Here is a 55,680-nt window from a genome sequence, read left to right on the forward strand (position 1 = left end):
GCCCGCGTTCACCCTGGACGGCAAGCACCTCGCCTTCCTCTCGACCCGCTCCTTCGACCCGGTCTACGACGAGCACGTCTTCGACCTGGCCTTCGTGGTGGGGGCCCGGCCGCACCTGATCACCCTCGCGGCCACCACGCCCTCCCCGTTCGGACCGCAGCGGCACGGCCGGTCGTTCGAGACGCCCGACCGGGAGGAGACTCCCGACAGCGAGGGCACCCCCACCACCCGCATCGACCTCGAAGGCCTCGCCGACCGCATCGTGCCCTTCCCGGTCGAGGCCGCCCGCTACACCAACCTGCGCGCCGCCAAGGACGGAGTCCTGTGGCTGCGCCATCCGGTCGCCGGGGTGCTCGGCGCGTCCCGGGCCACCCCGGACGACCCCGACCCCAAGTCCGAGCTGGAGCGCTACGACCTCGCGCAGCAGCGCCTGGAACACCTCGCCGTGGACGCCGACCACTTCGCGGTCAGCGGCGACGGCAAGCGGGTGCTGCTGTGGACCGACGGACGGCTGAAGGTCGTCCCCAGCGACCGGCGCGCCTCCGGCGACGACGACAGCGACTCCAACATCACCGTCGACCTGGGCCGGGTGCGCCAGTTCGTCGACCCGGCGGCCGAGTGGCGCCAGATGTTCGACGAGAACGGCCGCATCATGCGGGACCACTTCTGGCGGCCGGACATGAGCGGCGTCGACTGGGACGGCGTCCTCGACCGCTACCGCCCGGTCGTGGAGCGGCTCGCCACCCACGACGACCTGGTCGACCTGCTGTGGGAGGTCCAGGGCGAGCTCGGCACCTCGCACGCCTATGTCACCCCGCGTGGCGGACACGGCGGCGGCCCCCGCCTCGGCCTGCTCGGTGCCGACATCTCCCGCCACGAGGACGGCAGTTGGCGGGTCGACCGCATCCTGCCCTCCGAGACCTCCGACCCGGACGCCCGCAGCCCGCTGGCCGCGCCGGGCGTCGCGGTACGCCCCGGGGACGCCGTCGTGGCGGTCGCGGGCCAGCCGGTCGACCCCGTTCTCGGCCCCGGCCCGCTGCTGATCGGCACGGCGAACAAGCCGGTGGAGCTGACCATCTCCCCCTCGGGCGGCGGCGACCCCCGGCACGCCGTCGTCGTCCCGGTCGCCGACGAGGAACCCCTGCGCTACCACGCCTGGGTCGCCGACCGCCGGGCCTACGTCCACGAGAAGTCCGGCGGCCGCCTCGGCTATCTGCACGTCCCCGACATGCAGGCCCCCGGCTGGGCCCAGATCCACCGCGACCTGCGCGTCGAGGTCGCCCGTGAGGGCCTGGTCGTCGACGTCCGGGAGAACCGCGGCGGCCACACCTCCCAGCTGGTCGTCGAGAAGCTGGCCCGCCGCATCGTCGGCTGGGCCGTCCCGCGCGGCATGCGCCCCTACAGCTACCCCGAGGACGCCCCGCGCGGCCCGGTCGTGGCCGTCGCCAACGAGTTCTCCGGCTCCGACGGCGACATCGTCAACGCGGCGATCAAGGCCCTTGGCCTCGGCCCGGTCGTCGGCACCCGCACCTGGGGCGGCGTCATCGGCATCGACAGCCGCTACCGCCTGGTCGACGGCACGCTGGTGACCCAGCCCAAGTACGCCTTCTGGCTGGAGGGGTACGAGTGGGGCGTGGAGAACCACGGGGTCGACCCGGATGTGGAGGTCGTGCAGCGCCCCCAGGACTACGCGGCGGACCGAGACACCCAACTGGACGAGGCCATCCGGCTGGCACTGGAAGCGCTGGAGGCAGTACCGGCGAAAACGCCCCCAGGCCTGCCAACTTAAGGGGCGCGGGGAACTGCGCGACCAGCCCAGACGCACCCGCACCCGACGACGATACGATGCCGTCGGCACCGCAACGCCAGGACTATCGGAGGTAACCGAATGGCCGGGGAACCCCAGGACGACTGCCTGTTCTGCAAGATCGTCGCAGGCACCATCCCCGCGACGATCGTCCGCCAGACGGAGACGACCATCGCGTTCCGCGACATCAACCCCCAGGCCCCCACCCACGTCCTGGTGATCCCCAAGGCGCACCACGAGAACGCCGCCGCCCTCGCCGCCGCCGACCCGGCCCTCACCGCCGACGTGCTCCGCGAGGCGCAGGCCGTCGCCGACGAGGAGAAGCTCGACAGCTACCGCCTCGTCTTCAACACCGGCAGCGGCGCCGGCCAGACGGTCTGGCACGTGCACGGCCACGTGCTCGGCGGCCGCGGCCTCGAATGGCCCCCCGGGTAGTCCGCCTTGTCCGTACGTGAACTCGTCGTCCTCGGCACCGCCAGCCAGGTCCCGACCCGGCACCGCAACCACAACGGCTACCTGCTGCGGTGGGACGGCGAGGGCATCCTGTTCGACCCCGGCGAGGGCACGCAGCGCCAGATGCTGCGTGCCGGGGTCGCCGCGCACGACCTGAACCGGATCTGCGTCACGCACTTCCACGGCGACCACTCCCTCGGCCTCGCCGGTGTGATCCAGCGCATCAACCTCGACAAGGTCCCGCACGAGATCACCGCCCACTACCCCCGCTCCGGGCAGCGCTTCTTCGACCGGCTCCGGTACGCCACCGCCTACCGCGAGACCGTCGGCATCACCGAGGCCCCGGTCGCCGCGGACGGGCCCCTCGCCCGCACGGACGGCTACACGCTTGAGGCAAGGAAGCTGTCCCACCCGGTGGAGTCCTACGGCTACCGGATCGTCGAGCCCGACGGCCGCCGCATGCTGCCCGAGCGGCTCGCCGCGCACGGCATCAAGGGCCCGGACGTGGGCCGGATCCAGCGCGAGGGCGCGCTCGGCGGGGTCTCGCTGGCGGACGTCAGCGAGGTGCGGCGCGGGCAGCGGTTCGCGTTCGTCATGGACACCCGGCTGTGCGACGGCGTGCACGCGCTCGCCGAAGGCTGCGACATGCTCGTCATCGAGTCGACGTTCCTCGACGAGGACGAGGAACTCGCCGTGGAGCACGGGCATCTGACGGCCGGTCAGGCGGCACGGGTGGCGCGGGAAGGCGGGGTGCGGCATCTCGTGCTGACCCACTTCAGCCAGCGCTATACCGATCCCGACGAGTTCGAGCGGCAGGCCCGCGCCGCCGGGTACGAGGGTGAGCTGACCGTGGCGCACGATCTACTCAGGGTGCCGGTTCCGAAGCGTCGGTGAAACGGCCGTACGATGAGTTGATGTCCCTCCCCAAAGCCGAACTGCACCTTCACATCGAAGGCACCCTGGAACCGGAACTCGCCTTCGAGCTCGCCGCGCGCAACGGCGTCACGTTGCCCTACGCCGACACGGACGAGCTGCGCGAGGCCTACCGGTTCGAGGACCTGCAGTCCTTCCTGAACCTGTACTACGAGCTCATGGCCGTCCTGCGCACCGAGCGGGACTTCGAGGACCTGGCGAACGCCTATCTCGCCCGGGCCGCCGCGCAGGGCGTCCGGCACGCGGAGATCTTCTTCGACCCGCAGGCCCACACCAGCCGCGGGCTGAACATCGGCACGGTCGTCGAGGGGCTGTGGCGGGCGCTCGGGAACAGCGAGGCGAACCACGGCGTCTCGACCCGGCTGATCCTGTGCTTCCTGCGCGACGAGTCCGCCGAGTCTGCCCTGGCCACGCTGGACGCCGCCAAGCCCTACCTGGACCGGATCACCGGCGTCGGCCTCGACTCCGCCGAGGTCGGGCACCCTCCGGTGAAGTTCCGCGAGGTCTGCGAGGCCGCCGCCGCGCTCGGTCTGCGCAGGGTCGCGCACGCCGGTGAGGAGGGCCCGCCGGAGTACATCACCGAGGCGCTGGACATCCTCGGCGTGGAGCGCGTCGACCACGGGCTGCGCTGTGTGGAGGACCCGGCGCTGGTGGAGCGGCTGGTGCGCGACCGGGTGCCGCTGACGCTGTGCCCGCTCTCGAACGTCCGGCTGCGCACGGTCGACACCCTCGCCGACCACCCGTTGCCCGCCATGCTGGACGCCGGCCTGATGTGCACGGTCAACTCCGACGACCCGGCCTACTTCGGCGGCTACGCCGGCGACAACTTCGACGCCGTGCGCGCCACCCTCGGCCTCACCGAGGAGCGGCTGCGCGAGCTCGCCCGCAACTCCTTCCTCGCCTCCTTCCTGGAGGACGACGAGCAGTTGCGGGCGCGATATCTCGCCGAGGTGGAGGCCTACACCTTCGGTTAGGGCCCGGGCAGGTCTCAGAAGACCTCCGACCCCGCCTTGTCGTAGGCACGCTGGGCGGGGACGGCCGGGGTCTCCACCTCGATCTCCACCACCGGCTGCTCCGGGGCGCCGATCTCCGGAACGGCGCCGGTGGGCGCACCCGGGGCGGCGGCGACCAGGGCGGCCGGGTGCCCGCCGCGGCGGCGGATCGCGCCGGGCAGCAGCGGACGTCCTCCGGTGTGCAGGGCGACCGCGGTCATCGGCAGGGCGATCACCAGCAGTCCCGCGCCGAGGACCGCGCCCATGACCGGGAACCCGGCCTGCGCCGACAGCACACTGCCGGTCAGCGGCCCGGCGGCGGTGCCCAGCGAGGACGCCGAGCCGACCAGTACCGCCCAGCGGCCGCGCGGGTCGAGCGAGGCGGCGAGCCCGATCAGGTACGACAGCACCACTGGGTAGAGCGTGTTCCAGGCGATCTCGCCGGCGGCGAAGCTTCCCAGGTCGGTCGCGGAGGCGCTGAGTGCGATGCAGGCGGCGATGAGGACGGTGCCGCCGCCGATGGGTATCGCGCGTCCGAGACGGGCGCCGAGCGCGCCGGCCGCGAGGACCCCGGCCAGGCCGGCGCCGAGGCCGAGCGCGAAGACGACACCGACCGTGGCCTCGCCGAGGTGCACCTGCTCGAGGCCGATCCGGCCGCTGACTCCCCACAGGGAGTTCTGGGCGAGCGACCAGCACACCATCGCGGCGGCCAGCAGCAGCCCGGAACGGGCGTGCGGCAGCCGTGCGTTGTCGTGCCGGGCGGGCGCGACGGGAGTGCCGGCGGGCAGCCGGCCGGTGAGCGGCCAGACCGCCAGGGCCGTGAGGGCGATCGCGGCCAGCGGCAGGCCGTGTCCCGGTCCGAGGTGCGGCACCGTCAGGTACACGGCGCCCGCGAGGGCGGAGACGCTGAGCAGCCCGGCCGTGGAGGCCCGGTGCGGATCGCGCTCACCGGCGATGAGGGTGGCCGCGACGGTCGTGGCCGTGCCGGAGCCGAACCCGCCGACGATCGCGCCGACGACGACGGCGGGGATCGCGGTGGTCAGGGCGGCGGCGCCGTAGCCGAACAGGGCCAGGGCGAGGCCGAGCCGGGCGAGGGTGCGGGCTCCGACCCGCTCGACCCGGGAGGCCAGGGCGAACCCGGCGGCGGCCGAACTCAGAAGCAGGGCGCTGCCGACGGCACCGGCCTGGGTGGCGGAGAGCGGAAGAGACGAGTCGAGCCTGCCGACGGTGGTGGGGAGCAGATACGGAGCGAGGTACCCGGCCGTGAAAAGGGCGACGAGGGGCCACGGAGTGGTGCGGGGGGCGAACACGGGCGTTCCCAGGGCATGCGAAAGGAGCGGGAGAAAAGGGGGGTTGGGCGACGACCGTCGACGGACAGGAACGCGCGAGCAATTTGTATCAAGCACGTAGTCACCCACGGGAGCCCGGGGTGTGTGATCTGGGGCACGTTGCGTTTGGAGTGGTGAAGCGGGGGTAAACGAGCGCCTTTCGTCAGGCGTCGAGCGCGCTCTCGCCGACGCTCATGGGCGCTTCGTCCCACGCCGTCGCACCGCTCCGGCCAACGCGGTACACCGTCCCGGCCAACGCCGGTACACCGCTCCGGCTAACGCCAGTCCACCGCTCCGGGGCCCGCCGGAACGGTCTCCTCGGCCTTCGCCCGGACCTCCAGCATCACGGCGACGATCCGCTCCTCGTGTTCGGGCGTGAGCCGGGCGACCGGCACCGAGCAGCTGATCGCGTCCTGCGCCGGGATGTCGTAGCGCAGGGCGAACCCGAAGCCGACGATGCCGGGCACGCCCTCCTCGCGGTCCACCGACCAGCCGCGCGACCGGATCCGCGCGAGGTCGGCCGCCAGGGACTCCCGGCTCGTGTGCGAGTTGGGGGTGAGCGCCTCGTACGGGCCCTCGGGCAGCTCCCCGTCCGGGCGTTCCGCCAGCAGCGCCTTGCCCAGGGCCCCGGCGTGCGCGGGCAGGCGCCGTCCCACCCGGCTGATCGTGCGCAGGTACTCGTGCGACTCCCGCGTCGCCAGGTACGCCACGTCCCGGCCGTCCAGCCGGCCCAGGTGGATGGTCTCGCCGAGCGCCTCGGACGCCTCGTCGAGGTACGGCCGTACCGCTCGGACCCGGGGGTCGGAGTCGAGGTAGCTCGTACCGGTGAGCAGGGCGTGGATGCCGATGCCGTACAGGGAGCCGGTGACGTCGGTGCGGACCCAGCCGCGCGAGATCAGGGTCTGCAGCAGCGCGTACATCGAGCTGCGCGGCACGCCGAGTTCACCGGCCAGCTCCTGCAGCCGGGCCGGGCGGTCGCCGCGCGCGGCGAGGAGTTCCAGCAGCTCGACCGTGCGCGCCGCGGACTTCACCTCGCGGACGCCCCCTGTGTCTGACATGCGCCGATGGTAATCGGGCCGCCCCGGCGATTGACGTTCTCCCGTCCGGCCCGCATTCTCATCCATGGATGACATCTACATGAGGAGACGGCTGCGTGGACCTCACCATCACCGACGTACGGCTCACACCGATCCTGGTCGCCGACCCGCCCCTGCTGAACACCCAGGGCGTGCACCAGCCGTACACGCCCCGGCTGATCGTCGAGGTCGTCACCGCGGACGGTGTCACCGGCGTGGGGGAGACCTACGGCGATACCAAGTACCTGGAGGTGGCCCGCCCCATCGCCGAGCGGCTGAAGGGGCGCCGGGTCAGCGACCTGAACGGCCTGTTCACGGTCGCGGACCAGGTCACGGTGGACGCCTCCCGCATCGACGACGCCGTCGACGTCGGCGGGCTGCGCGGTGTCCAGACCGCCGACAAGCTGCGGCTGTCCGTCGTCTCCGGCTTCGAGGTCGCCTGCCTGGACGCCCTCGGCAAGGCGCTCGGACTGCCCGTGCACGCGCTGCTCGGCGGCAAGGTGCGCGACTTCGTCGAGTACAGCGCCTACCTGTTCTACAAGTGGGCCGGCCACCCCGAGGGCGTACCCGCCGAGAAGGACGACTGGGGTGCCGCCCTCGCCCCGGCGGGCGTGGTGGAGCAGGCCCGCCGCCTCACGGAGCGCTACGGCTTCACCTCCTTCAAGCTCAAGGGCGGCGTCTTCCCGCCCGACGAGGAGATCGCGGCGATCAGGGCCCTCGCCGAGGCTTTCCCGGGGCATCCGCTGCGGCTCGACCCCAACGGCGCCTGGTCCGTCGAGACGTCCGTGAAGGTGGCCCGGGAGCTCGGGGACGTCCTCGAGTACCTGGAGGACCCGGCGCTCGGCACCCCCGCCATGGCCGAGGTCGCCGAGCGCACCGGGGTGCCGCTCGCCACCAACATGTGCGTCACGACGTTCGCCGAGATCGAGGAGGCCTTCACCCGGGGTGCCGTCCAGGTGGTCCTCTCCGACCACCACTACTGGGGCGGCCTGCGCAACACCCAGCAGCTCGCCACCGTCTGCCGCACCTTCGGGGTCGGCGTGTCGATGCACTCCAACACCCACCTCGGCATCTCGCTCGCCGCGATGACCCACGTGGCGGCCACCGTCCCGAACCTGCACCATGCCTGCGACTCCCACTACCCCTGGCAGTCCGAGGACGTCCTCACCGAGCGGCTCGCCTTCGACGGCGGCCGGATCGCCGTCTCCGACGCGCCCGGCCTCGGCGTGAAGCTCGACCGGGAGCGGCTGGCCGCACTGCACCGGCGGTGGCTGGAAGACGACGGCGCCCTGCGGGACCGCGACGACGCGGCGGCGATGCGGATCGCCGACCCGGACTGGGTGACCCCCGCGATGCCCCGCTGGTAGGGCCCCTCCGGCGCCGCGACAGGGCGCCGGAGGGGCCCGGCGCGAGCCTGTGGGACGGGTGGGTCCGGCGTGATCGGCGTCACGCCGTCCGCGATGTGGTGCAGACTGGCCTGATCCGCACCACGTCAGGGAGCGCATCGTGACCGCGTCCACCGCCCCGGCCGGAAAAGGCCCGGCCGGAAAGGCATCGCACCGCCAGAGCCAGGTCGACCCCCTCGCCCCTGTGCGCACACCGGACGACCCGCCCTGGGACGTCTACCTCACCGGCACCGTCTTCCTGGACATCATCTTCACCGGCCTCGACTCCGCCCCGGTACGCGGGACGGAGTCGTGGGCGCGCGGCATGGGGTCGAGCCCCGGCGGGGTCGCCAACATGGCGACGGCCCTGGCCCGCCTCGGCCTGCGCACGTCCCTCGCGGCGGCCTTCGGCGACGACCACTACGGCGACTACTGCTGGGACGCCCTGGAGCACGGTGAGGGCATCGACCTCTCCCCGTCGCGCAGGGTGCCCGGCTGGCACTCCCCGGTGACCGTCTCCATGGCCTACGAGGGGGAGCGCACGATGGTCTCGCACGGCCACGAGCCACCCCCCGAGGAGACCGCCCCGGCGTGCCCGCCCCGCGCGCGTGCCGCCGTCGCCTCCCTCGCACCCGGCGTGAGCGCGCCCTGGATCGCCCAGGCCGCGAGCAACGGCACACGGGTGTTCGGCGACGTCGGCTGGGACGACACCGGGGCGTGGGACCTGGCGGGCCTGCCCGACCTGCGGCACTGCGAGGCGTTCCTGCCGAACGCCGAGGAGGCCATGCGGTACACGGGTGCGGACTGTCCCCGGGACGCCGCCCACGCCCTCACCGAGTACGTGCCGCTCGTCGTGGTCACCCTCGGCGCCGACGGGGCGTACGCGGTGGACCGGCGCACGGGGGAGACGGCGGAGGTGCCGGCCATCGCGGTCGAGGCGCTCGATCCCACCGGTGCCGGAGACGTGTTCGTCGCCGGGTTCGTGACCGGCACCCTGGCGGACTGGCCGCTCGCCGACCGGCTGGCCTTCGCCGGGCTGACGGCGGCACTGTCGGTGCAGGAGTTCGGGGGGTCGCTGTCGGCGCCGGGGTGGTCGGAGATCGCGGCGTGGTGGCGCAGGGTGCAGTCGGTCGAGGAGCAGTCACCCGCGGCGCTGGGGAGGTACGGGTTCCTGGCGAGGCTGGTGTCGGAAGAGCTGGTGCGGCCCTGGCCGTTGCGGCGTGCCGTCCCCACGATCGGCTTCCGGCGCTCGGCATGACCCCCTGCCCTGCCAGGGGCCTCCGCCCCGTTTCCGGCCCCGCCCCCAAAACCCCTACGGCGTTGTCACTCCCCCGTCGTACCCTGGGAATCGCGAGGCCGCCCTCAGCTGCGCGGCCGTGACGAGGAGGAACCGCAGGCCTTCAGCGCCGGCCCATGACTCAATCATCGACAGCTCACACCCCCGCGCAGGAGCAGGCGAGAGCACAGCTCACCGTCCCCGCCCAGCACCCCATGGTGACCGTTCTGGGGTCCGGCGACTCCCTCCTGCGCGTGATCGAGAAGGCCTTCCCGGCGGCCGACATCCACGTCCGGGGCAACGAGATCAGCGCGGTCGGCGACCCGAAGGACGTCGCCCTCATTTCGCGCGTGTTCGACGAGATGATGCTGGTGCTCCGCACCGGGCAGCCGATGACGGAGGACGCAGTGGAACGCTCGATCGCCATGCTCAAGGCGAGCGACAACGGCGAGAGCGACGGCCAGGAGACCCCGGCCGAGGTGCTCACGCAGAACATCCTGTCCTCGCGCGGCCGCACGATCCGCCCCAAGACGCTGAACCAGAAGCGCTACGTCGACGCCATCGACAAGCACACCATCGTCTTCGGCATCGGCCCGGCCGGCACCGGCAAGACCTACCTGGCCATGGCCAAGGCCGTGCAGGCCCTGCAGTCCAAGCAGGTCAACCGCATCATCCTGACCCGCCCGGCGGTCGAGGCCGGCGAGCGGCTCGGCTTCCTCCCGGGCACGCTCTACGAGAAGATCGACCCGTACCTGCGGCCTCTGTACGACGCGCTGCACGACATGCTCGACCCGGACTCGATTCCCCGACTGATGGCTGCGGGGACCATCGAGGTGGCGCCGCTGGCTTATATGAGGGGCCGTAGCCAGCCGCTCTTCACGAAGGTCCTGACTCCGGACGGCTGGCGCCCCATCGGCGACCTCCAAGTCGGTGACTTGGTCATCGGCTCGAACGGTGAGCCGACCCCGGTCCTGGGCGTCTACCCACAGGGTGAGCGGGACATCTACCGTGTCACAGCCCAGGACGGCTCCTGGACGCTGTGCTGCGGCGAGCACCTGTGGACGGTTCGGACAGCGTCGGACAAGCGTCGCAACAAGCCGTGGCGGGTCCTGGAGACCCAGGAGATGATCGGCAACTTGCGGGCAGCGCACGCCCGCCGGTACGAGCTGCCGCTGCTCACGGCGCCGGTCCAGCTGCCGGAGCGAGACGTCCCCATGGACCCGTACGCGCTGGGACTGCTGCTCGGTGACGGCTGCCTCACCGGTTCCACGACCCCCTCCTTCGCGACCGGGGATCCGGAACTGGCCGAGGCTCTGGAGGCCTCGCTGCCCGGTGTCGCCGTGCGGCACAAGAGCGGACCGGACTACGTTCTCAACCGGATCAAGTCCCCGGGCGACGTGATCACCCTGGAGAACCCCGTCACGCGTGTCCTGCGTGAACTGGACCTGCTGCGTACTCGCTCGCACTCCAAGTTCGTCCCGGACGACTACCTGTACAACTCGGCCGAGGTACGGCTGGCGGTCCTCCAGGGCCTGCTGGACTCCGACGGCGGCCCGGTGACACAGAAGGACCGCACCTGCCGGATCCAGTACACGACGACGTCGGCCCTGCTCCGCGACGACGTCGTCGCCCTGGTGCAGTCGCTGGGCGGTGTGGCGTACACCCGCCGCAGGGCTGCCGAGGGGCGCAGGCCCGGCCTCGCGAAGGGGCGGGAGGTCGGATACCGGTACGACGCTCATGTCGTCGACATCCGCCTCCCCGAAGGCATCGACCCCTTCCGCCTCCCCCGCAAGCGCGACAGGTACCTCGCTGCCGGAGGCGGCGGGCGCCCGATGCGGTTCATCGACAGCATCGAGCCCGCCGGCCGGGAGGAGACCGTCTGTATCCAGGTGGCGGCCGAGGACTCGTTGTACGTCACGCAGGACCACCTGCTGACGCACAACACGCTCAACGACGCCTTCATCATCCTGGACGAGGCCCAGAACACCAGCCCCGAGCAGATGAAGATGTTCCTCACCCGCCTCGGCTTCGACTCGAAGATCGTGATCACGGGTGACGTGACGCAGGTCGACCTGCCGGACGGCACGAAGAGCGGTCTGCGGCAGGTGCAGGACATCCTGGACGGCGTGGACGACGTCCACTTCTCCCGGCTGTCGTCGCAGGACGTCGTCCGGCACAAGCTGGTGGGCCGTATCGTCGACGCGTACGAGAAGTACGACACCACGCACGGCACCCAGAACGGCACGCACAAGAGCCGGGGCAAGTCCGGGCACAAGGGGAAGTAGACACACACAGCACCATGTCGATCGACGTCAACAACGAGTCCGGCACCGAGGTCGACGAGCAGGCGATCCTCGACATCGCCCGCTACGCGCTCGCTCGGATGCGCATCCACCCGCTCTCCGAGCTCTCGGTGATCGTCGTGGACGCCGACGCCATGGAGCAGCTCCACATCCAGTGGATGGACCTGCCCGGTCCGACGGATGTCATGTCCTTCCCCATGGACGAGCTGCGCCCGCCCTCCAAGGACGACGACGAGCCCCCTCAGGGGCTCCTCGGCGACATCGTGCTGTGCCCCGAGGTCGCGCTGAAGCAGGGCAAGGAAGCGGAGACGCAGCACTCCATGGACGAGGAGCTCCAACTGCTCACCGTCCACGGCGTGCTGCACCTGCTGGGCTACGACCACGAGGAGCCGGACGAGAAGGCCGAGATGTTCGGCCTCCAGGCGGCCATCGTGGACGGCTGGCGCGCGGAGCGGGGCCTGACCGGCCCGTCCCCGGCGCCGACGGTCTCGTAACGCCCGCCGATGAGTCCTCAACTCGCCCTGGGCGCCATCGCCCTGGTCGTCGTGGCCTGGCTCGCCGCCTGCGCGGAGGCGGGCCTCGCGCGCGTCTCCAGCTTCCGCGCCGAGGAGGCCGTGCGCTCGGGCCGCCGAGGCAGCGCCAAGCTCTCCCAGGTCGCCGCCGACCCGACCCGCTACCTCAACGTGGCGCTGCTGGTCCGCGTCGCCTGCGAGATGGCCGCCGCCGCGCTCATCACCTACGGCTGCCTGAAGGAGTTCGACGGCACCACCGAGGCGCTGCTGGTCGCCATCGCGGTCATGGTCCTCGTGTCGTACGTCGCCGTCGGGGTCTCCCCGCGCACCATCGGCCGCCAGCACCCGCTGAACACCGCGACGGTCTCGGCGTACGTCCTGGTGCCGCTGGCCAGGATCATGGGCCCGATCCCGTCGCTGCTGATCCTCATCGGCAACGCGCTCACCCCCGGCAAGGGCTTCCGCCGCGGTCCGTTCGCCTCCGAGGCTGAGCTGCGTGCCCTGGTCGACCTCGCCGAGAAGGAGTCCCTCATCGAGGACGAGGAGCGCCGCATGGTGCACTCCGTCTTCGAGCTGGGCGACACCCTCGTCCGCGAGGTCATGGTCCCGCGCACGGACCTGGTCGTCATCGAGCGCTTCAAGACCATCCGCCAGGCCCTCACCCTCGCCCTGCGCTCAGGCTTCTCGCGCATCCCGGTCACCGGGGAGAGCGAGGACGACATCGTCGGCATCGTGTATCTCAAGGACCTGGTCCGCAAGACGCACATCAGCCGCGACGCCGAGTCCGAGCAGGTGTCCACGGCCATGCGCCCGGCGTTCTTCGTGCCCGACACCAAGAACGCCGGGGACCTGCTGCGCGAGATGCAGAAGGAACGCAACCACGTCGCCGTCGTCATCGACGAGTACGGCGGCACGGCCGGCATCGTCACCATCGAGGACATCCTCGAGGAGATCGTCGGCGAGATCACCGACGAGTACGACCGTGAACTGCCGCCGATCGAGGAGCTCGGCGACGACCGCTTCCGCGTCACGGCCCGCCTCGACATCAGCGATCTGGGCGAGCTGTACGGCCTGGAGGAGTTCGACGACGAGGACGTCGAGACGGTCGGCGGGCTGCTGGCCAAGGCACTGGGCCGGGTGCCCATCGCGGGTGCCTCGTCCGTCGTCGACCTGCCCGACGGCCGGGAACTGCGCCTGACCGCGGAGGCCGCGGCCGGGCGCCGGAACAAGATCGTGACGGTGCTGGCGGAGCCGCTGGGCCCGGCGGAACCGCCTGCGGAGGAGGAGAAGCCGGAATGACCCCGCAGGAGCTGCGCGCGTTCTGCCTGTCCTTCAACGCGGCGGTGGAGGACTTCCCGTTCAGCCCGGAGATCTCGGTCTTCAAGGTGCGGGGGAAGCTCTTCGCCCTGTCGCACCTCGACGCGCGGCCCCTGAAGGCCAATCTCAAGTGCGACCCGGAGGAGGCGGTCCGCCTCCGCGGCGAGTACGAGGGGCTCATCGTCCCCGGCTGGCACATGAACAAGCGCCACTGGAACACCGTCACGGTGGACGGCGGACTCCCGGACCGGCTGGTCCGGGAGCTCGTCGAGGACTCGTACGATCTTGTCGTGGCCGGACTACCGCGCGCCGAGCGCCTCCGGCTCGACCGCTCCTGAGGCCGTCTCCGCAGCCGCCCTTCGGCCCCGCAGGCCGAGGGCGACGAGGACGGCCGCCGCCAGCACGATCGCCGCGTCCACCGCGAGGACCGTGTGAAGGCCTGTCAGCAGGTCCGACGAGGTCGTGGCGAGGACGCCCAGCAACGGAATGCCGATGGTGATGCCGACCTGCTGGGTGGAGGTGACCAGACCGGTCGCCAGGCCCTGCTCCGCGTCGGGGACCCCGGACGTGACCGTCAGGCCGTAGGAGACGATGGCGCCGAGGTGGCACATGCTCGCCAGGGAGACGGCGGCCGTGGCGAGCCAGACCGACCAGACGTGCGTGTCCAGCCCCAGCATCGCGGCGGTCAGCACACCCTGTCCGGCGAGCGAGCCGACGAGCGTGCGGCGGGCGCCGAAACGCCCGATCACCCGGGCGGCCAGGGTCCCGGCGACTGCCGACAGCACGCCCTGCACACCGAAGACCAGCCCGGTCTCGAACGCGGACAGGCGCAGGGTCTCCTGCAGGTACAGGGTCAGCACGAACACCACCGTCGACATCATCGAGAAGGTGACCAGGCCGCCCAGGTTGCCCCACGCCACGGTGCGCCGGCGCAGCATCGGCAGGGAGACCAGGGGCGCCTCGGTACGGGACTCGACGAGCACGAACGCGATGAGCAGTGCCGAACCGGCGGCCAGGGTCGCGATGACGTCGGCATGACCGAAACCGCGGTCGGCTGCCGTCGACAGGGCGTAGATCACGGCGAGCAGACCGCCGGTGACGGTGACCGCACCGGGCACGTCCAGGCGCCGGTGCTCAGGGGTGCGGGACTCCGGCAGCAGACCGGGGGCCAAGGGCAGGACGATCAGCGCGAAGAGGGCGAGGACGCCCATGGTGGAGCGCCAGCCCAGGACGTCGGTCAGGACACCGCCGGCCACCATGCCGACGGTGAAGCCGAGCGAGAGCAGCGTGCCCGAGATGCCGAGGGCGCGTTCGCGGGCCGGCCCCTCGGCGAAGGTCGTGGTGAGCAGGGACATCCCCGTCGGCACGATGGCCGCCGCGCCGATCCCCTGCAGGGCACGCCCGGTCAGGAACGACGCCGGGTCCCAGGCGAAGGTGGCCAGCAGTGAGGCCGCCCCGAACAGGGCGAGTCCGCTCAGGAACAGCCGTCGGCGGCCGTACAGGTCGCCGACGCGGCCGAAGAGCAGCAGGAAGCCGCCGGACGGCAGCGCGAAGGCGGTGACCGCCCACTGCAACGCCGACTGGCTCATGCCGAGGTCGGCGCCGAGGACGGGCAGTGCCACGTTCAGCACGGAGAAGTCGAGGGCCACCATGAACTGGGCGGCGCACAGGACGAACAGGACGAGTCTGTCGCGCGTCGACAGCCGTGGGGTGCCGAGCGGTGAGGATGCGGGTGTGGTGTCGATCGCCATGGGCAAGAGCCTGCGGCCGGCGGAATAGCCGTGGGGAGCGGCAGGTTGTCCTGGTGGTCACACCACCAGACACGAGGGGGACCGGTCCGTGCCTGTGGACGAGCTCAAGGCCCGGCGGCGAAGCGAGCTGCGCGAGTTCCTGATGAGCCGGAGGGCCCGGGTCAGCCCGGCCGAAGCCGGACTCCCGGACGGTGGCGCGCGCCGCCGTACCCCGGGGCTGCGCCGCGAGGAGGTCGCGGTGCTCGCCGGCGTCGGCGCCTCCTGGTACCAGTGGCTGGAACAGGGCCGGGACATCTCGGTCTCCCCGCAGGTCCTCGACTCCGTCGCCCGGGTGCTGCGGCTGAACAACGCCGAGCGCCGCCACCTCTACGTCCTCGCCGGCATGAACCCGCCCGTGCCCGAGGTCGAGCCGCACAGGCAGCGGGACGATTGCGAGGGGCTGCGGCGGCTGATCGACGCGTGGATGCCGTACCCGGCGCACATCATGGACTCGTACTACAACTGCGTGCTGTACAACGACGCGGCCGCGACCGTCCTCGGGATGCGGCCCGGCATCACGCAGAACTGCATCGTCGACTTCTTCACCGACCCGATGTACCGCTCTCGTGCGCTGAGTTGGGAGCAGAACGCGCGCACGGTCGTCGCGCAGTTCCGGGCCGCCTGCCTGGCCAGCCCGGACGACGAGGGGTTCCAGGCGGTGGTGGCCGAACTGAAGGCGGCGAGCGCGGAGTTCGCCCAGCTGTGGGAGCGGCGGGACATCGAGGAGGCGGGGCAGATCCGCAAGGAGATGGACCACCCGGTGGTGGGGCTGCTGTGCTTCGAGTCCAGCGTGATGAAGCTGCCGGCGCGGCCGGATCTGTCGATCGTGCTGCACACGCCGCTGAACGAGGCGGACACCGCGGCGAAGCTGGAGTGGCTGGCGTCACCCGAGGGGCGGCGCGGGGCGATGTACCCCGTGGCGGGATAGCGGCGGGCCTTGTTCGTATGCTCAGGACATGACCGACAGCAACGCGCTCGACCCCGAGGACCGCAAGATCGTCACCCTGGCCCGTTCCGCACGGGCTCGCAACGGTGTGCCCGAGGGGGCGGCCGTGCGGGACGAGACCGGACGGACCTATGTCGCGGGCACAGTGACCCTCGACTCCCTGAAGCTCAGTGCCCTGCAGACGGCGGTGGCGATGGCGGTGGCCTCGGGCGCGACGTCCCTGGAGGCGGCGGCGGTCGTGACCGAGGCGGAGACCGCGACCGAACAGGACCGGGCGGCGGTGCGGGATCTCGGCGGCACGCAGACGCCGGTGCTGGTGGCCGGGCCCGACGGAACGGTCCGGACCACGGTCACGGCCGGCTGAACTTCGCTGTAACCGCCGGTAATTAGGCCAGTTTTCAACCTTGCCGCGCCCTGCCCCACGCGCATCAATGGAACCGTAAGTTCCGACGGACCGTCAGGTTCGGCTCTCGCGCAGCGTGCCCGCACTCACCTGCCGAGCGGTCCCCCCCACATGGAAAGGGAGCCGGAATCCCATGAGATGCAAGCGAATCGGAGCGGGTGCGGCACTGGCGGCCGGGGCCCTCGCGGTCACCGGGCTCGCCTTCGCCCCGGCGGCCCTCGCCGTCACCCCCCAGACGGCGACGATCAGCGCGGACTGCGGCGCCTTCGGCAGTGGCGAGGCCACGCTCACAGCCACACAGGACGGCACCGCCGCCACCCTCACGGTCAAGTCCTCCGCGATCACGGCGCCCATCGCGCTGGGAGAAGACTCGATCTCGTCCACCCTCACCCTGGTGAAGAGCGGCGGCGGGACCGTCGACTTCAGCGGCACGGAGAACCCGGCGATCGCCGCCGGGGCCCCGGTCGAGGTCGGTCCCCTCAGCGGCACCGTGGCCTCCGGCGACAGCCTGGAGGCCTTCGGAGGCTCGCTGAAGATGACCGTCTTCGGCATCACCATCACCTGTACGGCGGCCGGGCCGCAGTCACCGGGCCCGTTCGTGTTCGACTGAGAACGAAAGCGGCGCGGCCCCGTGTCAGAGCGCGTCGGGGCCGCGCTCGCCCGTCCGCACCCGCACGACGGTGTCGACGGGCAGCGCCCACACCTTGCCGTCGCCGATCTTGCCGGTGTGCGCGGCCTTCACGACCGCGTCGATGACCGCCTCGGCGTCCGCGTCCTCGACGACGACCTCGATCCGGACCTTGGGCACCAGGTCGACCTGGTACTCGGCGCCGCGGTACACCTCGGTGTGGCCGCGCTGCCGGCCGTAGCCGCTGGCCTCGCTCACGGTCAGACCGTGTACGCCGAGTTCCTGCAGGGCGTTCTTGACCTCGTCGAGACGGTACGGCTTGACGATCGCGGTGATGAGCTTCATGCCTGGGGGGTGACCTTCTGGGCGGGGGAGACGACGGAGGAGGAGACCGGGGCACCGTGGCCCAGGACCCCGTGATCGTAGGCCGTCTCGGCGTGCACCGTAAGGTCCAGGCCGGTCTGCTCCTGCTCCTCGCTCGCCCGGAAGCCCATCGTCGCGTCGATCAGCCGCCCGATCCCGTACGTCACGCCGAACGCGTACAGCGCCACCACGACCACGGCCACCAGCTGCTTGCCGAGCTGGCCGAGCCCGCCCCCGTAGAGCAGGCCCTCGGCGCCTCCGGTCATCGACTCCGCGGCGAAGACGCCGATGAGCAGCGTGCCGATGACACCGCCGACCAGGTGGACTCCGACGACGTCCAGGGAGTCGTCGTAGTTCAGCTTGAACTTCCAGCTCACGGCGTACGAGCAGACGACACCGGCCGCGAGGCCCACGACCAGCGCGCCGAGCAGCGAGACGGACCCGCAGGACGGGGTGATGGCGACCAGGCCCGCGACCGCGCCGGACGCGGCGCCCAGGGTCGTGGGGTGGCCGTCGCGCTTCTGCTCCACGAACAGCCAGCCGAGCAGGCCGGTGCAGCCCGCGGCGAGGGTGTTGAGGAACACGGCGGCCGCGAGCCCGTTGGCGCCGAGCGCGGAGCCGGCGTTGAAGCCGAACCAGCCGAACCACAGCAGACCGGCGCCCAGCACCACCATGGGCAGGTTGTGCGGGCGCATGGCTTCCTTCTTGAAGCCCATGCGCGGGCCCAGGACCAGGCACAGCGCCAGCCCCGAGGCACCGGAGACGATCTCCACGGGCAGGCCGCCCGCGAAGTCCAGGGCGCCGAGCTTCTCCAGGATCCAGCCGCCCGGGCCCCACACCCAGTGCGCGACCGGAACGTATACGAGCAGCGCCCACACCGGCACGAAGACCAGCCACGCGCCGAACTTGGCACGGTCGGCCACGGCACCGCTGACCAGCGCGGCCGTGATGATCGCGAAGGTGAGCTGGAACGTGGCGAACAGGAGGGTGGGGACGGTGCCCTGGACGCTGTCCGGACCAAGGCCGGTCATCCCGGCGTGCTCCAGCCCGCCGATCAGGCCGCCGGCGGCGTCCTCGCCGAAGGCGAGGGAGTAGCCGGCCGCCAGCCACACCACCGTCACCAGGGCGATCGACACGAAGCTCATCATCAGCATGTTGAGCACGCTCTTCGTGCGGACCATGCCGCCGTAGAAGAGGGCCAGGCCCGGGGTCATCAGCAGGACGAGGGCGGTGGCGGCGAGCAGCCAGGCGGTGTCGCCGGTGTCGGCGCTTGCGGCGGCCAGAGGCACGGTGTCTCCAACGGGGTGGGGGCTCCGGGGGCTCGTCAGAGGTTCACCGGCGTGCGTTTCGGGTTGCGCACGGGTGTGTTTCCACGGTGTTTCGTTGCGTGAGGGTTTCGAGAAGCTCACCGTGCCGGGGGTGCGTGGACCGCTGTGCGGAGGGGCTTGGTGGATCAGGGAGAATGGGCGGCATGAGCGTTCGCATGCAGTCATCCGAAGAGTCGGGCGAGACCGTCCACCGCGCCGGCTTCGCCTGCTTCGTGGGCCGCCCCAACGCGGGCAAGTCCACCCTCACGAACGCTCTGGTCGGCCAGAAGGTGGCGATCACGGCGAACCAGCCGCAGACGACCCGGCACACGGTGCGCGGCATCGTGCACCGCCCGGACGCCCAGCTGATCCTGGTCGACACCCCCGGGCTGCACAAGCCGCGCACGCTGCTGGGGGAGCGGCTCAACGACGTGGTGCGCACGACGTGGGCCGAGGTCGACGTGATCGGCTTCTGCCTGCCGGCGAACGAGAAGCTCGGCCCGGGTGACCGTTTCATCGCGAAGGAACTGGCGTCCATCAAGAAGACGCCGAAGATCGCGATCGTCACGAAGACCGACCTGGTGGACGGCAAGACGCTCGCCGAGCAGCTCATCGCGATCGACCAGCTCGGCAAGGAGCTGGGCTTCGAGTGGGCCGAGATCGTGCCCGTGTCGGCGGTCGGGGACCAGCAGGTGGGCCTGCTGGCCGACCTGATCGTCCCGTTGCTGCCGGAGGGCCCGGCCCTCTACCCCGACGGGGAGCTCACCGACGAGCCCGAGCAGGTCATGATCGCGGAGCTGATCCGCGAGGCCGCGCTGGAGGGCGTCCGCGACGAGCTGCCGCACTCCATCGCCGTCGTCGTCGAGGAGATGCTCCCCCGCGAGGACCGCCCCGCCGACAAGCCGCTCCTCGACATCCACGCCTTCGTCTACATCGAGCGCCCCAGCCAGAAGGGCATCGTCATCGGCCCCAAGGGCAAGCGCCTGAAGGAGGTCGGCATCAAGTCCCGCAAGCAGATCGAGGCGCTGCTCGGCACGCCCGTCTTCCTCGACCTGCACGTCAAGGTCGCGAAGGACTGGCAGCGGGATCCGCGGCAGTTGCGCAAGCTGGGGTTCTGAGGCGTCCTGCGGGTCTCAGGCCGTGCGCGGCGCGCGGAGGTCGCCCGGCTGCTGGGCGAGGATGAGCGAGCGGTAGTGCTCACTGCTGTCGACGAGATCCCGGTGGCTGCCGGTGGCCACGACCCGGCCGGCGTCGAGCACCACGATCAGGTCCGCGGCGCGAATGGTCGACATGCGGTGCGCGATCACGACGAGCGTGCACTCCCGAGCTGTTTCCCGCATCGACTGGCGCAGCGCCGCTTCGCTGACCGCGTCGAGATGCGCGGTCGGCTCGTCCAGCAGGAGCAGACGCGGCCGGGCCAGCAGCGCACGGGCGATCGCGATCCGCTGGCGCTCGCCACCCGAGAGAGCCATGCCGTGCTCCCCGGCGTCACTGTCGAGACCCCGCGGCAGGCGGTCGATCAGGTCCGTGAGGTGCGCCAGCTCGACCACCCGGTCCAGTTCCTCCTGCCCGGCGTCGGGGACGGCGTAGGTCAGGTTCTCCCGCAGCGTGCCGTACAGCACCGGGGCATGCTGTTCCACCAGCCCGACCCGGGCCCGGTGTTCGACCCTGCCGGTCACTCCTATGTCACGGCCGTCGAAGAGGATGTGGCCGTCGTCCGGGTCGTAGAACCGCTCGATCAGTGCGAAGACGGTGGACTTGCCGACTCCCGAGCTGCCGATCAGGGCGACATGGGACCGTTCCGGCGCCTCGAAGGTCACGCCGCGAAGGACGGGGCGTCGCGGTTCGTAGCCGAACCAGACGTCGCGGAACTCCAGAACGGGTGCCCTGGACGGGCCGCCGGCCCTCGCCGGGCCGGGCGCCCGAGCCCCGGCCCCGGGCACGGTGTCCTGCTCCGTGGGCAGCTCCAGCACCTCCGTGACCCTGCGGTACGCGCCCACGCCCTGCTCCATGGTGCTCAGGGACTGGAACAGCATGCCGATCGGCTCCACCAGATAGATCATGTACAGCAGGAAGGCGGCGAGATCGGCGACCGACCCCTGCCGGTCGGCGACCCGCATGCCGCCGATGAGCAGCACGACGACGAAGGACCCCTTGACGGCCAGCTGGATCGCCGGTGCCACCACGGCGTCCAGCTTCGCCATCCGCACGCTTCCCGCGTAGGCCGATCTGGCGCCCCCCGCGATGCGGTCGGTCTCGCGCTGCTCGGCGCGGCTGGCCCGGACCGTGCGGATGGCACCGAGTGCGCGCTCCAGATCAGCGGTCATCGCCCCCGTCGCCCGCTGCGTGGTCAGTGACGCCACCTCGATGCCGTGCAGCACCGAGACGACGATCACGGTGGCGATCGCCACCATGGCCAGCACGACGAGGAACATCAGCCAGTCGAGCCAGACCATAAGCACCACGATGCCGATCAACCCGATGGCGCCGGTCACCGCTTCGGTGAAGCCTTCCGCGACGAGCAGCCGCAACGTCGTGCTGTCGGTACTGGTGCGCGAGATGAGGTCGCCGATGCGGTGGCGGTCGTAGACGGCCATGGGAAGCCGCAGCACGTGCCTGATCAGGCCGAGCCTGATCCCCAGGACGATCCCCTCGCCGGTCCGGGCCAGGACGAACTGGGCGAGGCCCTGAACCAGTGCCTGGGCGAGGAAGAGGACGACGAGCAGCGCCAGTGCGGGCCCGACGGAGGAGCCGGACCCGGTCGACTCGATCACCTGCTTGACGAGTAGCGGCTGGGCCAGGCTCAGAGCCGAGGCGCCCAGCGTCAGCAGGACGGCGAGGGCGACCCACCGCCGGTGGCCGTACAGCAGGCGCAGGAAGTCCCGTGGGCCCCTCCGGCTGCGCTCGCCGTTCTCATCCGTCGCGTCGGGCTTCATGGATCACGGCCTCACGGCTGACGGAACCCGGAGCGCAGGGCACGGTGAACAGGGGGCGGAAGTAGTCCGGCGGGTGGTCCTCTCCCACCGGCACCCCTTCCGCCTCCACCCAGGCGTGCGCGCCGAAGGGCGGCAGGCGCCGCGCGCCCACGCACCACGTGGGCCACTGGCCGTGCAGACGGCACAGCATGACCGTGGCCAGGGACCGGGGCAGGCACCCTTCCCGTCCCCCGCAGGCCAGGCTGACCGTGACCACGGAGTCCCGGGCGGCCCGGGTCTGCTCGAGGGTGGCCGGACGGGCGCCCCGGCGCAGCCACTCCAGTGCTGCCCGAATGCGCCGGGGGCGCCGACGGGCCAGGAGCCGCGCCGCGCCCACGGCGAGCCGGACCGGGATCCGGCGCCGCAGAGGCACCGAGCGCGGATCGTGGAAGATCACCTCCGGTGAGGTCATGGCCGCTGGCTCCCCCCGCGCCGGCCGCGCAGGTGCGGCCATCGGCCGTGCGTCCCGGGCCGGGCCGTCCCTCCCGAGGGGGCCGTCGAAGCTCCCGTCCGCTCTTCCGGCACGCCCGTTCCCTCCGCTGCCAGGCCCGCCGCGCGCAGTCCGCCGACCAGATCCCGGACGTCCCGTCGCGCGGTGCCGATGTCCACCGCGTACTCCTGGGTGAGCTTTCGCGCGGCATCGGCTTCGGTGCCGCCTTCCAGCAGCGTCCGCAGGGCGACGGCGGCACTGGGATTGAGTGTCCAGTACTGGTCGCTGTCCTCGTCGAGGAGGGCGATCCCGTAGTCGGTCTCGGCCGTGAACACGCCCTCACGCAGCTTGAACGCCATCGGCGGTCTCCATTCAGCCCGGAACAGTGGTCGTGATGGCTTCCAGTGAGCGCAGCCACATCTCGCACACCACCGTCTGGTACAGCGCGTCGAACGGCAGCGCCGGGGGCAGGGGGCCACCACACGTCTCGCGCAGCACCTCCGCGTCGATCAGACCCAGCCGGGCCAAACGGGAGTCCTCGCACAGGGCCAGCAACTCGGCCCTCTGCTCCCGCATCCCTGCCTCCGCCTCGTAGGAACCCTCGTCCTTGGTGTGCCGGGTCAGGCTCTCCTCGGGGACGATGCCGCGCATCGCCTCCACGATGAGCGGCTTGTACCGCCAGGGGGTGACCCGGTCCTGCGGTCGCACGGCCAGGGCCGCTTCGACCACGCGGTCGTCGTAGTAGGGGGCGGTGAGGGTGATCCCGGTGCGGGCGACCAGTTGGCTCACCTGACGGACCATGCGGGAGTTGTTTCCCAGGGCGTCCAGCTCGACGTGCTGCCCGCGCCCTTTCGCCAGGGGTTCGGCGGTACGCGCAGCGCTGCGGATCAGCCCGCGTACGGCCGCGACGGCGTCCGGCGTCGCCCACGGAGGGAGCCGCGGTGGTGTTCCCCAGTCCAGCGCGGGCGCCTCCAAGGGGAGCGGTGCGGCGGTGAGCAGGTCGCCGGCCCGGGCGAGCCACGTCCGGTAGGAGCTGTTGTCCCACAACTGCCGCAGCGTTTCCCGGTACGGCCAGGGCCCCTGGGCGGCGAAGCCGCGCAGACGCTGCAGCGCGGTCCTGGGGTGGGTCCGGGCCAGCGCGTGCAGATGCGCCGGTGAACCGGAGAGCAACTCGTCCCCGCCGAAGCCCGTCAGGTGCGTGCGGGAGCCCTGTGCCGCGGCCAGCCGTGGAATGAGCAGACAGCGGCTGGGATGCATCATCGCCGGGCACGGTTCGTCGAAGTGCTCGTCCACGTCCCGGAGGCCCTCGTACACCATGGGCAACCGGTCTCCGGCGATGACGTGGTGACCGACGTCGCCCAGTCCCGCGACCGTGCGGCGAGCCCAGGTCACGTCGTCGCACAGCGGATCGAGACCGTCGGCGGTGTAGGCGATGACCTTCGCCGTGCCGCGCGCGGCCAGAGCGCACATCGACGTCGAGTCCAGGCCGCCCAGATCGCAGCTCACCACGTTCCGGCCCCGGACCCGGACGTCCACCGCCGCCGACAGCGCCTCCCGCAACACCGGCGCGCCCTCCGGCATCGGCACCACCGGCTCGGGAGGAGCCCACCATCCGACGGGGTGTCCCCGGCCGTCGGCGTCGAGGGCGAGGTAGTGGCCGATTCCCAGGGCGCCCACGCCTCGCCAGACCGGTTCCGCGGCCAGCGGGTGGGGCGCGCACGGGTTCAGCAGGCGGGTTGCCAGCCGCTGCGCGTCGACCTCCGCGTCGAGCAGTGAGGCCAGTACGTCGGCCCGGTCAGCGGCCACGGTGGCGTCCCCGATCCTGGCGTGGAACACCCGGCGAAAGCCGGTGACGCTTCCCTGGACCCGTACCCGTCCGGCGACCGAAGCGGTCAGATGCGAACTGCCGGCCATGCCCCGGGCCAGGCCGTCCAGACCGGCGATCGTCCCGATGCGGGCGGCCGCCGGGGTGAGCCGGTCGGCGGTGACGGCGTGTTCACCGACGACTGCGATCTTCGTCCGGCCCGCCTCACCGATGGTCAGAGCATCGGGAGACCAGTGGCCGAGCAGCCACGGCCGTCCCGACGGGTGGCTGACCTCCTGCACTTCGCGGGTACGCAGGGCGGCGGACACCGGTGCCGCCGCAGCACAGTCCGGAAGGACGACGAACCAGCCCGCCCCTTCGCCGGATCCAGGAAAAACCATTCCGGTCCCTCCCTGCACACCGAGCCCTGAGGTGATCAAGAGATGCGGGCGGCAGGACTGACGTCCCACCGCCCTCGGAGATCCTGCGCCGGCGACCTGCCCGGCGGATCAGAAGAACCTCCTCCGGAAGAACCAGAACCTCTCCGGCCCTGCCCTGAAGCCCAGACCGGTCTTGCGGAAGGAGCCGACCGCAGTCAGCGTCGGACGCTCGTAGGTGCGCATGGCATTGCACCTCCTGAACTGCGCGCGTCGCTATCGGTTATCTCTTCCACCATAGACACCGATGGGTGCTATTTACCAAAGGGACCGGTATACCCGAAGAGGCACATTGTGTTACTGATTCAACCTTTCGGAATTCTCAGGGACATCGCCCTGCCACCAGGCTCGCCCACACCGCGTTGCCGCCGGTGAGGGTCGAGCGGGTGATGCCCCAGCTCTCGGCCATCTCGCGTACGAGCAGCAGGCCGCGGCCGCCCTCGTCGTCGGGGCCGGGGCAGCGCTCGGGGATGCCCCGGCCCGTGAGGTCGCCGTCGTGGACCTCCAGCCGGAAGCGCGCGTCCCTCATCAGCTGCACGCCGCACAGGATCCGCTCGCTGAGCGTGTGCAGCACGGCGTTGGTCACCAGCTCGGACACGAGCAGCACGGCGTTGGCGCACGCCTCGTCGGGCACCTGCCACGCGGCCAGCCGTGCGCGCAGGGCGTGGCGGGCGGCTCTAACGCTGGTCCGCTGCGGGGGCAGCTCCAGCCAGTCGGTGCGGTCCGGGCGCACTGCGTCCAGGAACCGGGGAGTGGATGTCGTGTGGGGGGACACGGCGATCGCCTTCCGTGGGGGGTGGGCGCAGTCAGGGAAGGGGCGAGCGGACAACGGACCGTCCGGCTGGGGGAGTTGCTGCTTCCGGAACCCTGGTCACAGAAGTAACTATGCGCGTGAAGCAGTTCACGCGGCAACCATCTGTCTGGTCATCACACCGGGGGCCGCTGCGCCCGCAGCAGCTCCCGGTACCAGGCGTACGAGGCCTTCGGCGTCCGCTCGAGCGTTTCGAAGTCGACGTGGACCAGGCCGAAGCGGCGTGCGTAGCCCTCCGCCCACTCGAAGTTGTCGAGCAGCGACCACACGAAGTAGCCGCGCACGTCGACGCCCGCCTCCACCGCCCGGTGCAGGGCGCGGACATGGCCGTCCAGGTAGGCGATGCGGTCCCGGTCGTCGACGCCCGGGTACGAGCAGCCGTTCTCGGTGATGACGACAGGCGGAAGCCGGTCGCCGTAGCGGTCGCGGAAGATGGTGAGGACTTCGGTGAGTCCCTCGGGGGCGACCGGCCAGCCGAAGTCGGTGACCGGGTACCCCTCGATCTCCCGTACGGAGAAGGGCAGTTCGGCGGGCATGGTGATGCCGCCGAACTCGATCTCCGCGCCCTGAGGGGCCCCGACCCGCGTCGGTGCGTAGTAGTTGATCCCGTACCAGTCGAGCGGCTCGGCGATCACCTTCAAGTCGGCCTCCACGTCACCCGGCATCAGTTCGCCGATGCCGTCCGGGTAGCGGCCGAGGAGCAGCGGGTCCGCGAAGAGGCGGTTCAGCAGCAGGTCGTAGAAGTCCGCCGCCTCCACGTCCGCCGCCTCGGCCGACGCCGCCCAGGTGGGACCGTGCGAGTTGGCGATGCCGATGTCCGACGCGCCCGCGGCGCGCAGGGCCCGTACGGCCAGGCCGTGGGCGAGCAGCTGGTGGTGGGCGGCCGGCAGCGCGTCGAACAACAACTGCTTCCCCGGCGCGTGCACGCCCAGGGCGTGGCCCAGCAGGGTGTGCTCGGCGGGCTCGTTGAGAGTGATCCACTTCGTCACGCGGTCGCCGAGACGGGCCGCGACCCGGGCCACGTACTCGGCGAAGCGCTCGGCCGTGTCCCGTTCCAGCCAGTCCAGGTCCGCCGGCAGGTCCCAGTGGAACAGCGTCGGCACCGGGCGGACGCCGGCCGCGCCCAGGTCGTCGACCAGCCGGTCGTAGAAGTCCAGGCCCTTTTCGGAGCGCACCCGCGGCCACGAGATCGAGAAGCGGTAGGCGTTCACGCCCAGCTCGGCCAGGAGAGCCACGTCCTCGGCGTGGCGGTGGACGTGGTCGCAGGCCACCGCCGCCGTCGAGCCGTCCTTCACCCGGCCCGGCCCGGCCGTGAAGGCGTCCCACACGGACGGCTCACGCTCGTCCGCGCCGCCCTCGATCTGGTGCGCGGAGGTGGACACGCCCCAGAGGAAGCCGGCCGGGAAGCGGGGGATCGGGTTGCCTGCGTCAGTCGCCATGCGCGAGATCATCCGTACCGGCGGTAACGGAAGTCAACGCCCGGGCGGGAAGGAGCTGTTGCACCCGTGCTGTCACGCCCCCGCCGCGGCCCTTGCAGCGCCCTTCGTCACGCCCCCTCCTTCAGTACCCGTGAGATCAGCGTGCGCTGCTCGTCCGTCAGCCGGGGGTCCGCGCAGTACACGGTCTTCCCGTCCACCGTGAGCTGGTAGACGAACCCGTCCGGTACCCCGACCGGCGGGGTGCTCCGGCCGGCTGCCAGGGCCTGATCGGCCAGGGCGTGCCAGTCCGGGGCATCGGGCCGGTCCGAGGTGTCCACCTCGGCGTACCGCTCGATGCCCGCGAACCCGCCCGTGCGCCTCACCTGAATCCGCATGGGACCTGTCTAGTACGGAACTACAGGGTCCGCACCCCGACCTGCTCCCAGCCCTTCGCGACGGCGTCCAGCTCCTCCCCGTCGCCGAAGCGCTCCCGCGCGGCCTTGACGGTGAGCGTCGCGAAGTCGGTGAACATCGCGTCCTGCCGCAGTTCGCCACCGGTCAGCACGTCGTACCAGACCTGCCCGGCCCGCTCCCAGGCGTGCCCGCCGAGGGCGGTGGCCGCGAGGTAGAAGGCGTGATTCGGGATGCCGGAGTTGATGTGGACACCGCCGTTGTCGCGGCCGGTGCGCACGAAGTCGTCCATCGTCGCCGGCTGCGGGTCCTTGCCGAGGACGTCGTCGTCGTACGCCGTGCCCGGCGCCTTCATGGAACGCAGCGCCGTGCCCGTCACCCGCGGGGCGAGCAGCCCCGCGCCGATCAGCCAGTCGGCCTCGGCTGCGGTCTGGCCGAGCGTGTACTGCTTGATCAGGGCGCCGAAGACATCCGACAGGGACTCGTTGAGCGCGCCGGGCTGGCCGAAGTAGGTCAGGTTGGCCGTGTACTGCGTGACGCCGTGCGCGAGTTCGTGGCCGATGACGTCGATCGGGATGGTGAAGTCCAGGAAGATCTCCCCGTCCCCGTCGCCGAAGACCATCTGCTCGCCGTTCCAGAACGCGTTGTTGTAGTCGCGGTCGTAGTGCACCGTCGCGTTCAGCGGGAGGCCGCAGCCGTCGATCGAGTCGCGCCGGTACGCCTGGAGGAACAGCTCGAAGGTGGCGCCGAGGCCCGCGTAGGCACGGTTGACGGTGGCGTCCTTGCCGGGCTTGTCGCCCTCACCGCGGACCTTGTGGCCGGGCAGGCCGGTGCCGTGCCGGGCGTCGTGGACGGTGCGCTGTGGCGTGCCGTCGGCGACCGCGGCGACGGCGCTCGCGCCGATGACCGTGGTCAGGCGGCGCTGGGTGCGCTCGAAGGCGTCGCGCTGCAGCGTGCGGCGGGCGGGTCCGGCGAGCGCGGGGTCCTCGGCCTGGGCGAGCCGGTCGAGGACATGGGGCGGAACGATGGTGCAGAAGACGGGCTCGAAGCCCCCGTGAGTCGTCATGCTCGGCACCTTTGCACTGAGTGACGAGGCTGTCACCGGTCGCCACCATGATTGGTGAAATACCGGGACAACGACCATCACGCTCCGTGATTGATGCTATGGCAAAGTGGTGTAGCGCACTTTTTGTCCCGTTTGGGTGTCCGGTCCCGCATACTGATACGACCCCACGCGCCGGGGAGTGGCTCGGCTAGCATGCTGCGCATCATGCGTTTCGGGCTGCTTCTTCTTAGCTGCCGCGGCGAGGGCCTGTAGTCGAGGCCGACTCCCTCCCCGCGGAGCTTGGTGCTGCGTCGTCGGCCGTCCTTCCGGACACCCTCTGAGGAGCCCTAAGCATCATGGCCAACCGCCAGCAGCCCAGTTCCATGCCGATCCACAAGTACGGCCGCTACGAGCAGGTCGACATCCCGGACCGCACCTGGCCGGAAGCGCGCGTCACCACCGCCCCCCGCTGGCTCTCCACCGACCTGCGCGACGGCAACCAGGCCCTGATCGACCCCATGTCGCCCGCCCGCAAGCGCGCCATGTTCGACCTTCTGGTCAAGATGGGCTACAAGGAGATCGAGGTCGGCTTCCCCGCCTCCGGCCAGACCGACTTCGACTTCGTGCGCTCCATCATCGAGGAGCCCGGGGCCATCCCCGACGACGTCACCATCTCCGTACTGACCCAGGCCCGCGAGGACCTGATCGAGCGCACGGTGGAGTCCCTGAAGGGCGCCAAGCGCGCCACCGTCCACCTGTACAACGCCACCGCCCCCGTCTTCCGCCGGGTGGTCTTCCGCGGCTCCCGGGACGACATCAAGCAGATCGCCGTCGACGGCACCCGCCTGGTCATGGAGTACGCGGAGAAGCTGCTGGGCCCGGAGACCGAGTTCGGCTACCAGTACAGCCCGGAGATCTTCACCGACACCGAGCTGGACTTCGCGCTGGAGGTCTGCGAGGCGGTCATGGACGTCTGGCAGCCCGGCCCGGGCCGCGAGATCATCCTGAACCTGCCGGCCACCGTGGAGCGCTCCACGCCCTCCACGCACGCCGACCGCTTCGAGTGGATGGGCCGCAACCTCTCCCGCCGCGAGCACGTCTGCCTGTCCATCCACCCGCACAACGACCGCGGCACCGCAGTCGCCGCCGCCGAGCTGGCCCTGATGGCCGGCGCCGACCGCGTGGAGGGCTGCCTGTTCGGCCAGGGCGAGCGCACCGGCAACGTCGACCTGGTCACCCTGGGCATGAACCTGTTCTCGCAGGGCGTCGACCCGCAGATCGACTTCTCCGACATCGACGAGATCCGTCGCACGTGGGAGTACTGCAACCAGATGGAGGTCCACCCGCGCCACCCGTACGTGGGCGACCTGGTCTACACGTCCTTCTCCGGCTCCCACCAGGACGCCATCAAGAAGGGCTTCGACGCCATGGAGGCCGACGCGGCCGCCAAGGGCGTCACCGTCGACGACATCGAGTGGGCCGTCCCCTACCTGCCGATCGACCCCAAGGATGTCGGCCGCTCCTACGAGGCGGTCATCCGCGTCAACTCGCAGTCCGGCAAGGGCGGTATCGCCTACGTCCTGAAGGACGGCCACAGCCTGGACCTGCCGCGCCGAATGCAGGTCGAGTTCTCCAAGGTCATCCAGGCCAAGACGGACGCCGAGGGCGGCGAGGTCACGCCGAAGGACATCTGGGCGGTCTTCCAGGACGAGTACCTGCCGAACCCCGAGAACCCCTGGGGCCGGATCCAGGTGCGCAACGGCCAGTCGACGACCGACACCGACGGCGTGGACACGCTGAAGGTGGAGGCCACGGTCGACGGGCAGGACACCGTCCTGACCGGCACGGGCAACGGTCCGATCTCGGCCTTCTTCGACGCCCTGCAGTCCATCGGCATCGACGTACGCCTGCTGGACTACCAGGAGCACACGATGAGCGAGGGCGCCTCCGCGCAGGCCGCCTCCTACATCGAGTGCGCCATTGACGACAAGGTCCTGTGGGGCATCGGAATCGACGCCAACACGACGCGGGCCTCGCTGAAGGCCGTCGTCTCGGCCGTCAACCGCGCGGCTCGCTGACCAGCCGTACGGGTCTGCGGCACCAGGCCGCTCAGGAGACCACAGGGGCTCCGTCCGCCGATACCCGGCGGGCGGAGCCCCGTCGCATACCGGCCATTTGTTGTGGAGGTCACGGAAAGGTCTCCTCCGGGGTGCTGACTCCTCGTCTCTGATGTGGCTAACATCACGCAAGCGCGGCGACGTTGCCGTGCGGCGTGACGGAGGTGCGACGTGCTGCCAGGACGGGGACGAAACGGCCATGCCGCCAGGCTTTCGCGCATCCTGGGCACCCGGACCGCGTGGACGGCCACCGGTGACGGAGAGTTCTTCTGCCCCGGGTGCGGCGGCGACCGCAACTACCAGCGGCTGACCGGCCAACGCCGCTTCACCCTGCTCGGTGTGCCCGTGCTGCCGCGCGGCGAGACCGGCCCCGTCGTCGAGTGCGCGGCCTGCCGCCGCCACTTCGGCACCGACGTCCTCGACCATCCGACCACCACCCGCTTCTCCGCGATGCTCCGCGACGCCGTGCACACCGTCGCCCTCGCGGTGCTGGCCGCGGGCGGTGCCGGGTCCCGTTCGGCACTGGAGGCCGCCGTCCTCGCCGTCCGTGCCGCCGGTTTCGGCGACTGCACGGAGGAGCAGCTGGCCGCCCTCGTCGAGGCGCTGGAGGCCGACACCGGCCGGATCGCCGGCGAACCCTGCGGCGCGGGGCTGGCCATAGAGCTCCACGAGGCGCTGGACCCGCTCACTCCGCACCTCGCCGCCGTCGGCCGCGAATCGATCCTGCTGCAGGGCGCCCGCATCGCCCTGGCGGACGGCCCGTACACCACGGCCGAACGGGACGTGCTGGCGACGGTGGGGGCGGCGCTCACCATCTGCTCCGACGACGTGACCCGCCTCCTCGCGGCGGCACGCACGCCTTCCTAGGGCACTCCTCCCGTTACTCCCCCGGGAGTAACGCCCCGCCGGGACCGCCCCCGGCAGTACTCCCCAACTCGCCCCCACGCCCGACGAACCGGCCCCCGCTCGGCGGGAGTCTGGAGACCGATCCAGACACCCGACCGGAGGGAGCCGTACCCATGGGGGCCGTAAGGACGCGCAGCGGGCGGAAACGGGCCGTGCCCTGGGTGGTGGTGGGGCTGTGGCTCGCCGCGCTCGTGCTGGTCGGGCCGCTCGCCGGAAAGTTCGCCGGCATCCAGCAGAACCGCGCGGTCGACTACCTGCCCGGCAGCGCCGACTCGACCCAGGTGGCGCGGATCCAGGACGAGCTGCCGGGCGGTGAGTCGACCGACCTGGTGCTCGTCTACCACCGCGACGGCGGACTGACCGACGCCGACCGGCGCACCGCTGACGAGCAGATCGCCGAGGTGAGCGGCGCCTATGACCTGGCGGCGGAACCGAAGGGCATTGGGTCGAAGGACGGCTCCACCCTGATGTACCCGGTCTCCAGCACCCAGCCCGGCCACGACGAGGAGGCCCGGGACGCCTTCGTCGACGGGGTGCGGGACATCGCCGAGGGCGGCGGCGGACTGAGCGTCGAGGTCGGCGGGCCCGGCGCGCTGAACACCGACATGAACGAGGTGTTCGGCACGCTCGACGCCACGCTGCTGCTCGCCACGCTCGGCGTCGTCACCGTGCTGCTCGTCCTCATCTACCGCAGCCCGTTCCTGTGGCTGGTGCCGCTCGCCGTGGCGGGTGTCGCCGCCGCTGCGGCGATGGCCGCCGGGTACGGACTGCACGAACTGTTCGACGTCACCGTCACCGGCCAGAGCGGCGGCGTGATGACCGTGCTGGTCCTCGGCGCCGGCACCGACTACGCGCTGCTGATCGTCTCCCGCTACCGCGAGGAACTGCGGCGCCACGAGCGGCCGTACGACGCCATGCGCAGCGCCCTGCGCGGCTGCGGGCCGGCCGTGCTGGCCTCCTCGGGGACCGTCGCGGCCGGGCTGCTGTGCCTGCTCGCCGCGGACCTCAACAGCAGCCGCGGCATGGGACCGGTCGGCATGGTCGGGGTGCTCGCCGCGCTGGTCGCCATGACGACCCTGCTGCCGGCCGTCCTGGTGCTGCTGGGGCGGCGCGTCTTCTGGCCGCTGGTCCCCGCGTTCGGCAGCGAGCCGAAAGCCCGGCGGTCGCTGTTCGCCGCGATGGGCTCCTCGGCGACACGGCGCCCCGCCACCGTGCTCGCCGGCGGGGCCGTGCTGCTCGGAGCACTCGCGCTCGGCACCCTCAACCTGTCCGGCAGCCTCAAGCAGGAGGACTCCTTCACCGAACGGCCCGAGTCCATCACGGCGATGCGGACCCTCGCGCAGGAGTATCCCGAGCGCAGCAGCCGGCCCGTGACGGTCATCGCACCAGAGGAGCGGGCCGGGGCGGCCGCGGACCGGGCCCGCACGACCGAGGGCGTCGCCGAGGTGGCTCCCGGCCGCAGCGGCTCGGGCTGGGCCGAGATCGCCGTCTTCACCACCGCCGCCCCCGAAACCCCGGCCGAGACCCGGACCATCGAGGCGCTGCGGGCCGGGCTCGACCCGCTGGGCGCCTACGTCGGCGGGCCCAGCGCCCAGCAGATCGACCTGGCCGACAGCGAGTCGCGGGACCGGAAGGTGATCGTGCCGCTGGTGCTGGCCGCCGTGTTCGTCATCCTGGTGGGGCTGTTGCGCAGCCTCGTCGCGCCCCTGTTGCTGCTGGCGGCGGTGGTCGCGGTCTGGGGCGCCGCGCTCGGCATCGGCGGGCTGGTGTTCGAGCCGGTGTTCGGGTTCGCCGGGACCGATCCGGGGCTCGGGCTGCTGTCCTTCGTGTTCCTGGTCGCCCTCGGTGTCGACTACGGCATCTTCCTGATGCACCGCATGCGGGAGGAGTCCGTGCGCGGGGCGGAACCGGCCGCGGCGGCGCTTACCGCGCTGCGGACGACCGGTGGGGTGATCGCTTCGGCGGGGGTGGTGCTGGCGGCGACCTTCGCGGTGCTGACGACGTTGCCGATGGTGGGGCTGGTGGAGCTCGGGTTCGTCATCGCGGTGGGGGTGTTGCTGGACACGTTCCTGGTGCGTACGTATCTGGTGACCACGGCAAGTGTGCTGCTCAAGCGGCGGATGTGGTGGCCGGGCACGCTCTCCCGTGCGCCGGAGCGGACGGGAGAGCCGCCGGAGCGCGAGCCCGTGGCCGCGAACGCCCCCTGACCGACCGAAGGCTTCCCTCCCCTCCCGGAGGGACGCCTTCCTCGCCGAGGATGACCCCTGTGCAGGCACCCACCACCACGACGGCGGCCTGGTCGCGTCCCGCGGAGCGGATCATGGCCGCGATCAACCGCGATCCGCTGACCGCTCCGAACGCCCTCCGCAACGACGCGGTCCTCACCATCCTCGTCGCCGGCTTCTCCGCCGTCCTCGCGCTCACGGTCGACGACGGCCGCAGGCCCGACGCGCTCGGCTGGACCCTGCTGCTCGCCTCCCACGTACCGCTGGTGCGGCGCCGCCGCCATCCGGTGCTCGTCCTGCTCGCCGTGGTGGCCTGTGTCTTCCCGTACCACTTCCTCGGCTACCCGCACACCGCGGCCACCCAGGCCGCGTACGTCGCCCTCTACACCGTCGCCGTCACCGGCCGTCCGCTGCGCACCGTCCTGGTCGGCATCGGTGTCATCGCCTTGGCGGTGAGCGTGATGCTCACCATCAGCGCCCACGAGGCACTGGGATTGCTGAAGGCGTCCGGCTGGGTCGTAGCCGTGCTGTTCTGCGGAGTCGACGTGCGCGTCTACCGCCAGTACGTCGCCTCGATCGTGGAGCGGGCCGAACGCGCCGAACGCACCCGCGAGGAGGAGGCCCGGCGACGCGTCGCCGAGGAGCGGCTGCGCATCGCCCGGGACCTGCACGACCTGCTCGCCCACAGCATCACCCTGATCGGCGTGCAGACCTCCGTCGCCGCCCACGTGCTGTCCGCCGACCCGGAGCGGCTCGACCGGGAGACGGTGGCCAAGGCCCTCGACGACATCGCCGAGACCTGCCGCAGTGCCCGCGGCGAACTCCGCACGACCCTGGAGGTGCTGCGCGAGCATGGCCCCCAGGACGCCCGCGGCCCGCTGCCCGGCCTCGACGGCCTGCCCGACCTGGCGGAGGCGGCGCGGCTGGCCGGCGCCCGCGTCGAGCAGACCGTACGCGTTCGGCGGGCACCGCCCGCCGTGGGCGCCGCCGCCTACCGCATCGTGCAGGAGGCACTCACCAACGCCGTACGGCACGCGGGACCCGAACCGGCCGTCCATGTCGAACTGGACGAACGGCAGGACGCCCTGCACCTGTCGGTCCGCGACGACGGCACCGGACCGGCCCCCGGCGGCACCCCGGGCTTCGGGCTCGTCGGCATGCGGGAGCGGGCCCGCAGCGTCGGTGGCACACTCGACGCCGGACCGTGCGCCGGGGGCGGATTCGAGGTGCGGGCGGTCCTGCCGCTGACCACGACGGGGGAGAGAACCGGATGACCATACGGGTGCTGCTCGCGGACGACCAGACCCTGGTGCGGGAGGCGTTCGCGATGCTCGTGGAGTCGGCCCGGGACATGGAGGTCGTCGGCCGGGCCGCCACCGGCCGGCAGGCCGTCGAACTGGCCCGCTGCGCACGGCCCGACCTCGTGGTGATGGACATCCGCATGCCCGACCTGGACGGCATCGAGGCGACCCGGCTCATCGCGGCCGACAAGGACCTCGCGGACGTACGGGTGCTCGTCCTCACCACGTACGACACCGACGAGAACATCGTCGAGGCGCTGCGGGCAGGCGCCTCGGGATTCCTGGTCAAGGACACCAGACCGGCCGAACTCCTCGACGCGGTCCGCACGGTCGCCGCCGGCGAGGCCCTGCTGTCCCCCGGCCCCACGGCACGGCTGATCGAGCGGTTCCTGCGCAGCCCGTCCGCACCGGAGACGGGCGGGCCCGAGTGCCTGTCCGGGCGGGAGCGGGAGGTGCTCGCGCTCGTCGCGCGAGGCCTCACCAACACGGAGATCGGCGACGCGCTCGGCCTGAGCCCGCTCACCGCGAAGACACACGTCAGCCGCATCATGGGCAAGCTGGCGGCACGGGACCGGGCGCAACTGGTCATCGTGGCGTACGAGTCGGGAATCGTGACGCCGGGCAGCGTCTGACGGGGATGCCGCCCTCAGAGCAGTCCGGCCGCCGCGAGGTGCTGCCCGACCCGCTCCACCTCGTCGGGGGACAGCGGGATCTGCGGCTGTGCCGTCGCCGGGCAGGCGATGACCCCGCGCAGGTGCAGCGCGGCCTTGAAGGCCCCGATCGCCGAGGAGTTCGGACCCATGCGGGCCGGGTCTCCGACCGTCACCATGCCGAACAACGCGCACAGGCGCTCCTGTTCGGCACGGGCCCCGTCGCGGTCCCCGGTGCGGCACAGCCGGTCCAGACGGACGTAGCCGTGCGGGTCGACGTTGCCGAGGCCCGGCACCGTTCCGTCCGCGCCGACCGCGAGGGCCGCGTCGACGATCAGCTCGGACCCCGTCAGTACGCTGAAGCCGGTGATGGCCCCGCGTTCCCGGGCGCCGGTCACCACCTGGCGGAAGGCGGCCAGGTCACCGCTGGAGTCCTTGAGCCCGGCCACCACCCCGTCGGCGGCGAGTTCCAGCACCACGTCGGCCGACAGCTTCGTGTGGACGGCGACGGGCAGGTCGTAGGCGATGACCGGCACCGGGCTCGCGGCGGCGACCGCGCGGAAGTGGCGGGCGATCTCCGCGGGATGGGTGCGGGTGTAGAACGGGGCCGTGACGACGACCGCGTCCGCGCCCGCCGCCGTCACCGACGCGACGTGGTCCAGGACCCGGGGCGTCGTCATGTCGATCGCCCCGGCCAGCACCGGGAGTTGCCCGCCCACATGACCGGTGACCGACTCGACGACCAGCCTGCGCTGCCGGTCGGGGAGGAACGCCGCCTCCGAGGTCGAGCCGAGCACGAACAGTGCGTGCACCCCGCCCGCCACCAGATGGTCGACGAGCGAGAGCAGCGAGGCGACGTCCACCTCGCCGTCAGGTGTCAGCGGCGTGCAGACGGGCGGGATGACACCGGTCAGCGGGGCGAGGGTCATGGAGCCTCCATCGGGGTGCGCCGGTGGACGAGGCCGCGGGTCGGCTCGTCCTCCCGGACAGGATGGTCGCAGCGGAAGCGGTGCGCGGGCCCCGACGCGGCCGAGAAGCCCGGCATGGTGAGGTCGAGCATCAGGCCGAGGATCCGGATCAGGAATGACACGTCCAGGGCGGGAGCGGACCATGATGGGGGCATGACGACCGAGCTGTGGAGCGAGAGTGACGCCGGTGTCCTGAGGCTGCCGTCGGGCCGGCTGGTGCGGGGCCGGGGCCTTCGCCACTCCCTGGATCCCGGCGCGCCCCGTCCCGCCTACGGTGTCTACCTGCTCGGCCGGCGGCCGCCCGAGGTCTCCTGGGAGTCGGACTGGATCCGCTGGCCCGACTTCCGTCTCCCCGCGGACCGGGCGGCAGCCCGAGCGGTACTGGCCGAGGTGTGGGAACGGGCCGCCGGGGAGCGGGTGGAACTGGCCTGCGGAGGCGGCCGCGGCCGCACCGGCACGGCCCTGGCCTGCCTGGCGGTGCTGGACGGGGTGCCGGGGGAGGAGGCGGTGGGATACGTCCGGCGGCACTACGACCGGCATGCCGTGGAGACGCCCTGGCAGCGGCGGTACGTGCGCGGCTTCGGCGCGGGGTGAGCCTTCCTCCGGCCCGGGGTCCGCCCGTTCTACCGGGACTCCTCGGTCATCGCCGCGGCCTGCGCCGGGCCCGGGGCTGTGCGCTGAGGAGCAGGGTGTCGCAGCATGAAGACGTCGACCGGGTCCTGGGTCTCCACCGTGAAGCCGTGGCGTTCGTAGAGGTGGCGGGCCGGGCTGCCCTGGAGGACGTTCAGGCGGACGAGGTCGCCGGAGGCGTCCGTGGTGCTCAGCAGGGTGCGCAGGACCGCCGAGCCCAGGCCCCGGCCCTGCAGCGCCGGGGTGAGATAGAAGTGCTCCAGCCAGTGGCCGTTCTCGGACGGACGCAGGGAGACGCTGCCCGCGAAAGCGCCCTCCGACGTGATGACCCACGTGTGCCCCGGGGAGAAGCCGTCCCGCAGGCGCTGCCTGACCCGGTGTCCGTCGTAGCGGCCCAGCCGCTCCAGGTCCGGGCGCATCACCACGGCCCGTAGTTCCGCTATCGCCTCGACGTCCGCAGGCCGTGCGGGGCGCATGCCCCACTCCGGCTCCTCGTGCCCTTCCGTCGCTCCCACGACTGAATTCTTTCGAAAACACCCACGTTTTGCAGCGCCTTGCGCCGAACCCCTCTGCGTTGACCGGCAGTTGTAGAACACAGACCCCTCCGGAGTGTAGTCGCCGAGCGTCACCGAGGAGACGCGAAGAGTGAAAAACCGCAGGAGAGGGGAGCACGGTGGAGGCACGACACTCGGCGCTTCGCGCCGAAGAAGCGGAGGACGCGGTGAAAGAATTGCGGGCAGAACTCGCCAACGCCGGAATTATCCGGCCGTCACTGGGACTTGACCCGGCGGGTCTCGCGCGGAAAGCGCCCTGCCCGCTCGACGTACCGGGCCGGACGTCCCCGGACAGCGCCCTGCGGCCCGCGGTGGTGCGGCGATGAAGCCCCCCGTCGGCGCGTATGTCGTGGACACCCGCAGCGGCCGGATCGGCATCGTGATGGGGCACGAGGGGCCCTATGTGCAGCTGAGGCCGTACGGAGGCGGCAGGGAGTGGGACGCCGACCCCGGAGCCGTCCGGCACGCCACCCCGGCCGAGCGGCTGCGCGCGGCGACCGCGTACGCCAACGCCCGCAGCAGGGGCGAGGTCCCTTGACGTGACGGCCCTGCCAGAATGGCTCCATGAGTCTGTTCCGCGACGACGGCATCGTGCTGCGCACCCAGAAGCTGGGTGAGGCGGACCGGATCATCACGCTGCTCACGCGCGGTCACGGACGGGTACGCGCGGTGGCCCGGGGCGTGCGCCGGACCAAGTCGAAGTTCGGCGCGCGTCTCGAACCGTTCTCCCATGTCGACGTGCAGTTCTTCGCCAAGGGGAGCGAGCTGGTCGGACGCGGGCTGCCGCTGTGCACCCAGAGCGAGACCATCGCGCCGTACGGCGGCGGCATCGTCAGCGACTACGCGAGGTACACGGCCGGGACGGTCATGCTGGAGACCGCCGAGCGGTTCACCGACCACGAGGGAGAGCCGGCCGTGCAGCAGTACCTGCTGCTGGTCGGCGGACTGCGGACCCTCGCCCGGGGCGAGCACGCACCCCACCTCGTGCTCGACGCCTTCCTGCTCCGCTCCCTCGCCGTGAACGGGTACGCCCCGAGCTTCACCGACTGCGCGAAGTGCGGCATGCCCGGACCCAACCGGTTCTTCTCGGTCGCCTCGGGCGGTTCCGTCTGCGCGGACTGCCGCGTCCCCGGCAGCGTCGTACCCTCGCCCCAGGCCCTGGAACTCCTCGCCGCCCTGCTGACGGGAGACTGGGAGACCGCCGACGCGTGCGAGGCACGCCACGTCCGGGAGGGCAGCGGGCTGGTGTCCGCCTACCTGCACTGGCACATGGAGCGCGGACTGCGCTCCCTGCGCTACGTCGAGAAGTAGCGCGAGCAGCGCACGACCGAGCATCCGCACAACCGAGCAGCACCGAGCAAGCGAGCACGAGGAGACGAGAGACACATGGCCGTACGCGGGATCCTGGGGCGTCAGCGCCGGGAGTACAGGACGCCGGAGCCGCACCCGTCCGGCGCGCGGCCCCCGAAGATCCCCGGGGAGTTCGTACCGCAGCATGTGGCGATCGTCATGGACGGCAACGGCCGCTGGGCCAAGGACCGGGGGCTGCCCCGGACCGAGGGGCACAAGGTCGGTGCCGAGCGCGTGCTGGACGTGCTCCAGGGCGCCATCGAGATGGGCGTGGGCGCCATCTCGCTCTACGCCTTCTCCACCGAGAACTGGAAGCGCTCGCCGGACGAGGTGCGCTTCCTGATGAACTTCAACCGGGACTTCATCCGCAAGACCCGGGACCAGCTCGACGAGCTGGGCATCCGCGTGCGCTGGGTCGGACGGATGCCGAAGCTGTGGCGGTCCGTCGCCAAGGAGCTCCAGATCGCCCAGGAGCAGACCAAGGACAACGACAGGCTCACGCTGTACTTCTGCATGAACTACGGCGGACGGGCCGAGATCGCCGACGCGGCGCAGGCGCTGGCGGAGGACGTGAAGAGCGGCAGGCTCGACCCGTCCAAGGTCAACGAGAAGACCTTCGCGAAGTACATGTACTACCCGGACATGCCCGATGTGGACCTGTTCCTGCGGCCCAGCGGCGAGCAGCGCACCTCCAACTACCTGATCTGGCAGAGCGCCTACGCCGAGATGGTCTTCCAGGACGTGCTGTGGCCGGACTTCGACCGGCGTGACCTGTGGCGGGCCTGCCTGGAGTTCGCCTCTCGGGACCGCCGCTTCGGCGGGGCGATCCCGAACGAGGAGCTGCTGGCCATGGAGGGCGAGCAGCCGTAGCGAGCAGCGGCCCGGCGGCCTCCTGATGGCAGCCGGGCCGCGTTGCTTCGACTGAAGCCCAAGGTCACCGACTCAGGGGCGCGGGGAACTGCGCGAACAACCCCCACGCACCCCCAGCCGAGAAGAAGCCTCACCCACCCCGGCGGGGAGTGAGAACCGGCTCAACCGCCGGAGGCAGCCGCGCAGTCGGCGCACGTTCCGAAGATCTCCACCGTATGAGCCACGTTCACATACCCGTGCTCCGCGGCGATGGACTCGGCCCACTTCTCCACCGCCGGTCCCTCCACCTCGACGGCCTTCCCGCAACCACGGCACACGAGGTGGTGGTGATGGTCGTCGGTGGAGCAACGCCGGTACACCGACTCCCCCTCGGCCGTGCGCAGGACGTCGACCTCACCGGCGTCGGCGAGGGACTGCAGGGTGCGGTAGACCGTGGTGAGCCCGACCGAGTCGCCCTTGTGCTTGAGCATGTCGTGCAGTTCCTGCGCGCTGCGGAACTCGTCGACCTCCTGCAGGGCCGCCGCCACAGCGGCCCGCTGCTTGGTGGCGCGGCCCTTCACGGACGGTCCAGCGGTCGTCACCGTTGCCTCCTCACGTCTGCCTTGCCCGGGCCATTGTGCCAGCCCGGGGTGGGGGCGGTCAGACGCCGACCTCGTCGGCCGCCTGGCGGCTGCCCGGAATCGTGCAGTCCCCGGGATCGGCCGAGCCGTCCGCGGCCGCCCGGGCCCGGGCGCGGCGCCGGGCCAGCGGGGCCGCGAGCGCCGTCAGCGCGATGAACGCGCCGATCGTCAGCAGCACGATCGTCGCGCCGGGCGGCACGTCCTGGTAGTACGAGGTGACGGTGCCGCCGATCGTCACGCTCACGCCGATGGCCACGGCGATCACGAAGGTGGCGGCGAAACTGCGGGCGATCTGCTGGGCGGCCGCGACGGGCACCACCATCAGCGCACTGACCAGGAGCAGCCCGACCACCCGCATCGCCACGGTCACGGTGACGGCCGCGGTGACGGCCGTCAGCAGGTTCAGCACGCGCACCGGCAGCCCCGTCACCCGGGCGAACTCCTCGTCCTGGCTGACCGCGAACAGCTGCCGCCGCAGGCCGAGGGTGACCAGGACGACGAACGCGGCCAGGACGCAGATCGCCGTGACGTCCGACGGGGAGACCGTCGACAGGGAGCCGAACAGATACGACGTCAGGTTGGCGTTGGAGCCCGTCGGCGCGAGGTTGATGAACATCACACCGCCCGCCATGCCGCCGTAGAACAGCATCGCGAGGGCGATGTCGCCGCGGGTCTTGCCGTACCAGCGGATCAGCTCCATGAGGACCGCGCCGAGGACGGAGACCAGGGTCGCCATCCACACCGGGGACCAGGTCAGCAGGAAGCCGAGGCCGACGCCGGTCATCGCGACGTGGCCGATGCCGTCGCCCATCAGGGCCTGGCGGCGCTGGACCAGGTAGATGCCGACCGCGGGGGCGGTGATGCCGACGAGGACGGCGGCGAGCAGGGCCCGCTGCATGAAGGCGTAGTCGAGGAAGTCCATCAGCTCAGCAGTCCCGTGCGGATCGGTTCGGCGCCCGCGGGTGCGTGCGGGTGTACGTGGTCGTGGCCGGGCAGGGCGTGCTGGCCGACGGCCTTGGGGGGCGGCCCGTCATGCACGACGCAGCCGTCGCGCAGCACGACCGCCCGGTCGATCAGGGGCTCCAGGGGGCCCAGTTCGTGCAGCACGAGCAGCACGGTCGCGCCCTGGGAGACCTGCTCGGTGAGGGTGTGCGCGAGGACCTCCTGGCTGGCCAGGTCGACGCCGGCCATCGGCTCGTCCATGATCAGCAACTCGGGTTCGGAGGCGAGCGCGCGGGCGATCAGGACGCGCTGGTGCTGACCGCCGGAGAGGGCGTCGACCGAGTCCTTGGCCCGGTCCGCCATGCCGACGAGGTCCAGGGCCCGTCGTACGGCCGCGTGGTCGGCCTTGCGCAGCACGCCGAAGCGGGCCCGGGACAGGCGGCCGGAGGAGACCACCTCGGTCACGGTGGCGGGCACGCCGCCGGCTGCCGTGGTGCGCTGTGGGACGTAGCCCACCCGGTGCCAGTCGCGGAACCGCCTGCGGTCCGTGCCGAACAGCTCGATCTCACCGGCGCCGGTCTGCACCTGCCCGATGACGCTGCGCACGGCCGTCGACTTGCCCGAGCCGTTCGCGCCGAGCAGCGCGACGACCTCGCCGCGGTGCACGGTGAGGTCGATGCCGCGCAGCACGGGGCGCGAGCCCAGGTCCGCGCGGACGCCGCGCAGGGATACGACGGGCTCGGTCATGCCGTCCTCCGATGGGTCGATCACTTGGCTCCCAGGGCCTTCTGCAGGGCCTTGAGGTTGGATTCCATGACCTGGAAGTAGTCCTCGCCGCGGGAGGAGTCCGTGATGCCCTCGAGCGGGTCGAGGACGTCGGTCTTCAGGTTCGCGTCGCGGGCGAGGGTCTTCGCGGTCTTGTCGGAGACCAGTGTCTCGTAGAAGACGGTGGTGACGCCGTCGGCCTTCGCCTCCTGCTGGAGCTCCCGGACCCGGGCGCCGCTGGGCTCGCTCTCCGGGTCGATGCCGGAGATGGCCTCCTGGGTGAGGCCGTAGCGCTCGGCGAGGTAGCCGAAGGCGGCGTGGTTGGTGAAGAAGACCTTGGTCTTCGTGTCCTTCAGGCCGTTCTCGAATTCGCTGTTCAGCCCGTTCAGCTTCGTGACCAGGGCCTCGGTGTTCTTCTTGTAGTCGGCCGCGTGGTCCGGGTCGGCCTTCTCGAAGGCCTTGCCGACGCCCTGGGCGATCTCGGCGTACTTCACCGGGTCGAGCCAGACGTGCGGGTCGCGGCCGTGCTCGTCCTCCTCGGAGTGGCCTTCCTCGCCCTCGTGGCTGTGGCCGCCGGTGCCGTGGTCCTCGAGGTGGGTCAGCGTGGCCGCGTCGATCCTGGTCTTGATGCCGGTCTGGCCGACGGCCTCGTCGACGGCGGGCTGGAGGCCCTTGAGATAGAGCGCCGCGTCGGCCTCCTCGAGCTGCGCGCGCTGCTGGGTGCTGATCTCCAGGTCGTGCGGCTCCTGGCCGGGCTCGGTCAGACTGGTGACGTTCGCGTGGTCGCCGCCGATCTGCTGGGCGAGGAACGCCATCGGGTAGAACGACGCGACGACGTCGAACTTGTCCGTGTTGCCCGAGGCCGCGCTGTCGCTGGAGCAGGCGGTCAGGGCGCCGAGGCCGAGAGAGGCGGCCGCGGCGGCGGGTATGAGGCGTCGTCGTACGTTCATGACACTCATTTTCAACAAATATGGAAACCGTTGTCAACAAACCGCCCGAGCAGGGCCTTGAGGTCCCCGGAGGGGGAGCGATTTGATTGAGGGGGCGTCCCCGCCGGTAACCTGAAGCATTCGCTGGAAGCAACTCGCTCCGTCGCCCGTCGTCGTAATGAAGAGAGCACCGTGGCCGCCGAGAAGATCGACACCATCGTCAGCCTGAGCAAGCGCCGTGGCTTCGTATTCCCCTGCAGTGAGATCTACGGCGGTCAGCGCGCCGCTTGGGACTACGGCCCCCTGGGTGTCGAGCTCAAGGAGAACCTCAAGCGCCAGTGGTGGCGCTACATGGTGACGTCGCGCGAGGACGTCGTGGGTATCGACTCGTCCGTGATCCTGGCCCCCGAGGTCTGGGTCGCCTCCGGTCACGTCGCCACCTTCACGGACCCGCTGACCGAGTGCACCTCCTGCCACAAGCGGTTCCGCGCGGACCACCTGGAGGAGGCGTACGAGGAGAAGAAGGGCCGCGCCCCGGAGAACGGCCTGGCCGACGTCAACTGCCCCAACTGCGGCAACAAGGGCCAGTTCACCGAGCCCAAGCAGTTCTCGGGTCTGCTGTCCACCCACCTCGGCCCGACGCAGGACTCCGGCTCCGTCGCCTACCTGCGTCCCGAGACCGCCCAGGGCATCTTCACCAACTTCTCGCAGGTGCAGACCACCTCGCGCCGCAAGCCGCCGTTCGGCATCGCCCAGATGGGCAAGTCCTTCCGCAACGAGATCACGCCCGGCAACTTCATCTTCCGCACCCGCGAGTTCGAGCAGATGGAGATGGAGTTCTTCGTCAAGCCGGGCGAGGACGAGAAGTGGCAGGAGTACTGGATGGAGCAGCGCTGGAACTGGTACACCGGCCTGGGCCTGCGCGAGGAGAACATGCGGTGGTACGAGCACCCGAAGGAGAAGCTCTCCCACTACTCCAAGCGCACCGCCGACATCGAGTACCGCTTCCAGTTCGGCGGCAGCGAGTGGGGTGAGCTGGAGGGCGTGGCCAACCGCACCGACTACGACCTCGGCGCCCACTCCAAGGCCTCCGGCCAGGACCTCACCTACTTCGACCAGGAGGCCGGCGAGCGCTGGACTCCGTACGTCATCGAGCCCGCGGCCGGTGTCGGCCGCGCGATGCTGGCGTTCCTGCTGGACGCCTACATCGAGGACGAGGCCCCCAACGCCAAGGGCAAGATGGAGAAGCGCACGGTGCTGCGCCTCGACCACCGCCTCGCCCCGGTGAAGGTCGCGGTGCTGCCGCTGTCCCGCAACCCGGAGCTGTCCCCGAAGGCCAAGGGCCTGGCCCAGGCGCTCCGGCAGAACTGGAACATCGAGTTCGACGACGCCGGTGCCATCGGCCGCCGCTACCGCCGCCAGGACGAGATCGGCACGCCGTTCTGCGTGACCGTCGACTTCGACACGCTCGAGGACAACGCCGTCACCGTCCGCGAGCGCGACTCGATGAAGCAGGAGCGCGTCTCCCTCGACCAGATCGAGGGCTACCTGGCGGCCCGTCTGATCGGCTGCTGATCGCCCTTTCTCGCACAGCGGTGCCGGGTTCCTCCTCGGAGGGGCCCGGCACCGGTGCGTTCCGGCGGCTTCACAGATCCAGGTCCACGTAGACGGCAGCGTGGTCCGAGGCGCGGTTCCACTTCGAGGTGACCGAGTCGAAGGACTTGATTGTCGAGGGCGCCCAGACACCGCGCCGCTCGACCTCCACGTGCTGCACCTGGTCCCAGAGCGGTGGCGGCAGCATCAGATAGTCCAGCTTCTGGCTCTCGGTCTTGCCCGTCCCGTGGGTGCCCGGGGTGCCCCGGTACCCCGGGTGGCTCATCACGTCCCGCAGACCCGTGCCCAGCAGGGCACGGATCGCCTCGCTGGAGGGTTCGTCGTTGAGGTCGCCTGCCACGATGACGTGCGGGGAGCGTTCCAGGGCGGCCTGGTAGATCGACGCCACCCGCCGGGCCTGCGCGATGCGCAGCTCCGGGTTGTCGTCGCTCTGGCTCTTGAGGTGGTTGCCGAGCAGCCACAGCGGCGGCCCGCCGATCTGGATCTCGTACTCGGGGCAGTCCCGGCTGAAGAGGTGCTTGCCCGGGCGATCGGGGTCGGCGTCGAAGACGTGGGACCTCATGGACGTGATCGGGTGGCGGCTGAGGATCCCGACGTCGATGCCGCGCGGGTCGTTGCCGTCGATCACCATGTCGTAGGGGTACGGCGTCTTGTTCAGATCGGCGCCCAGCACCTGCTCGTTGAACCGGCGCAGGGTCGTGCGGTCCTCCACCTCCACCGTGAGCAGGATGTCGGCGTCGATCTCGGCGATCACCCGGCCGGTGTTGTACACGACCTCCCAGTCCAGGTCGTCACGGACCAGTTCCACCCAGCCGGTCCACGCGCGGCGGCCCTTGGCGACGATCGTGAACTTGATGTTGTCGCCGCTGCCTGTCGTGTCGAACAGCGTGTCCTTGCCGCGCGTCTCGTTGATGAAGAACGGCCTGTCCTTGCGGGAATCGTGCACACGGTGCTTCTTCAGCAGTTCGGCGATGCGGACCTTGGTGACGTCGTCGTAGGTCTTCTTCTCCAGCAGGGACACCAGCTCGGCGTAGTCGTCGAGGATCTCGCGGCGCTCCTTGTCGTCCGGCAGGCGGAAGACCTTCGGGCGGCGGAAGAGGTTCTCCGTGTTGAAGGTGGCGATACGGATCGTCATGGCGCGCTCCCTCGGGCGGCGCAGGAGTTCCGCGCGGCCGATGGCGGGCGCCGCCGGGGAGACCGCTCACCGGCACTTCCATTGTCGGAGCTCATGTGAACGGTGTCGAACGGTGGGGCTGTTGAGTTCCCTGGAGTGGTGGTGAGCCTTGAGACTCCCGGTCCGCGCGCAGGATTGGTCCTGGAGCGCCGACGCCGATCGGTCCTGTTCTCCCGGGCCGGGCGGAGTCAGGGTGACGCCATGAGCATCGCGTTCTTGCTGACCACCGTTGTCGTCGTCGCCACACCGGGCACCGGCGTCGTCTACACCCTGGCCGCCGCGCTGTCCCGGGGGCGCCGCGCCGGGGTCGTCGCGGCCGTGGGCTGCACGCTCGGGACCGTGCCGCATCTGCTGGCCACCGTCACCGGCGCCGCCGCGTTGCTGCACGCGAGCGCGACCGCCTTCCAGGTGCTGAAGTACGCGGGCGTCGCCTACCTGCTGTACATGGCGTGGGCGACGGCACGGGACAAGGAGGCGCTCGTGGTGGAAGCGGGCAAGGAGGCGCCCCCTGAGGTGTCGGAGCGGCGGGTGATCGTGCGCGGCGTGCTGGTCAACATCCTCAACCCGAAGCTGACGATCTTCTTCTTCGCGTTCCTGCCGCAGTTCGTGAGCCCGGGGGAGCCGCACGCGGTGCTGCGGATGGCGGGACTCGGCGGGTTCTTCATGCTCGCGACCTTCGCCGTGTTCGCGGGCTACGGGGTGCTGGCCGCGTCGGTGCGCCGGCACGTGGTGGGCCGGCCGCGGGTGACGGCCTGGCTGCGGCGGGGCTTCGCGGGGTCCTTCGTGGCGCTGGGGGCGAAGCTGGCGCTCACGGCGCGGTAGGACCGGTGGGGTGACAAGTATCGACTGACAGATATTGAAATCTGTCATCTGTCATGGCAAGGTGGGGGCATGACGATGCGAACCCGACCCCTCGGAACCACAGGCCCACAGGTCTCCGCCCTCGGCCTCGGCTGCATGGGCATGTCCGCCCTGTACGGCGAGGCGGACCGGACCGAGTCCATCGCGACCGTCCACGCGGCCCTGGAAGCCGGCGTCACCCTGCTCGACACCGGCGACTTCTACGCCATGGGTCACAACGAGATGCTGATCGGCGAGGCCCTGCGCACCGCCCCCGCGGCCCGGCGCGAACAGGCCCTCGTCAGCGTCAAGTTCGGCGCTCTGCGCGGCCCGGACGGCAGCTGGCTCGGATACGACGGCCGTCCCGCCGCGGTGAAGAGCTTCGCCGCCTACTCCCTCCAGCGGCTCGGCGTCGACCACATCGACGTCTACCGCATCGCCCGCCTCGACCCTGACGTGCCGATCGAGGAGACGGTCGGCGCGATAGCGGACCTCGTCGAGAAGGGCTATGTGCGGCACATCGGCCTCAGCGAGGTCGGCGCCGCGACGATCCGCCGGGCTGCGGCCACCGCTCCCGTGTCCGACCTCCAGATCGAGTACTCCCTCATATCCCGCGGCATCGAGGACGAGGTCCTGCCCACCGTCCGCGAACTGGGCATCGGCATCACGGCGTACGGTGTGCTCTCCCGCGGCCTCATCTCCGGCCACTTCACCGCGGACCGGCAGCTCGGCGCGGGCGACTTCCGGGCGATGTCGCCGCGCTTCCAGGGCGACAACCTCCGGCACAACCTGAACCTCGTCGAGGCCCTGCGGAAGATCGCCGAGCAGAAGGGCGTCAGCGTCGCGCAGATCGCGATCGCCTGGGTGCTCTCCCGGGGTGAGGACATCGTGCCCCTGGTCGGCGCCCGCCGCCGCGACCGGCTCACGGAGGCGCTGGGCGCGCTGGAGGTGACGCTGGAGCCGGCCGACCTGGCCGCGATCGAGGAGGCCGTGCCGGCCGGTGCCGCCGCGGGCGACCGCTACCCGGCGGCCCAGATGGCACACCTCGAGAGCTGAACCCGGCTGCGGGTACGGTCAGGGCATGGCACCGACCAGCGAGACTCTGACCGCCGAGCGCATCCTCGAGGCGACCGAGGAGGTGCTGCGCCGTCACGGCCCGGCCAAGGCCACCGTGGTGGATGTGGCGCGTGCGCTCGGTGTCAGCCATGGCAGCGTCTACCGCCACTTCAGGACGAAGGCGGCCCTGCGCGAGGCGGTCACCAAGCGCTGGCTGGACCGCACCTCCGGGCAGCTGTCGGGGATCGTCGCCGCCGACCGTGTCCCCGAGGACCGGCTGCGGGACTGGCTCGCCGCGCTGTTCGCCGCCAAGCGCCGCAAGGCGGGCGAGGACCCGGAACTGTTCGCCACGTACATGGTCCTCACCGACGAGAACGGCTCGGCGGTGGGCGAGCACATCACCGACCTGGAGACGCAGCTGACCCGCATCATCCAGGCCGGCGTCGAGGCCGGTGACTTCGCCGCCACCGACCCGGAGGCCTCGGCCCGCGCGGTCTTCCAGGCCACGGGCCGCTTCCACGACCCCTGTTACGCGAGGGAGTGGGAGGAGCCGGGCACCGAGGCCGACTTCGCGGCGGTCGTCGACCTGCTCGTGCAGGGGCTGCGGCGAGCACCGTAGTCCCCGGCGCGTCAGCGGCCCGCGCCGGCCCCGCCGCCGCGCCCCCTATGCCGCCGTCGGATCCACGGTGGCCTGGTGCGCTTCCAGCAGATGCTCCTCCGCCTTCAGCCAGGGCAGGAACTGGGCGCCTCTGCGCCAGCCGCACGTGTCGCATCTGATCGTGCGCTGCACACCCGTCCGCTGCACCCGCACCACGTGCTCCCGGCCGTGCTGGTCCCACCGGCTGACCTTGCTCGTGTCGATCTGTGTCATGACGCCTCCCGCGTCGAGAAATCCGCCGTCCCGGCCTGCTCGCAGCAAGGAGTGTGCAGCACGACCGACATCAACGGGGTTTCCCCGCAAGCCCGTTATCAGGCCGTGAGAGAGCTCAGTTCACCGTGCGGGGCAGCCGCAGGCTCAACAGGCCGGTCAGCACGACACCGCAGATCTGCACCAGCAGAGTCGCGACCAGGGCGTCCCGCATGCCCACCCCCGGGACCAAGGACAGGAACAGCGTGCCCAGGGTCGCCACACCGAGGGCCAGCGCCGACTGCTGGGTGGTGATCATCACGCCGCTGCCGACACCGGCGCGGACGGGCGGCACCTCGGAGAGGATCACCCGGTAGATGACGGGGAGTTGAAGCGCCTGTCCGGCACCGGCGACCACCCCGCCCGGAAGCAGTTCGACGAAGCCCACGTGCGGCCAGAACCACCAGGCGGCCAGCGCCATCAGGGTCAGGCCGATCCCCTGGAGGACGGCACCGGCCGTCACCACCCGCGTGCCGTACCGGGCGACCAGGCGCGGGCCCAGCAGCGAGAACACGAAGAACGCCACCGCCAGCGGCGCGAGTGCCAGACCCGCGGCGACCGGGCCCAGCCCGGCGCCCTGCTGCAACGCCACCGCTATCACGAACATGAAGCCGCTGAAGCCGATCGAGAAGGGCAGCACCAGCAGCAGTCCGCGGCGCAGCGAGGTGAGCGCGAACAGGCTCGGCGGCACCAGCGGTGTACGGCCCGCGCGGTCGGCCCGTCGCTCCACCGCGTAGAACGCCGCCGCCACGAGGGGAAACGCCGCCAGCGACAGCCAGGTCCACAGCGGCCAGCCCGCCGCCCGGCCCTCGGTCAGCGGGACGAGCAGCGTGAGGAGCGAGGCCGCGAGGAGGAACGTGCCCGGGACGTCGACCGGCTCGGGCCGCGGCGACCTGGTCTCGGGGACGGCACGGACGGCCGGCGCCAGCCCGGCGAGCACGACCGGAACATTGACCAGGAAGACCGACCGCCAGCCCGTCCCCGCGATGTCGGCGGCCACCAGGACCCCGCCGAGGATCTGCCCGGCGACCATCGCCAGACCCGCGGTCGCGCCGTACAGGCTCATGGCCTTCGCCCGCCGGGGGCCGGTCGTGGTCGCCTGGATGGTGGCGAGCACCTGCGGCAGCATCGCGGCGGCCGACGCGCCCTGCGCGACCCGGGCCGCGACCAGCGACCAGGCTCCGGGCGCCAGTCCGCACGCCAGCGAGGTCAGCCCGAAGGCGGCCATCCCGGCGAGGAACAGCCGCCGCCGCCCGAACAGATCGCCGAGTCTGCCTCCGAGCACCAGCAGGACGGCGTACGACACCCCGTAACCGGAGACGACGAGTTCGAGCACCGACTCGCTCGCGGCGAGGTCGGAGCCGATGGTGGGCAGGGCGACGTTGACGATGAAGAAGTCGATGAGAGGGAGGGCGGCTCCCAGAAGCACCGTGAACAGCCCGAGGCCGCCCAGCGCGGGCACGGTGGCGGGGGCAGGGCCGGTGGGTGAACGGACAGGACGGGGAGCGAGGGATTCAGTGGTCACGATCACGAGCCTGCGACCTCCCACAAGGTGGTACCAGAGTGTCCTTATCCTGGTAGTGGCACCACCTGGAACAGGGTCCGGGCGGGGGGCATGCTGGGAGGCATGACGACCATGGCGCAGGAGACGACGGCCCGCGGCCCCGAGGTGCCGCCCCCGACCCGGGACGCCGACGTGCGCCGGCACGAGCTGGCGGCCTTCCTGCGCAGCCGCCGTGAGCGGATCGCCCCCGAGCAGGTGGGTCTGCCCCGGGGTGCCCGGCGCCGCACACCCGGACTGCGCCGCGAGGAGGTCGCCCAGCTCTCCGCGGTGGGCGTCACCTGGTACACGTGGCTGGAGCAGGCCCGGGACATCCAGGTCTCCGTCCAGGTCCTCGACGCGCTGGCCCGCGCCCTGCTGCTCGACCCGAGCGAACGCGCGCACCTCTTCCAGCTCGCCGGGGCGGCCGATCCGGCCCCGGCGACCACCTGCCCCTCGGTCACACCGGCGATGCGGGCGCTGTTGGAGCAGGTCGAGCCGTTCCCGGCGTGCCTGCAGAACAGCCGGTACGACATCCTCGCCCACAACCGCACGTACGGGCTGCTGCTGTGCGACCTGGACGCGGTTCCGCCCGAGGACCGCAACTGCATCCTCCTCTCCTACACCCACCCCGAGTGGCAGTCCTCGATCGTGCACCTGGAGGAGACCCAGCGCCTCATGGCGGCCCGCTTCCGCGCGACGATGGCCGGCCATCTCGCCGAACCGGCCTGGAAGATGCTCCTCAACCGGCTGCACACGGAGTCCCCCGAGTTCCGCCGGGCCTGGGACCGTCACGAGGTGGTCGCCCACCGCACCAAACGCAAGGAGTTCCGCAACCGCCACGTGGGCCGCATCACCGTCGACCACACGGACCTGTGGCTGACGCCGGGCGCGGGTCCGCGGATCGTCACCTATGTCCCGGCGGACGCGGAGTCACGCGGCCGGCTGGAGGAGCTGCGGGCGATCGCCGTGGACCGGCAGGCCGTTCACACCGGCACATGACCGCTTCTCCGCGGCCGGCCGCCGACCGTGCGACGCGGTGGTGCCCCCGGCCGTTGGGTCACCTACCGAAGGGCGTCCTGACGCGGACGACCGGAAGGCGCACCGGCCGTGAGGGCCGCCGTCGGCTCAGACACGGACCCCGGCGGTGTCCCGCTCCTGCGCCGACTCCAGCCTGGCGGCGGTCCGTTCGGCTGTGCCCCTCGCCCACCGTCCGTTCGTCACCGCGCCCAGTGCCAGCACCGCGAAGCCGCACACCGCGAGGATCCACCACCCGGGCCGCGCCGCGGACACGAACGTCTCCCGGTACGGCGACGCGCCGACGCCCGAGGCGAGCACCGCGCCCACGACGGCCACCCCCAGCGTCTGCCCGAGCTGGCGGCTCGTGGAGGCGACCGCCGCCGCGACGCCCGCCTGGGCACGGGGCATGCCGGAGACGGCCGTGTTGGTGATGGGCGCGTTGACGAACCCGAAGCCGACGCCGAAGAGGACGTAGCCGGCGAGGAGCGCGACGTTCGATGTCTCCGCCTCGAACGCGGCGAACAGGACACCGCTCGTCGTCATGGCGAAGCCCGCGATCAGCAGGGGGAGTCGGGGGCCGCGCGTGCCCACCAGGCGGCCCGACAGAGGCGCGCACAGGAAGGTCGGGACGGCCATCGGCAGCATCCACAGACCCGCCTCCAGGGCGGTCAGTCCCCGCACGTTCTGCAGGTACAGCGTCGAGAGGAACAGGAAACCGCCGAGCGCGGCGAAGGCGCTGACGGCGATGACGGTCGCTCCGCTGAACGGCGCCGAGCGGAAGAAGCGCAGGTCGATCAGCGGTTCCTTGCGGCGCGGCTCGTAGAGGAGGAGCCCGGCGAAGGCGGCCAGGGCGAGCGCGGCGAGCGGGGCGAGGGAGCGGAACGGCGTGCTCGGCGCCTCGATGATCGCGTACGTCAGCGAGCCGAACAGCGCGATCACCAGCACCTGCCCGACGGGATCGGGGCGGCGGGCGCGAGGGGCGCGGGACTCGGGGACGAAGCGCAGGGTGAGCAGCAGGGCCGCCAGGCCCACCGGCAGGTTGATCCAGAAGATGGAGCGCCAGCCGACGGAGTCGACGAGGAGGCCCCCGACCAGCGGACCGGCGGCCATCGATATGCCGACGACCCCGCCCCAGACGCCGATCGCCCGGGCCCGCTCGCGCGGATCGGTGAAGGTGTTGGTGATGATCGACATGGCGACCGGGTTCAGCATCGAGCCGCCCACCGCCTGCACCATCCGGAACGCCACCAGCGCCTCCAGGTTCGGCGCGAGCGAACACAGCACCGAGCCGATCGTGAAGACGACCAGACCCGCCATGAAGACCCGCTTGCGGCCGACCCGGTCGGCCGTGGAGCCCGCGAGCATCAGCAGCGAGGCGAGGACCAGGGTGTAGGCGTCGATGGTCCACTGCAGGCCCGATGTGCTCGCGTGCAGGTCCTGCTGCATGGAGGGCAGGGCCACGTTCAGGACCGTGTTGTCGAGGCTCACGATCAGCAGGCTCATGCAGCAGATCGCGAGCACCAGCATGCGGCGGCGGGGGCTGAGCTCGGGCATGCGGTCCATCGTACGCCGATTTCGATAGTGTGGCTAACTAACGAATTTTGCCTTCTCATTGCACGGCACAATGGAGGCATGTCCACGCCCCTCCAGATCGGCCCGCACACCGTCCAGCCGCCCGTCGTCCTGGCCCCCATGGCCGGGATCACCAATGCGCCCTTCCGCACCCTGTGCAGAGAGTTCAGCGGCGGCAAGGGCCTGTTCGTCAGCGAAATGATCACCACCCGGGCGCTGGTCGAACGCAACGAGAAGACCATGCAGCTGATCCACTTCGACGCGACGGAGACGCCGCGTTCGATCCAGCTGTACGGCGTGGACCCCGCGACCGTCGGCAAGGCCGTCCGCATGATCGCGGAGGAGGACCTCGCCGACCACATCGACCTGAACTTCGGCTGCCCCGTGCCGAAGGTCACACGCAAGGGCGGCGGCTCCGCGCTGCCCTACAAGCGGAACCTGCTGCGGGCCATCCTGCGCGAAGCCGTCAGCGGCGCGGGCGACCTGCCCGTGACGATGAAGATGCGCAAGGGCATCGACGACGACCACATCACCTTCCTCGACGCCGGCCGGATCGCCGTCGAGGAGGGCGTCACCGCCATCGCCCTGCACGGCCGCACCGCCGCCCAGCACTACGGCGGCACCGCCGACTGGGAGGCCATCGCCCGGCTGAAGGAGCACGTGCCGGAGATCCCGGTGCTCGGCAACGGCGACATCTGGTCCGCCGGGGACGCCCTGCGGATGGTGCGCGAGACCGGCTGCGACGGCGTGGTCGTCGGCCGTGGCTGCCTGGGACGGCCGTGGCTGTTCGCGGACCTGGTGGCCGCCTTCGAGGGCCGCACCGAGGACATCGCCCGCCCCGCCCTGCGCGAGGTCGCCGACGTCATGGTCCGGCACGCCACGCTGCTCGGCGAGTGGATCGGCGACGAGACCAAGGGCGTCGTCGACTTCCGCAAGCACGTCGCCTGGTACCTGAAGGGCTTCGCGGTCGGCTCCGAGATGCGCAAGCGCCTCGCGATCACCTCGTCCCTGGAGGAGCTGCGCGCCGGGCTGGACGAGCTGGACCTCGGCCAGCCCTGGCCCGCCGGCGCCGACGGGCCCCGGGGCCGTACGTCCGGCAACAACCGGGTGGTGCTGCCGGACGGCTGGCTGAAGGACCCCTACGACTGCGCCGGGGTCGGCGAGGACGCCGAGCTGGACACGTCCGGCGGCTGAATCAGCCCCTGGAGGGGTGCGGGGTGGAGCCGAACGCCTTCAGGAAGCGGTCCCGGAAGGAGCTCATCCTCCACACGGGCGCGTCGTGGTCCGGCCTCAGCCCCTGCGTCCACTTCCAGTCGGCGACCTTGTCCAGGACCTTCGGGTCCTTCGCGACGATCGACACCGGCACGTCCCGGGAGGCGTGGTTCCCGCTGACCCGGGCGATGGGCTGGTGGTCGCCGAGGAAGACCAGGACGGTGTCGTCGGTGCCGTAGCGCTCCAGCCACTGGGTGAGGCTGGTGACCGAGTACTGGATGGACTTGCCGTACTCCTCGCGGGACTTGGTGGTGTCGGTGATGACGTCCGCCGCCTTGTTGCCGGCCTTCTGGATCGCGTCGAAGACCGAGCCGTCGCCGAGCTCGTCCCAGCCGACCGTCTTCGGGATGGGGGCCCAGGGCTGATGACTGGAGGTCAGGATGACGAACGACATCAGCGGCTTGTCGCGCTTCTTGCCGTGCACCCGCCGCTGGAAAGCCTCCAGCGCGTACTGGTCCGGCATGGTCGACCAGCTGAACTTCGGGCCCTGGTAGCCGAGGTCGAAGGCGTCGTAGACCTTGTCGAGGCCGTACCACTTCTCCTCCGGCCAGCCCTTCTGCACCCCCGGCATGACGCCGACCGTGTCCCAGGCGCCGGTCTTCCGGAATGCCTTGGTGAGGGTGAGGTGGTCGCCGGCGCTGACCGTGCGATAGCGCCGCTGGTTGTCGATCCACAGGCCGGACATGGTCGTGGAGTGGCCGAGCCAGCTGCTGCCGCCGTACGTCGCCGAGGTCAGCCAGCCGCTGCGGGCGTCGAAGCCGGCCTTCTTCAGGGCCCCGGTGCTCGAGTCCAGGGTGCGGTCGACGCCGGGGGCCATGATCGGGTCCTCGATCGCGCTGCGGCCGTAGCTCTCGATGAACGTGAAGATCACGTCCTTGCCGCGCAGGTCGGGGAGCAGCTCGCCGGGCGGTGTGTTGCCGAAGGTGTCCGCCTTCGACTCCTCCACGAACGCCGCCTCGTCCCGCAGGGACTCCACCGTCCGCTGCGCGTGCACTTTGAGGGCACCGGCCCCGCGCTCGGAGGCGATCGGTCCGCCGAACAGGGTCAGGCCCAGCGCGGAGCAGGCGACCCAGGCGGTGCCGGCGATCAGGGCGCCCTTGGACGCCCGCACCCGGTGGCGTGCGAGCACCTCGGCGAGCCGGACCGACGCCGCGACCATGACGGCCGCCACGAGCAGCACGAGCACCACCGCGCCGACGGCGGCGGCGGTCGCCACACCCGCGCCCAGCGTGTCCTCGACGTACGCCTGCGCGTCGGGCAGCAGGTCCCAGTCGAGCGCGGCGTTGAAGCCCCGGCCCAGGTACTCGTTGAACCCCATGTCGAGCAGGTTCACCGTGGTGAGGGCGGTGAGACCGAGCCCGTACAGCACCGCCGCCGCGAGCCGGGGCCGACGGGGCAACGCCAGGACGACGACGGCCCCGAGGACCGCCTCCGCCGGGATCCGCGCGAAGCCGGCCGCCTTGAGGGCGGGGAGCGTGTTGGGCAGGAGCAGGGCGCCCACGACCAGGACGGCGGCGAGGGCGGTGGTGGCCAGGTTCAGGGCGCGGGCGGCCCGGGGGTGGTGAGTGCGCCAGGTACGCAGGTGGGTGAAGCGTGAGGCGGCCGGGGCGGGATCGGGCGTTGCCGCCTGCGCTCCGTCGTCCTCTCCGCCGTCCCCACCCTCCGTCTTGCCGACCTCGGCCTCGGAAACGCCGTCACCCGGCTGCGG

The 55,680-nt window shown here is 71.4% G+C and carries 55 protein-coding genes (2 of these 55 only partly in view); 29 read left to right on the forward strand and 26 right to left on the reverse strand.

All coding sequences use genetic code 11. The features are described 5' to 3' along the window. The 4 genes from ADK65_RS08120 to ADK65_RS08135 form a co-directional block, all read left to right on the forward strand. Positions 1-1,789, forward strand: partial view of a S41 family peptidase gene (locus ADK65_RS08120; RefSeq protein ID WP_053669152.1) — the 3' portion only. The gene continues 1,403 nt to the left of window position 1, outside the view; only the last 1,789 of its 3,192 coding nucleotides appear in the window; its start codon lies off the left edge, out of view; the stop codon is at positions 1,787-1,789. A gap of 99 nt (positions 1,790-1,888) precedes the next feature. After that, positions 1,889-2,242, forward strand: coding sequence for a histidine triad nucleotide-binding protein (locus tag ADK65_RS08125; RefSeq protein WP_053669154.1), 354 nt, complete (start codon positions 1,889-1,891; stop codon positions 2,240-2,242). Between the two features lie 6 nt (positions 2,243-2,248). Continuing rightward, positions 2,249-3,154 carry a ribonuclease Z gene (locus tag ADK65_RS08130; RefSeq protein ID WP_053669156.1) on the forward strand — a complete coding sequence of 302 codons (906 nt, stop codon included), beginning with the start codon at positions 2,249-2,251 and terminating at the stop codon, positions 3,152-3,154. Positions 3,155-3,174: 20 nt separating this feature from the next. Beyond that, positions 3,175-4,167, forward strand: coding sequence for an adenosine deaminase (locus ADK65_RS08135; RefSeq protein ID WP_053669159.1), 993 nt, complete (start codon positions 3,175-3,177; stop codon positions 4,165-4,167). A 14-nt stretch (positions 4,168-4,181) separates the two neighbouring features. Here the strand turns inward: ADK65_RS08135 and ADK65_RS08140 are convergent, their stop codons facing one another. Next, positions 4,182-5,495, reverse strand: a complete 1,314-nt coding sequence (locus ADK65_RS08140; protein ID WP_053669160.1) for an MFS transporter — start codon at positions 5,493-5,495, stop codon at positions 4,182-4,184. A gap of 293 nt (positions 5,496-5,788) precedes the next feature. Next, a complete protein-coding gene (locus tag ADK65_RS08145) occupies positions 5,789-6,571 on the reverse strand; it encodes an IclR family transcriptional regulator (RefSeq protein WP_053669163.1) in 783 nt (260 codons plus the stop codon). Positions 6,572-6,666: 95 nt separating this feature from the next. Here ADK65_RS08145 and ADK65_RS08150 point away from each other — a divergent pair, with 95 nt between their 5' ends. From ADK65_RS08150 to ADK65_RS08175, 6 genes are all read left to right on the forward strand, one after another. Then, positions 6,667-7,956 (forward strand): glucarate dehydratase family protein, encoded by a 1,290-nt coding sequence (locus ADK65_RS08150; protein WP_053669165.1) that lies wholly within the window; start codon positions 6,667-6,669, stop codon positions 7,954-7,956. A gap of 139 nt (positions 7,957-8,095) precedes the next feature. Next, positions 8,096-9,232 (forward strand): carbohydrate kinase family protein, encoded by a 1,137-nt coding sequence (locus ADK65_RS08155; RefSeq protein WP_053669167.1) that lies wholly within the window; start codon positions 8,096-8,098, stop codon positions 9,230-9,232. A 155-nt stretch (positions 9,233-9,387) separates the two neighbouring features. After that, positions 9,388-11,535, forward strand: a complete 2,148-nt coding sequence (locus tag ADK65_RS39880) for a PhoH family protein (RefSeq protein ID WP_053669169.1) — start codon at positions 9,388-9,390, stop codon at positions 11,533-11,535. A 14-nt stretch (positions 11,536-11,549) separates the two neighbouring features. Next, entirely contained in the window at positions 11,550-12,047 is a 498-nt protein-coding gene (ybeY, locus tag ADK65_RS08165) for an rRNA maturation RNase YbeY (protein ID WP_033306334.1), read from the forward strand. Positions 12,048-12,056: 9 nt separating this feature from the next. Then, on the forward strand, positions 12,057-13,364 hold the full coding sequence (locus tag ADK65_RS08170) for a hemolysin family protein (RefSeq protein WP_053669171.1): 1,308 nt from the start codon (positions 12,057-12,059) through the stop codon (positions 13,362-13,364). Next, complete coding sequence (locus tag ADK65_RS08175) at positions 13,361-13,720, forward strand: MmcQ/YjbR family DNA-binding protein (protein WP_053669173.1); 360 nt, start codon at positions 13,361-13,363, stop codon at positions 13,718-13,720. Before ADK65_RS08170 ends, ADK65_RS08175 begins: the two co-directional genes overlap by 4 nt. On the opposite strand, the gene ADK65_RS08180 is transcribed toward ADK65_RS08175, so the two are convergent. Next, complete coding sequence (locus ADK65_RS08180; protein ID WP_053669175.1) at positions 13,682-15,133, reverse strand: MFS transporter; 1,452 nt, start codon at positions 15,131-15,133, stop codon at positions 13,682-13,684. The genes ADK65_RS08175 and ADK65_RS08180 overlap by 39 nt on opposite strands. Positions 15,134-15,275: 142 nt before the next feature. Between ADK65_RS08180 and ADK65_RS08185 the strand changes: the two genes are divergently transcribed. The 3 genes from ADK65_RS08185 (at position 15,276) to ADK65_RS08195 (ending at position 17,131) form a co-directional block, all read left to right on the forward strand. Further along, positions 15,276-16,100 carry a helix-turn-helix transcriptional regulator gene (locus ADK65_RS08185; RefSeq protein ID WP_234352825.1) on the forward strand — a complete coding sequence of 275 codons (825 nt, stop codon included), beginning with the start codon at positions 15,276-15,278 and terminating at the stop codon, positions 16,098-16,100. 28 nt (positions 16,101-16,128) lie between these two features. Beyond that, positions 16,129-16,482 carry a cytidine deaminase gene (locus ADK65_RS08190; protein WP_053669179.1) on the forward strand — a complete coding sequence of 118 codons (354 nt, stop codon included), beginning with the start codon at positions 16,129-16,131 and terminating at the stop codon, positions 16,480-16,482. Between the two features lie 172 nt (positions 16,483-16,654). Further along, positions 16,655-17,131, forward strand: a complete 477-nt coding sequence (locus ADK65_RS08195) for a hypothetical protein (RefSeq protein ID WP_053669181.1) — start codon at positions 16,655-16,657, stop codon at positions 17,129-17,131. 24 nt (positions 17,132-17,155) lie between these two features. Here ADK65_RS08195 and ADK65_RS08200 read toward each other — a convergent pair whose 3' ends face one another. Next, on the reverse strand, positions 17,156-17,494 hold the full coding sequence (locus tag ADK65_RS08200; RefSeq protein WP_053669183.1) for a P-II family nitrogen regulator: 339 nt from the start codon (positions 17,492-17,494) through the stop codon (positions 17,156-17,158). Further along, the gene (locus tag ADK65_RS08205; RefSeq protein WP_053669185.1) at positions 17,491-18,801 is read right to left on the reverse strand and encodes an ammonium transporter; all 1,311 of its coding nucleotides are present in this window, start codon (positions 18,799-18,801) and stop codon (positions 17,491-17,493) included. Before ADK65_RS08205 ends, ADK65_RS08200 begins: the two co-directional genes overlap by 4 nt. Positions 18,802-18,974: 173 nt before the next feature. Between ADK65_RS08205 and era the strand changes: the two genes are divergently transcribed. Beyond that, positions 18,975-19,937, forward strand: a complete 963-nt coding sequence (gene era, locus ADK65_RS08210; RefSeq protein ID WP_107092233.1) for a GTPase Era — start codon at positions 18,975-18,977, stop codon at positions 19,935-19,937. A gap of 15 nt (positions 19,938-19,952) precedes the next feature. On the opposite strand, the gene ADK65_RS08215 is transcribed toward era, so the two are convergent. The 9 genes from ADK65_RS08215 to ADK65_RS08250 form a co-directional block, all read right to left on the reverse strand. Continuing rightward, a complete protein-coding gene (locus tag ADK65_RS08215; protein ID WP_053669189.1) occupies positions 19,953-21,755 on the reverse strand; it encodes an ABC transporter ATP-binding protein in 1,803 nt (600 codons plus the stop codon). Beyond that, the gene (locus tag ADK65_RS08220; RefSeq protein WP_053669192.1) at positions 21,733-22,206 is read right to left on the reverse strand and encodes a lasso peptide biosynthesis B2 protein; all 474 of its coding nucleotides are present in this window, start codon (positions 22,204-22,206) and stop codon (positions 21,733-21,735) included. Before ADK65_RS08220 ends, ADK65_RS08215 begins: the two co-directional genes overlap by 23 nt. Beyond that, positions 22,203-22,583, reverse strand: a complete 381-nt coding sequence (locus ADK65_RS08225) for a lasso peptide biosynthesis PqqD family chaperone (protein WP_053669194.1) — start codon at positions 22,581-22,583, stop codon at positions 22,203-22,205. Before ADK65_RS08225 ends, ADK65_RS08220 begins: the two co-directional genes overlap by 4 nt. Before the next feature lie 13 nt (positions 22,584-22,596). After that, entirely contained in the window at positions 22,597-24,429 is a 1,833-nt protein-coding gene (locus ADK65_RS08230) for a lasso peptide isopeptide bond-forming cyclase (protein ID WP_053669196.1), read from the reverse strand. A gap of 108 nt (positions 24,430-24,537) precedes the next feature. After that, positions 24,538-24,651 carry a keywimysin-related RiPP gene (locus ADK65_RS37950; RefSeq protein WP_107092234.1) on the reverse strand — a complete coding sequence of 38 codons (114 nt, stop codon included), beginning with the start codon at positions 24,649-24,651 and terminating at the stop codon, positions 24,538-24,540. A 136-nt stretch (positions 24,652-24,787) separates the two neighbouring features. Beyond that, on the reverse strand, positions 24,788-25,240 hold the full coding sequence (locus ADK65_RS08235) for an ATP-binding protein (RefSeq protein WP_078955861.1): 453 nt from the start codon (positions 25,238-25,240) through the stop codon (positions 24,788-24,790). 152 nt (positions 25,241-25,392) lie between these two features. Beyond that, the gene (locus tag ADK65_RS08240) at positions 25,393-26,727 is read right to left on the reverse strand and encodes a GH1 family beta-glucosidase (RefSeq protein ID WP_078955862.1); all 1,335 of its coding nucleotides are present in this window, start codon (positions 26,725-26,727) and stop codon (positions 25,393-25,395) included. Between the two features lie 95 nt (positions 26,728-26,822). Next, positions 26,823-27,089 (reverse strand): protealysin inhibitor emfourin, encoded by a 267-nt coding sequence (locus ADK65_RS08245; protein WP_053669200.1) that lies wholly within the window; start codon positions 27,087-27,089, stop codon positions 26,823-26,825. Positions 27,090-27,109: 20 nt separating this feature from the next. Further along, positions 27,110-28,171, reverse strand: coding sequence for a M4 family metallopeptidase (locus ADK65_RS08250; RefSeq protein WP_053669202.1), 1,062 nt, complete (start codon positions 28,169-28,171; stop codon positions 27,110-27,112). 335 nt (positions 28,172-28,506) lie between these two features. Between ADK65_RS08250 and leuA the strand changes: the two genes are divergently transcribed. The 5 genes from leuA (at position 28,507) to ADK65_RS08275 (ending at position 35,331) form a co-directional block, all read left to right on the forward strand. Further along, a complete protein-coding gene (leuA, locus tag ADK65_RS08255) occupies positions 28,507-30,228 on the forward strand; it encodes a 2-isopropylmalate synthase (protein WP_053669204.1) in 1,722 nt (573 codons plus the stop codon). A 210-nt stretch (positions 30,229-30,438) separates the two neighbouring features. Continuing rightward, positions 30,439-31,134 (forward strand): TerB family tellurite resistance protein, encoded by a 696-nt coding sequence (locus ADK65_RS08260; RefSeq protein ID WP_053669206.1) that lies wholly within the window; start codon positions 30,439-30,441, stop codon positions 31,132-31,134. A 152-nt stretch (positions 31,135-31,286) separates the two neighbouring features. Further along, positions 31,287-33,380, forward strand: a complete 2,094-nt coding sequence (locus ADK65_RS08265) for an MMPL family transporter (protein WP_078955863.1) — start codon at positions 31,287-31,289, stop codon at positions 33,378-33,380. Between the two features lie 50 nt (positions 33,381-33,430). Further along, positions 33,431-34,672 (forward strand): sensor histidine kinase, encoded by a 1,242-nt coding sequence (locus tag ADK65_RS08270; RefSeq protein ID WP_053669210.1) that lies wholly within the window; start codon positions 33,431-33,433, stop codon positions 34,670-34,672. Then, positions 34,669-35,331 carry a response regulator gene (locus ADK65_RS08275; protein WP_053669212.1) on the forward strand — a complete coding sequence of 221 codons (663 nt, stop codon included), beginning with the start codon at positions 34,669-34,671 and terminating at the stop codon, positions 35,329-35,331. Before ADK65_RS08270 ends, ADK65_RS08275 begins: the two co-directional genes overlap by 4 nt. Before the next feature lie 14 nt (positions 35,332-35,345). Here the strand turns inward: ADK65_RS08275 and ADK65_RS08280 are convergent, their stop codons facing one another. Together ADK65_RS08280 and ADK65_RS39885 are read right to left on the reverse strand one after the other, a co-directional pair. Continuing rightward, positions 35,346-36,278 carry a dihydrodipicolinate synthase family protein gene (locus ADK65_RS08280; RefSeq protein ID WP_053669214.1) on the reverse strand — a complete coding sequence of 311 codons (933 nt, stop codon included), beginning with the start codon at positions 36,276-36,278 and terminating at the stop codon, positions 35,346-35,348. After that, positions 36,275-36,472, reverse strand: a complete 198-nt coding sequence (locus ADK65_RS39885) for a hypothetical protein (protein ID WP_053669216.1) — start codon at positions 36,470-36,472, stop codon at positions 36,275-36,277. The genes ADK65_RS08280 and ADK65_RS39885 overlap by 4 nt, the downstream gene beginning before the upstream one ends. Here ADK65_RS39885 and ADK65_RS08290 point away from each other — a divergent pair. Then, positions 36,471-36,911: a protein-tyrosine phosphatase family protein gene (locus ADK65_RS08290; protein ID WP_053669218.1), complete on the forward strand. Its 441-nt coding sequence runs from the start codon at positions 36,471-36,473 to the stop codon at positions 36,909-36,911. The two genes, ADK65_RS39885 and ADK65_RS08290, sit on opposite strands and share 2 nt — an antisense overlap. 29 nt (positions 36,912-36,940) lie before the next feature. Here the strand turns inward: ADK65_RS08290 and ADK65_RS08295 are convergent, their stop codons facing one another. Beyond that, on the reverse strand, positions 36,941-37,423 hold the full coding sequence (locus ADK65_RS08295; RefSeq protein WP_053669220.1) for a GNAT family N-acetyltransferase: 483 nt from the start codon (positions 37,421-37,423) through the stop codon (positions 36,941-36,943). A gap of 400 nt (positions 37,424-37,823) precedes the next feature. Between ADK65_RS08295 and ADK65_RS08300 the strand changes: the two genes are divergently transcribed. The 3 genes from ADK65_RS08300 to ADK65_RS08310 all read left to right on the forward strand — a co-directional run bounded on the left by ADK65_RS08300 (position 37,824) and on the right by ADK65_RS08310 (position 39,721). Further along, a complete protein-coding gene (locus ADK65_RS08300; protein WP_030836519.1) occupies positions 37,824-38,039 on the forward strand; it encodes a hypothetical protein in 216 nt (71 codons plus the stop codon). Between the two features lie 26 nt (positions 38,040-38,065). After that, positions 38,066-38,812, forward strand: coding sequence for a DNA repair protein RecO (gene recO, locus ADK65_RS08305; RefSeq protein WP_053669221.1), 747 nt, complete (start codon positions 38,066-38,068; stop codon positions 38,810-38,812). A 75-nt stretch (positions 38,813-38,887) separates the two neighbouring features. Continuing rightward, a complete protein-coding gene (locus tag ADK65_RS08310; RefSeq protein ID WP_053669224.1) occupies positions 38,888-39,721 on the forward strand; it encodes an isoprenyl transferase in 834 nt (277 codons plus the stop codon). Between the two features lie 161 nt (positions 39,722-39,882). Here the strand turns inward: ADK65_RS08310 and ADK65_RS08315 are convergent, their stop codons facing one another. Genes ADK65_RS08315 through ADK65_RS08330 form a run of 4 tightly spaced genes read right to left on the reverse strand, consistent with a single transcriptional unit; the run spans position 39,883 to position 42,998 of the window. Then, positions 39,883-40,302: a Fur family transcriptional regulator gene (locus ADK65_RS08315; protein WP_053669226.1), complete on the reverse strand. Its 420-nt coding sequence runs from the start codon at positions 40,300-40,302 to the stop codon at positions 39,883-39,885. A 58-nt stretch (positions 40,303-40,360) separates the two neighbouring features. Continuing rightward, positions 40,361-41,263 (reverse strand): metal ABC transporter permease, encoded by a 903-nt coding sequence (locus ADK65_RS08320; RefSeq protein ID WP_053669228.1) that lies wholly within the window; start codon positions 41,261-41,263, stop codon positions 40,361-40,363. Next, complete coding sequence (locus tag ADK65_RS08325; protein ID WP_053669282.1) at positions 41,263-42,030, reverse strand: metal ABC transporter ATP-binding protein; 768 nt, start codon at positions 42,028-42,030, stop codon at positions 41,263-41,265. Before ADK65_RS08325 ends, ADK65_RS08320 begins: the two co-directional genes overlap by 1 nt. 20 nt (positions 42,031-42,050) lie before the next feature. Further along, on the reverse strand, positions 42,051-42,998 hold the full coding sequence (locus ADK65_RS08330; RefSeq protein ID WP_053669230.1) for a metal ABC transporter substrate-binding protein: 948 nt from the start codon (positions 42,996-42,998) through the stop codon (positions 42,051-42,053). A gap of 171 nt (positions 42,999-43,169) precedes the next feature. On the opposite strand from ADK65_RS08330, the gene ADK65_RS08335 reads away from it, so the two are divergent. Continuing rightward, on the forward strand, positions 43,170-44,552 hold the full coding sequence (locus ADK65_RS08335) for a glycine--tRNA ligase (protein WP_053669232.1): 1,383 nt from the start codon (positions 43,170-43,172) through the stop codon (positions 44,550-44,552). 70 nt (positions 44,553-44,622) lie between these two features. On the opposite strand, the gene ADK65_RS08340 is transcribed toward ADK65_RS08335, so the two are convergent. Then, the gene (locus ADK65_RS08340) at positions 44,623-45,726 is read right to left on the reverse strand and encodes an endonuclease/exonuclease/phosphatase family protein (protein ID WP_053669234.1); all 1,104 of its coding nucleotides are present in this window, start codon (positions 45,724-45,726) and stop codon (positions 44,623-44,625) included. A gap of 240 nt (positions 45,727-45,966) precedes the next feature. Between ADK65_RS08340 and ADK65_RS08345 the strand changes: the two genes are divergently transcribed. The 3 genes from ADK65_RS08345 to ADK65_RS08355 all read left to right on the forward strand — a co-directional run bounded on the left by ADK65_RS08345 (position 45,967) and on the right by ADK65_RS08355 (position 48,280). After that, on the forward strand, positions 45,967-46,587 hold the full coding sequence (locus ADK65_RS08345) for a LysE family translocator (RefSeq protein WP_053669236.1): 621 nt from the start codon (positions 45,967-45,969) through the stop codon (positions 46,585-46,587). 69 nt (positions 46,588-46,656) lie between these two features. Then, entirely contained in the window at positions 46,657-47,661 is a 1,005-nt protein-coding gene (locus ADK65_RS08350; protein WP_053669238.1) for an aldo/keto reductase, read from the forward strand. 25 nt (positions 47,662-47,686) lie between these two features. Then, entirely contained in the window at positions 47,687-48,280 is a 594-nt protein-coding gene (locus tag ADK65_RS08355) for a TetR family transcriptional regulator (protein WP_053669240.1), read from the forward strand. A gap of 45 nt (positions 48,281-48,325) precedes the next feature. Here the strand turns inward: ADK65_RS08355 and ADK65_RS08360 are convergent, their stop codons facing one another. Both ADK65_RS08360 and ADK65_RS08365 read right to left on the reverse strand, forming a co-directional pair. Further along, positions 48,326-48,532: a hypothetical protein gene (locus ADK65_RS08360; protein ID WP_053669242.1), complete on the reverse strand. Its 207-nt coding sequence runs from the start codon at positions 48,530-48,532 to the stop codon at positions 48,326-48,328. Positions 48,533-48,647: 115 nt separating this feature from the next. After that, entirely contained in the window at positions 48,648-50,093 is a 1,446-nt protein-coding gene (locus ADK65_RS08365) for an MFS transporter (protein WP_053669284.1), read from the reverse strand. Between the two features lie 102 nt (positions 50,094-50,195). On the opposite strand from ADK65_RS08365, the gene ADK65_RS08370 reads away from it, so the two are divergent. Then, complete coding sequence (locus ADK65_RS08370; protein ID WP_053669286.1) at positions 50,196-51,110, forward strand: helix-turn-helix transcriptional regulator; 915 nt, start codon at positions 50,196-50,198, stop codon at positions 51,108-51,110. Positions 51,111-51,236: 126 nt separating this feature from the next. Here the strand turns inward: ADK65_RS08370 and ADK65_RS08375 are convergent, their stop codons facing one another. After that, on the reverse strand, positions 51,237-52,682 hold the full coding sequence (locus tag ADK65_RS08375; protein WP_053669288.1) for an MFS transporter: 1,446 nt from the start codon (positions 52,680-52,682) through the stop codon (positions 51,237-51,239). A 78-nt stretch (positions 52,683-52,760) separates the two neighbouring features. On the opposite strand from ADK65_RS08375, the gene dusB reads away from it, so the two are divergent. Further along, positions 52,761-53,894 carry a tRNA dihydrouridine synthase DusB gene (dusB, locus tag ADK65_RS08380; protein WP_053669244.1) on the forward strand — a complete coding sequence of 378 codons (1,134 nt, stop codon included), beginning with the start codon at positions 52,761-52,763 and terminating at the stop codon, positions 53,892-53,894. 1 nt (position 53,895) lies between these two features. Here dusB and ADK65_RS08385 read toward each other — a convergent pair whose 3' ends face one another. Further along, on the reverse strand, positions 53,896-55,680 hold the 3' portion of the coding sequence (locus tag ADK65_RS08385; protein ID WP_078955865.1) for a CDP-alcohol phosphatidyltransferase. Its footprint extends 30 nt past the window's final position; 1,785 of the gene's 1,815 nt are visible here — the last part of the coding sequence; its start codon lies off the right edge, out of view — the gene reads right to left on this strand; its stop codon occupies positions 53,896-53,898.

It is taken from the genome of Streptomyces sp. NRRL B-1140 (assembly GCF_001280065.1).
In the GTDB taxonomy this organism is placed as follows: Bacteria; Actinomycetota; Actinomycetes; order Streptomycetales; family Streptomycetaceae; genus Streptomyces.

Bases quoted from the DNA above. Each gene is read 5' to 3' on its own strand.
- ADK65_RS08125 (WP_053669154.1), top strand. From the start codon at position 1,889: ATGGCCGGGGAACCCCAGGACGACTGCCTGTTCTGCAAGATCGTCGCA.
- ADK65_RS08135 (WP_053669159.1), top strand. From the start codon at position 3,175: ATGTCCCTCCCCAAAGCCGAACTGCACCTTCACATCGAAGGCACCCTG.
- ADK65_RS08145 (WP_053669163.1), bottom strand. From the start codon at position 6,571: ATGTCAGACACAGGGGGCGTCCGCGAGGTGAAGTCCGCGGCGCGCACG.
- ADK65_RS39880 (WP_053669169.1), top strand. From the start codon at position 9,388: ATGACTCAATCATCGACAGCTCACACCCCCGCGCAGGAGCAGGCGAGA.
- ybeY (WP_033306334.1), top strand. From the start codon at position 11,550: ATGTCGATCGACGTCAACAACGAGTCCGGCACCGAGGTCGACGAGCAG.
- ADK65_RS08170 (WP_053669171.1), top strand. From the start codon at position 12,057: ATGAGTCCTCAACTCGCCCTGGGCGCCATCGCCCTGGTCGTCGTGGCC.
- ADK65_RS08175 (WP_053669173.1), top strand. From the start codon at position 13,361: ATGACCCCGCAGGAGCTGCGCGCGTTCTGCCTGTCCTTCAACGCGGCG.
- ADK65_RS08180 (WP_053669175.1), bottom strand. From the start codon at position 15,133: ATGGCGATCGACACCACACCCGCATCCTCACCGCTCGGCACCCCACGG.
- ADK65_RS08185 (WP_234352825.1), top strand. From the start codon at position 15,276: ATGAGCCGGAGGGCCCGGGTCAGCCCGGCCGAAGCCGGACTCCCGGAC.
- ADK65_RS08190 (WP_053669179.1), top strand. From the start codon at position 16,129: ATGACCGACAGCAACGCGCTCGACCCCGAGGACCGCAAGATCGTCACC.
- ADK65_RS08195 (WP_053669181.1), top strand. From the start codon at position 16,655: ATGAGATGCAAGCGAATCGGAGCGGGTGCGGCACTGGCGGCCGGGGCC.
- ADK65_RS08200 (WP_053669183.1), bottom strand. From the start codon at position 17,494: ATGAAGCTCATCACCGCGATCGTCAAGCCGTACCGTCTCGACGAGGTC.
- era (WP_107092233.1), top strand. From the start codon at position 18,975: ATGGGCGGCATGAGCGTTCGCATGCAGTCATCCGAAGAGTCGGGCGAG.
- ADK65_RS08215 (WP_053669189.1), bottom strand. From the start codon at position 21,755: ATGAAGCCCGACGCGACGGATGAGAACGGCGAGCGCAGCCGGAGGGGC.
- ADK65_RS08220 (WP_053669192.1), bottom strand. From the start codon at position 22,206: ATGACCTCACCGGAGGTGATCTTCCACGATCCGCGCTCGGTGCCTCTG.
- ADK65_RS08225 (WP_053669194.1), bottom strand. From the start codon at position 22,583: ATGGCGTTCAAGCTGCGTGAGGGCGTGTTCACGGCCGAGACCGACTAC.
- ADK65_RS08230 (WP_053669196.1), bottom strand. From the start codon at position 24,429: ATGGTTTTTCCTGGATCCGGCGAAGGGGCGGGCTGGTTCGTCGTCCTT.
- ADK65_RS37950 (WP_107092234.1), bottom strand. From the start codon at position 24,651: ATGCGCACCTACGAGCGTCCGACGCTGACTGCGGTCGGCTCCTTCCGC.
- ADK65_RS08240 (WP_078955862.1), bottom strand. From the start codon at position 26,727: ATGATCTCGCGCATGGCGACTGACGCAGGCAACCCGATCCCCCGCTTC.
- ADK65_RS08245 (WP_053669200.1), bottom strand. From the start codon at position 27,089: ATGCGGATTCAGGTGAGGCGCACGGGCGGGTTCGCGGGCATCGAGCGG.
- ADK65_RS08250 (WP_053669202.1), bottom strand. From the start codon at position 28,171: ATGACGACTCACGGGGGCTTCGAGCCCGTCTTCTGCACCATCGTTCCG.
- leuA (WP_053669204.1), top strand. From the start codon at position 28,507: ATGGCCAACCGCCAGCAGCCCAGTTCCATGCCGATCCACAAGTACGGC.
- ADK65_RS08265 (WP_078955863.1), top strand. From the start codon at position 31,287: ATGGGGGCCGTAAGGACGCGCAGCGGGCGGAAACGGGCCGTGCCCTGG.
- ADK65_RS08270 (WP_053669210.1), top strand. From the start codon at position 33,431: ATGACCCCTGTGCAGGCACCCACCACCACGACGGCGGCCTGGTCGCGT.
- ADK65_RS08275 (WP_053669212.1), top strand. From the start codon at position 34,669: ATGACCATACGGGTGCTGCTCGCGGACGACCAGACCCTGGTGCGGGAG.
- ADK65_RS08280 (WP_053669214.1), bottom strand. From the start codon at position 36,278: ATGACCCTCGCCCCGCTGACCGGTGTCATCCCGCCCGTCTGCACGCCG.
- ADK65_RS08290 (WP_053669218.1), top strand. From the start codon at position 36,471: ATGACGACCGAGCTGTGGAGCGAGAGTGACGCCGGTGTCCTGAGGCTG.
- ADK65_RS39885 (WP_053669216.1), bottom strand. From the start codon at position 36,472: ATGCCCCCATCATGGTCCGCTCCCGCCCTGGACGTGTCATTCCTGATC.
- ADK65_RS08295 (WP_053669220.1), bottom strand. From the start codon at position 37,423: ATGCGCCCCGCACGGCCTGCGGACGTCGAGGCGATAGCGGAACTACGG.
- ADK65_RS08300 (WP_030836519.1), top strand. From the start codon at position 37,824: ATGAAGCCCCCCGTCGGCGCGTATGTCGTGGACACCCGCAGCGGCCGG.
- recO (WP_053669221.1), top strand. From the start codon at position 38,066: ATGAGTCTGTTCCGCGACGACGGCATCGTGCTGCGCACCCAGAAGCTG.
- ADK65_RS08310 (WP_053669224.1), top strand. From the start codon at position 38,888: ATGGCCGTACGCGGGATCCTGGGGCGTCAGCGCCGGGAGTACAGGACG.
- ADK65_RS08320 (WP_053669228.1), bottom strand. From the start codon at position 41,263: ATGGACTTCCTCGACTACGCCTTCATGCAGCGGGCCCTGCTCGCCGCC.
- ADK65_RS08325 (WP_053669282.1), bottom strand. From the start codon at position 42,030: ATGACCGAGCCCGTCGTATCCCTGCGCGGCGTCCGCGCGGACCTGGGC.
- ADK65_RS08330 (WP_053669230.1), bottom strand. From the start codon at position 42,998: ATGAACGTACGACGACGCCTCATACCCGCCGCCGCGGCCGCCTCTCTC.
- ADK65_RS08340 (WP_053669234.1), bottom strand. From the start codon at position 45,726: ATGACGATCCGTATCGCCACCTTCAACACGGAGAACCTCTTCCGCCGC.
- ADK65_RS08345 (WP_053669236.1), top strand. From the start codon at position 45,967: ATGAGCATCGCGTTCTTGCTGACCACCGTTGTCGTCGTCGCCACACCG.
- ADK65_RS08350 (WP_053669238.1), top strand. From the start codon at position 46,657: ATGACGATGCGAACCCGACCCCTCGGAACCACAGGCCCACAGGTCTCC.
- ADK65_RS08355 (WP_053669240.1), top strand. From the start codon at position 47,687: ATGGCACCGACCAGCGAGACTCTGACCGCCGAGCGCATCCTCGAGGCG.
- ADK65_RS08360 (WP_053669242.1), bottom strand. From the start codon at position 48,532: ATGACACAGATCGACACGAGCAAGGTCAGCCGGTGGGACCAGCACGGC.
- ADK65_RS08370 (WP_053669286.1), top strand. From the start codon at position 50,196: ATGACGACCATGGCGCAGGAGACGACGGCCCGCGGCCCCGAGGTGCCG.
- ADK65_RS08375 (WP_053669288.1), bottom strand. From the start codon at position 52,682: ATGCCCGAGCTCAGCCCCCGCCGCCGCATGCTGGTGCTCGCGATCTGC.
- dusB (WP_053669244.1), top strand. From the start codon at position 52,761: ATGTCCACGCCCCTCCAGATCGGCCCGCACACCGTCCAGCCGCCCGTC.